The sequence below is a fragment of the Burkholderia sp. lig30 genome (assembly GCF_000687455.2).
Taxonomy (GTDB): Bacteria; Pseudomonadota; Gammaproteobacteria; order Burkholderiales; family Burkholderiaceae; genus Burkholderia.
Map to the genome: position 1 here is coordinate 57,158 of NZ_JGVW01000086.1, position 54,840 is coordinate 111,997.

Consider the following 54,840-nt stretch of genomic DNA (forward strand, 5'->3'; position numbering starts at 1 on the left):
ACGGGAGCAGAGCAAGGACCAGACGCGAGAGCGTCTGCTGAATGCTGCTCAGGACATTTTTCTGAAGAAAGGTTATGTCGCGGCCAGCGTCGAGGACATCGCCGCGGCGGCCGGCTATACGCGCGGCGCGTTCTATTCGAATTTCCGCAGCAAGGCGGAGCTGCTGCTCGAACTGCTCGAACGCGATCATTCGGCGGTGCAGGGCGAGCTGCAGCAGATCTTCGACACTGGCGGGTCGCGCGAGCAGATGGAGTCGACGGTGCTCGCGTATTACAGCCGGCTGTTCCGCGACGACCGCTGCTTCCTGCTGTGGGTCGAGGCGAAGCTGCAGGCGGCGCGCGACGCGAAATTCCGGGTGAGCTTCAACCAGTTCCTGCAGGACAAGCGCGCGCAGATGGCGGATTTCATCCGCCGCTTCGCGGAGCGGGCGGGCACGCCGCTGCTGCTGCCGCCCGAGACGCTCGCGCTCGGCCTGATGAGCCTGTGCGACGGCGTGCAGTCGTACTACACGGCCGATCCGCAGAACGTGTCGGCCGACGCGGCCGAGGCGGTGCTGGCCGGATTCTTCGCGCGGGTGGTGTTCGGGCGCTCGCCGGCGTGACGCGCGCGGCGGCGCGTCAGCGGCCGCCGGTCATGCGGTGGTACGCGTCGAGCAGCGACGTCTTGTAGACCACGCCCGCGAGCATCGGCTCCGCCGCGCTCTCGATGACGGGCAGCCGCTCGCCCTGGAAGCACATGAAGTGCTCGAGCGCGGCGCCGAGCGGCATGTCCGGCGTGAGCAGCGGAAACGGCGTGTGCAGGTAGTGCGCGGCCGTCTTGTGCGCGGTGTCGCGCTTGTCGAGCAGGTCGGACGTGATGTCCTTCAGCGCGACCGCGCCGCGAAAGCGCCCGGCGTCGTCGGTCACGTACAGGTATTTCACCGGATATTCGAGAAACACGCGCGTCATGTCGGCGACGCTCGCGGTCAGCGGCACGACAGTCGACGCCGGCTGGATCAGCTCGCGCATCTGGGTGGCCTTCAGCCGGCTGCGCGCCTGCGCGTCCTGGTGGTGGCGCAGCGTGATCTCGTACATCGACGTCGAGCCGGTCGCGCGCGCGACGAAATACGCGACGACGCACGACACCATCAGCGGCAGCACGACCTGATAGCTCAGGGTCATCTCGAAGATCATCAGGATCGCCATCAGCGGCGCCTGGGTCGCGCCCGCGAGCAGCGCGCCCATGCCGACGATCGCGTACGCGAACGACGCGGACGTGTGGCCCGGCCACAGCGCCTCCATCCCGAGCCCGAACAGCGAGCCGAACACCGCGCCGACGAACAGCGTCGGCGTGAAGATCCCGCCGATCGCGCCGGAGCCGGCGGTCGCGGCGGTGGCGAGCAGCTTGAACACCAGCACCGCGACGAGCGCCTGCCAGGTCCACGGCGAATGCAGCACGTCGTTGACGACGCTGTAGCCGTTGCCCCACACGTCCGGCACCCACACGGAGATCACCCCGACGATCAGCCCGCCGAGCGCGAGCCGGACCGGCAGCGGCGCGGGCAGCCGCTGGAACTGGCGCTTCGACGCGTCGAGCAGGCGCAGGAACTGCGGCGCGGCCGCGCCGCACAGCAGGCCCAGCACGACGAACAGCAGCACCTCGAGCCCGGTGACGGCCGGAAACACCGGCATCTCGTAAGGCGGCCTGTAGCCGGCGAACTCGCGCATCGTGATGTTCGCGACGACGGACGCGACCACCATCGGCCCGAAGCTTTCCATCGCGATCGAGCCGAGCACGATTTCCGACACGAAGAACGCGCCTGCGATCGGCGCGTTGTACGCCGACGTGATGCCGGCCGCCGCGCCGCACGCAACCAGGATGCGCAGGCGCGGCGGGTCGAAGTGCGCGAAGCGGCCGACGAGCGACGCGGCGAGCGCGGCAAGCTGCACCATCGGCCCCTCGCGGCCGATCGAGCCGCCGGTGCCGATCGTGAGCAGCGACGACAGGCTGCGCCACAGGCTCTGCCGGACCGGCACGACGCCGCTGCCGAGCGCAACCGCCTCCATATAGTCGCTCTTGCGTTCCTTCGACGCGGCGCGCGCGGCGAGCAGCAGCACGCAGCCGGCCAGAAAACCGCCCGCAGCGGGCAGCCAGAAGCGCACGTACCACGGCATGCGCCGGGCCATCTCGACGAAGCTGCCGCTGTGCCCGGACAACGCCCGCTGCATCAGCTCGATGCCTTCGCGGAACGCGACGGTGGCGAACGCGCCGCCGATGCCGACGATGACGGCCCAGATCAGCAGCGTCTGGTCGTCGGAGAGGCGGAACAGCGTTTGGGCGCGAGTGCGCAGCTTCAGCAGGAACGAAAGCACGAGCGGGACGAGATGAAGGAAACCGACGCGAAGAATAGCATTGCGCCGCGCGCGCCGGACGGTCCCGGCGGGCGCGGCGCGCGAATGGGGCGCCCGGCGTTCAGCCAAGCCAGCGCTGCACGGCCCAGGTGATGCCGTAGCCGCCCGCGACCAGCCACACGTACAGGATCAGGCCCGTCGTCAGCGCGCGGGGGCCGGCTTCGCGGATCTGCGCGATGCGGGTTTCGATGCCGAGCGCGGTCATCGCCATCGTCAGCGCGAAGGTGTCGAGCACGTTGAGCGTGTGCGTGACGTCGGTCGGCAGCACGTTCAGCGAGTTGACGATCACGAAGCCGAGGAAGCCGAGCGGGAACCACGGCACCGCGACCTTGCGCTTGCCGTGCGCGCCGCCGGCCGGCGCCGAGCGGGCGAGCCAGGCACCGAGCACCAGCAGCACCGGCACCAGCAGCATCACGCGGGTCATCTTGACGATGGTGGCCACGTGCGCGACCTGCGGGCTGATGTCGCTCGCCGCGCCGACCACCTGCGCGACCTCGTGGATCGTGCCGCCGAAGAACAGGCCGAGGCCGGCCGGGTCGAGGTGCAGCCAGCCCGCGTGGTACGCGAGCGGGTACAGGAACATCGACAGCGTGCCGAACAGCACCACGCTGCCGACCGCCATCGCGCTCTGGTGCGGCTTGGACTGGAGTGTCGATTCGAACGCGAGCACGGCGGCCGCGCCGCAGATCGCGCTGCCGGCGGCGGTGAGGAGCGCGGCGTCGCGGTCGAGCTTCATCAGCTTCATGCCGGCCCAGGTGCCGATCGCGAGCGTGCTGAGCACCACCAGCACCGACACCGTCAGGCCGGGCAGGCCGACCTGCGCGATTTCCTGCAGGCTCACGCGCAGCCCGAAGAACGCGACGGCGATGCGCAGCAGCTTGCGCGCCGAGAAGTTGACGCCCGCCGCCCAGCTCGCCGGCATGCCGTCGCGCAACGCGTTGCCGTACAGCGCGCCGGCGACGATGCCGACGATCAGCGGGGACAGGCCCAGCCCGGCGATCGCGGGCAGTTGCGACACGCTCGTCACGGCGGCGGCGAACAGCGCGACGAACAGGATGCCGTTCAGCTGGCCGCGCATCGACGGCGTGGCGTGGCTCAGATGGGGAGTCGGTGCGGTGGACATGGCTCGATCCGGTGGTTCTTCGTTGGAATGCCCTAATCCTAATTTCGATATATGGATATGAAAAATTGTCATTTACGACATAAACTATCCGGAAAACCGATAATTCATCGCCATGACCCCGGACCAACTGATAACTTTCGCGGCGGTGGCCGAGCACCGCAACATCAGCCATGCGGCGCTGGCGCTGCATCTGTCGCAGCCGGCCGTGTCCGGCCAGCTTCGCCAGCTCCAGGACGAATTCGGCGAGCCGCTGTACCAGCGCGACGGCCGCGGCATCCGCCTGACGCCGGCCGGCGAGCAGCTCGCGCAGTACGCGAGGGCGCTGCGCGAGACCTTCGCGCAGGCGCGCGCGTTCCGCGACGCGGTGCGCGGCCTCGAGGCCGGCACGCTGCGCGTGGGGGCGAGCACGACGCCGGCGAGCTACCTGCTGCCGTACCTGATCGCCGCGTTCCAGCCGCTCGCGCCGCGCGTGGCGATCCAGACCATGAGCGGCAACACGTCCGAAGTGGTGGCCGCGCTGCCGTCGCTCGACATCGCGATGATCGAAGGCCCGCCGGGCGAGGCGCTGCCGCCCGGCACCGCGGTCCATTCGTGGCACGAAGACGAGATCGTCGCGATCGTGCCCGCCGGCCATCCGCTCGCCGCCAGCGACGGCGGCGTGACCCTCGATGCGCTCGCCGGGTATCCGCTGGTGCTGCGCGAGGAAGGCTCCGGCGTGCGCCAGCTCGTCGAGCGCGCGTTCGCGAAGGCGGGCGCGCCGATGCGCGTCGCGCTGGAGATCGCCGGGGTGGAGGCGGTGAAGGAGGCCGTGCGGGCCGGGATGGGCGTCGGCTTCGTGTCGGCGATGTCGCTCAGGCACGAGGATGCGGCGCTCGTGATGCGCTCGTTCCTGCCGGTGCCGCTGACGCGCCATTTCTCGATCCTCGTGCCGCACGGCGGCGCGCCGTCGCGCGTCGCCGCGCGCTTTCTGGAGATGAGCCTCGCGCAAGCTGCGCCGTGACCGTGGCGTGGTGCTGTCGCGTGGGAAAAGGGGCGAAAGGGGCTGGAAGGTGCGGAACGGCGCCGCGCTCAAAGGCGGGAATGCAGCCTTCGGCAGACCGGATGCCCCGGTATCGAGCGGCCTAGGGATTTCTCTCTATGGTGTGCGTGCGGGGCGAAGCGCACCATCCGTCTCAAGCAAATGGAACCGGTTCCACCCGGGCGGGAAGGGCAACGTGGCAGACATCGTGATCGTGGCGAGCGCATATGGCATGGACCGGGTACGCCGGGACGGGCATCGCGCGTTCGTCGCGGCCGCTGCGGCGGCCGGCGCGGCCGGGTTCGAGGTGCGGCGCGAGCTGTTCGCCAGCGAGGCGGACGCATCGCCCGGCGCGCTCGCGGCGCTCGGCGGGCAACTTGCGGCGAGCGGATTGTGGTCGGTCTATTCCACGCCGGCGACGCTGTACACGGAAGCGGGCGCGCTCGACGGCGACGCGCTGCGCGGCACGCTCGCCGAGGCCGACGCGCTCGGCGCGCGCTTCGTGAAATTCCAGCTCGGCGGTTTCGCCGGCCACGCGCACGCCGATGCGCTCGTCGCGGCGACGCGCGGCACGCGCGCCCGCGTGCTGGTCGAAAACGGCCAGTTGCCGGTCGGCGGCGCGCTCGCGCAATTCTGCGCGCTCTTTGCCGCGCTCGCGCAGGCGGGGGCGGCCGGCGTGCTCGGCATGACGTTCGACATCGGCAACTGGCAGTGGCCGGGCGAGGCGCCGCTTCGCGCGGCCGAGGCGCTTGCAGCGCACGTCGAATACATTCATTGCAAGGCGGTGGAAGGCGAAGGCGCGCGCCGCTTCGCGGTCGCCCCCGCGCCGCAGGACCCGCTCGTCGCCGCCGTGCTGGCGGGCCTGCCGCGGCATGCGCCGCGCGGCATCGAATTTTCGTTCGACCCGGCCGACCACGCGGGCGACGCGCGCCGGCGCGTCGCGTGGCTCGAGACCGCGTGACGCGCGCGCCATCCGCAGCATCAGGAGGACTCATTTCATGCACCAGCAACTCGACGTCGTCACGTACGGCGAAGCGATGGCGATGTTCGTCGCGGCCGAGCCGGGGCCGCTCGCGCAAGCGGGCCAGTTCACGAAACGGATCGCGGGCGCCGACCTGAACGTCGCGATCGGCCTGTCGCGCCTGGGATTCCGGGTCGGCTGGATGAGCCGGGTCGGCCGCGACTCGTTTGGCGTCTATGTGCTCGACACGCTCGCGCGCGAAGGCATCGACGCGTCGTGCGTCACCGTCGATCCGCGCTATCCGACCGGTTTCCAGTTGAAATCGCGCAACGACGACGGCAGCGATCCGGTCGTCGAGTATTTCCGCAAGGGCTCGGCGGCGAGCCATCTGTCATGTGCCGACTACGTCGCCGGCTACGTGCTCGGTGCGCGCCACCTGCATCTGACGGGCGTGGCGCCGGCGATTTCCGCGTCGTCGTGCGAGCTGGCGTTCCATCTCGCGCGCGAGATGCGCGCCGCAGGCAAGTCCATCTTGTTCGACCCGAACCTGCGCCCGACGCTGTGGCCGTCCGCCGACGCGATGGCGACCACGCTGAACGCGCTCGCCGCGCTCGCCGACTGGGTGCTGCCGGGCCTCGCCGAAGGCCGTCAGCTGACCGGGCGCGACACGCCTGCCGGGATCGCGCGCTTTTACCTCGACCAGGGCGCGCGCGGCGTCGTCATCAAGCTCGGCCCGGCGGGCGCGTACTACCTGACGTCCGACGGCCGCGAGGGCACGGTGGACGGCGAGCGCGTCGAGCGCGTCGTCGACACGGTCGGCGCGGGCGACGGCTTTGCGGTCGGCGTCGTCAGCGCGCTGCTCGACGGCCGGCCGGTCGAACAGGCGGTCGCGCGCGGCAACCGGATCGGCGCGCTCGCGATCCAGGTCATCGGCGACTCGGAAGGGCTGCCGACCCGCGCGGAGCTGGACCGGCTCGAATCCGCCGGCCAGCGGCCGCGGCATTCAGAGGAAACCTTCGCGCAATAAGATGCCGGTACGGCACACGCGATTCCATCAAGTGCAATCCGCACAAGGAGACACCATCATGGCTGCCAATCTTGCCGTTCGACGCTGGTGGACGATCATGCCGATCGTCTTCATCACCTACAGCCTCGCCTACCTGGACCGCGCGAACTACGGGTTCGCCGCCGCGGCGGGGATCAACCAGGATCTCGGCATCAGCAAGGGGCTGTCGTCGCTGATCGGCGCGCTGTTCTTCCTCGGCTATTTCTTCTTCCAGATCCCGGGCGCGATCTACGCGGAGCGGCGCAGCGTCAGGAAGCTGGTGTTCGTGAGCCTCGTGCTGTGGGGCGCGTGCGCGGCGCTGACGGGCATCGTCAGCGACGTCCCGTCGCTGATGGCGATCCGTTTCGCGCTCGGCGTCGTCGAGGCGGCCGTGATGCCCGCGATGCTGATCTACATCAGCAACTGGTTCACGCGGGGCGAGCGCTCGCGCGCGAACACATTCCTGATCCTCGGCAACCCGGTCACGGTGCTGTGGATGTCGGTCGTGTCCGGCTATCTCGTGCACGCGTTCGGCTGGCGCAACATGTTCATCGCCGAAGGCGTGCCGGCGATTGTCTGGGCGGTCTGCTGGTGGTGCCTCGTGCAGGACAAGCCCGCGCAGTCGAGCTGGCTCACCGAGCAGGAAAAGCGCGACCTCGACGCGGCGCTCGCGGCCGAGCAGGCGGCGATCAAGCCGGTGCGAAACTACCGCGAGGCGTTCCGCTCGCCGGCCGTGATCAGGCTGTGCGCGCAGTATTTCTGCTGGAGCATCGGTGTGTACGGCTTCGTGCTGTGGCTGCCGTCGATCGTCAAGAGCGGCTCGTCGCTCGGCATGGTCGAGACCGGCTGGCTGTCCGCGCTGCCGTATCTTGCCGCGACCATCGCGATGCTCGCGGCGTCGTGGGCGTCGGACAAGCTCGGCTCGCGCCGCGGCTTCGTCTGGCCGTTCCTGCTGGTCGGCGCGGCCGCGTTCGCCGCATCGTACGCGCTCGGCTCGACGCACTTCTGGATCTCGTATGCGCTGCTCGTCGTCGCGGGCGCCGCGATGTACGCGCCGTACGGGCCGTTCTTCGCGATCGTGCCGGAGCTGCTGCCGAAGAACGTCGCGGGCGGCGCGATGGCGCTCATCAACAGCATGGGCGCGCTCGGCTCGTTCGTCGGCTCGTATTTCGTCGGCTACCTGAACGGCGCGACCGGCTCGCCCGTCGCATCGTATGCGTTCATGAGCGCGGCGCTCGTCGCGGCCGTGCTGCTCACGCTGTCCGTCAAACCCCAGGCGCCCGACGCGCATCCGCTCGCCGCGCCGCTGCAAGGAAAATGAACCGATGAAGCCTCGTATCGTCGCCTACAAGCCGCTGCCTGACGATGTCCTCGCGTACCTGCGGGAGCATGCGGACGTCGTGCAGGTGGACGGCGCCGACGCGCTGGCCGGTGCGCTCGCCGACGCCGACGGCGCGATCGGCGCGAGCCTGCGGATTCCGCCGGCGATGCTCGAGCGCGCGCCGCGCCTGAGGGCGTGGTCGACGATCTCGGTCGGCTACGACAACTTCGACGTGGCCGACCTGACGCGGCGCGGCATCGTGCTTGCGCACACGCCGGACGTGCTGACCGAGTCGACCGCCGACACGGTGTTCTCGCTGATCCTCGCGTCCGCGCGGCGCGTGGTCGAGCTGGCGGAATGGGTGAGGGCGGGCCGCTGGCAGCACAGCATCGGCCCGGATCTGTACGGCACCGACGTGCAGGGCAAGACGATCGGCATCGTCGGGCTCGGCCGGATCGGCGCGGCGGTGGCGCGGCGCGCGGCGCTCGGCTTCCGGATGCGGGTGCTGTACACGAACCGCAGCGCGCACCCGGAGGCCGAGACGCAGTACGGCGCGCGCCGCGTGCCGCTCGACGCACTGCTGGCCGAAGCGGATTTCGTGTGCCTGCAGGTGCCGCTGTCGGCCGAGACCCGGCACATGATCGGCACGGCCGAGCTGGCGCGGATGAAGCCGGGCGCGATCCTGATCAACGTGTCGCGCGGGCCGGTGGTCGACGAGGCGGCGCTGATCGACGCGCTGGCCGCGCGCACGATTCGCGGCGCGGGCCTCGACGTGTTCGAGCAGGAGCCGCTGCCGGCCGATTCGCCGCTGCTGCGGATGAACAACGTCGTCGCGCTGCCGCACATCGGCTCGGCGACGCACGAGACGCGGCACGCGATGGCGCGCTGCGCGGCGGAAAACCTGATCGGCGCGCTCGCCGGCACGCTGCGCGTCAATCTGGTCAATCCGGCGGCGCTGGCCGGTGCGCAGGCGGGCTGACGCGGGCGCGCAGCGCGTGCCGGACGATGCCTCTGGCGCGGTGCGCCGGATGGCGTCAGGGCCGATGCCGCTGATGCGGCGCGCCGGACGGTGTTAAGGCCGCTGCCGCTGATGTGGCCCGCCGGACGGCGTCGGGGCCGATGCCGCCGGCGCGGCACATCAGACGCCGTTAGGGTCGATGATCGTGGTACGGCGGCGCGGGCTGCGTTATGATCGCCCGCTTGTCGCCGCGAAACCGGGGCCGGGCCGCCACCGGCTTCGCGCGCGCCGCATCCGCGCCGGGGCCGGCGCGGCCGACAGGAGAGACCGTTGGCTTTCGCATCCAACAACAATCGACCGCCCGCTTTCGTCGCGGCGCGGATCGCACGTCACGAGGCGCTACGGTGACCGAATCGCATTCCTCCCCGCCGCGTCCCGCGACCATCAGCGATGTCGCGCGTGAGGCCGGCACGGGCAAGACCAGCGTGTCGCGCTATCTGAACGGCGAGACGCACGTGCTGTCCGCCGATCTGCGCCAGCGGATCGAGGCGGCGATCGCGCGCCTGAACTACCGCCCGAACCAGATGGCGCGCGGCCTCAAGCGCGGCCGCAACCGCCTGCTCGGCCTGCTCGCGGCCGACCTGACGAACCCGTACACCGTCGAAGTCCTGCAGGGCGTCGAAGCAGCATGCCATGCGCTCGGCTACATGCCGCTGATCTGTCACGCAGCGAACGAAGTCGAGATGGAGCGCCGCTATCTGCAGCTGCTCACCACGTACCGCGTCGAAGGCATGATCGTCAACGCGCTGGGCGCCGAGGAAGACGTGCTGCGTCCGCTGCGCGGCGGCGGGATTCCGGCGGTGCTCGTCGATCGCACGGTCGAGGGCTTCGAAGCCGACCTGATCGGGCTCGACAACGCCGGCGCGGTCGAAACCGGCGTGCAGCACCTGATCGAACGGGGATTCGACGCGATCCATTTCGTCGTGCAGCCGTTCGAGCACGTCAGCTCGCGGCGCCTGCGCGAGGCGGCGTTTCGCGCGGCGCTGGCCGCGCGCGGCCGCCCGGCGCCGCCGACCGTCGTGCTCGATCTCACGGATGCGGCGGCCGTCGCCGCCGCGCTTGCCCGGCTCGACGCGGACATCGACGCGGCCGTGCGGCGCGGTTCGCGCGCGGCGCTGTTCGCGGCGAACGGCCCCGTCGCGCTCGCGATCGCGCGGCACCTGCGCGCCCGTTTCGGCGCCGCGTGGCAGGACAACGCGGCGCTGCTGTCGATCGACGATCCGGAATGGGCGGAGCTGATCGGCATCACGGCGATCCGCCAGCCGACCTACGCGATCGGCTACCAGGCGGTCGAATTCGTCCACGAGCGGATCGACGGCGCGGCCGGCGCCGCGCGCGTCACGCTGCTGCCGGGCGAGCTGATCGTGCGCGCGTCCACTGCAAGCTGAGTATCATGCGGGGCCTGCACCCGGTTGGGTGCGCTGTCCCGGAACAAGGAATTTCATGACTGTTGCTCCCGTCACGCTGGCGGTGCTGATCGCCGCCACGCTGATCGTCGCGCTGCTGCCGCTCGTCCTCTACCGTTATCTGCGCAAGCCGCTCGCGCTCGACAGGCGCGATGCGATCGTCGGCATCGCCGTTTTCGCGCTGTTCGCGATGATCCTCGAACGTGCATTCCACGGCGTCGTGCTGAGCCAGGCGGCCGCAGCCGGCTGGCTGGCCCGGCCGGCCGCGTTCGTCGCGTATGGCACGCTGACGGCCGGCGTGTTCGAGGAAACCGGACGCTATCTCGGCATGCGCTACCTGACCCGCCGCTACGGCGCATCGGCCGGCGACGGCCGCGCGATCGGCTACGGGCTCGGCCACGGCGGCGCGGAGGCGTGGTTCGTCGGCGTGCTCGTCTGGGGGCAGTGGGCGTATCTCGCGTGGCTCGCCAGTCGCGGCCAGCTCGACGCACAGCTCGCGGGCCTGCCGGGCGAGGCGGTGGTGCGCATCCAGGTGATGCTGTCGACGTTGTCGGTGCCGTCGGTGGCGATGCTGATGCTCGAACGTCTTGCGGCGCTGGCGATCCAGGTCGCGCTGTCGGTGCTGATGTGGCGCGGCGTGCGCGCCGGATCGCGCGCGGTGCTGCCGCTCGCGATCGCGCTGCACGCGCTCGCCGACGTGCCGGCGATGCTCTATCAGGTGCGCGTGCTGTCCGCCGCGTGGGTCGAGGCGGTGTATTTCGTGCTGGCGGCGCTGCTGGTCGGCGCGCTGGTGAAGGTGTGCCGCGTTTCGCGCGCGGCGGCCTGACGGGAGGCGGACGATGGAAGACTATCTGTATGAATGCGCGAGCGCGGAATTCGACGCGCTGGCTCGCGTGATCTGCGACCTGTTTCCGGAGCAGACCCGCTTCGCCGAATGCCGCGACGACGGCGGGCGGTTTCTGTCCGTGCACTGGCTCGCGATGCGCTTCGGCGCGACGCCGAAGCGCATGACGCTCGACGTCCGCATCGCGCCGGCGGCGCTCGCGCGCTATCTCGCGATGAAACCGATGCAGCGCGCCCGCAGCCACGCGGTGCTGCGCGCGTATGTGGAAGCGATGCTCGGCTCGCTCGAGGAGCGCCACGCGAGCGGCGAGGCCGTGCCGCGCGACGCGCAGATCGCGCTCGACGAGGCGTTCGCCTGAGCGAAGCCGAAGCCGAAGCCGAAGCCGAAGCCGAAGCCGAAGCCGAAGCCGAAGCCGAAGCCGAAGCCGAAGCCGCGCGGGCGGCGCGCGTCGTCAGACGGCGTCGCGGTAGACCTGCGCGAAGCGCTGCGCCTGGACGACACCGTAGTCGCCCGGCGCGTACTGCATCACCCAGTCGCCCGCCACGCCGCGCAGCGTGTCGCCGTTGGCCGAACGCGCGATGGTGAAGGGTTCGTCCATCCGCTTCGCGAGCACGATCGCCGGCCGGTTGCGGTATGCGCCCGGTTCGCCGTGCGCGATCGACGGATCGGCAGGCAGGTATTTCGGGTCGAAGCGCGCGCGCGACACGACCCAGCGGTCGCCCGTCGAGCCGGTGATCAGCGCGTCGCCCGCCACATAGCGGTTCGGGCCTTCGAGGCTCATCAGTTCGCCGTCGCCGGCCGCGAACGCGACCGTGACGGTTTCGTCCTTGACCACGCGCCGGGCGTGCGGATCGGTGCTGAGATCGAGATGGGTGAGTGCGAGCATGGCGATGGAATGCGGGAAAAGCGTGAGAGCTTATCTCGAAACGGCCGCCCTGTGCAGGCGCCGGGCATGCGTCACCGCGCCATCCGTGACGGACGGCGGGCCAGGGCCTGTTCCCGCCAATCCGTCCTTGCACGCGCCCGCAGGAAGTCTCCTCGGGGGACAGCCGGCGGGCAAGGCTCGTTCGCAAGCCCGTTATTAGCGGGAACAGGCCCTATGGCGCGGACAGCGTGCGCCGAGCCGGCTCAGGGCTTCGCCGGTGCGCTCGCGGCCGCGCCGGGCGCTGCCTTGCCCTTCGCGCGGCCGTGGTGCGGCTCGACGCCGCTGTGCCAGTTCCTGAACGTCGTGTCGGCCAGCGCCTTCTGCTCGGCCGGGAAGCTGTCGTAAAGCGGCGCGAACGCTTCGGCGAGTTTCTTCGCGCCGTCGGCGTGGGCCTGCGCGAGATCGGCGTACTGCTTCATGTCGTCGATCGCGTTCGACTGGTGGCTTTCCATCCGCTCGCGGTAGAGGCGGCCCATCGTGTCGCCGTTCTCGCGCATCGTGTCGGCGAACGTCTTCCATTGCGGCTCCTCGGCCGCCGTGATCTTCAACTGGCGGTGCAGGTACGCGATGCGCTGCTCGACGCGCGCCTCGTGGCGGGCAGCAGCTTGCGGGGCAGCGGACGCGGGTGCGGGTGCGGACGAAGCGGCGGTGGCGGCCGGCTGCGCCGGCGTCTGCGCTTGCGCGAAGGCGCTGGCCGCAAGCGTGAGCGCGGCGAGGGTGAGCGAAATCTTCTTCATGGCTGGCTCTCCGGGGTGGTGTGGTGCGAGCGGGCGCGGTCATTTCGCGGCGCGCGCACATATTGCGTCGCATGCTATTAGTAGCACGCCAGGCGCCGCTTGGGGCCGGATGCGACATCTGCTTACAACCGAAACGTATCGAAATTGATGCAGATCTGTTGCAGGCCCTGGCCGGTGTTCGGCGCTATCATCGCGTCTCCTTCATTTCCGCCAGCGCCATGCGTCCACCCCGCCTCGATCAACTCGACGACCTCGACCGGCAACTCGTCGCGCTGCTGCAAGCGAACGCGCGCGCGAGCGTCGCCGATCTCGCGCGCCAGCTCGACGTCGCGCGCACGACCGTCGTCGCGCGCATCGCGCGCCTCGAGCGCACACAGGTGATCGCCGGCTACAGCGTGCGGCTCGGACAGGACGTGCTCGACGCGAGCATCTATGCGTATGTCGGGATCATCCTCGCGCCGAAATATGGCAAGGACGTGCTCAAGAAGCTCGACCGCATGCCGGAAGTGCAGCTGCTGTGCGCGGTCAGCGGCGAATACGACTACGTCGCATGGCTGCGCGCCGATTCCCCGGAGCGGCTCAACGACCTGCTCGACCAGATCGGGGCGCTCGAGGGCGTCGAGCGCACGACCACGTCGATCATCCTGTCGCGCAAGATCGACCGCGGCACGATCGGCGGCTGACGCACAAGTGGCGGAGCCTGCCGCCGCGCGTTTTTCCTCGTCCCGCCGGCCGGACCATGCTCATGCGGTGAGCGCGGCTGCGCGGAAGCGGGCCGCGTAACACGCCGGCATCCTTGCGTCCCAGTGCGCGAGTGCTCCGGCATTCCGGTATTTCTGCATTCCGGTGCGCCAGTGCGTCAGTGCGTCAGTGCGCCGATGAATCACGGTGCGCCTCGCCGAATGAAGTGCTCCGCCGCGCAAAACCCTCCCGCCAAAGCGGCCCGACCGGCCGCCCCCGATCCTTCCTGAAACACGCGCTGAGCCACCATTTCGGCCGTGTTTCGTCGCTTCGACAAAAATCATCGTCTATACGTCGAAACAACCGGTCGAATCGCATCATTTTTCGTCTAGGAACTGATTTTGCGCGTCCCTACACTGTGTACATGGCTTCACGACGTAAAGAACATTTCCCCCATCATTCAGGAGATAAGCGCATGAAAATCGCCATCGCAGGCGCAGGTCTGATCGGCCACACCATTGCTCACATGCTGCGTGAAACCGGCGACTACGAGGTCGTCGCAATCGACCGCGACGCGGATGCGCTCGCGAAGCTGGCGCGCGAGGGGATCGCGACGCAGCGCGTCGATTCGGCCGACGCCACCGCCATTCGCGAGGCAGTGAAGGGCTTCGATGCGCTCGTCAACGCGCTGCCGTACTACCTCGCGGTCAACGTCGCCGCCGCCGCGAAGGCCGCGGGCGTGCATTACTTCGACCTGACCGAGGACGTGCGCGCGACGCATGCGATCCGCAGCCTCGCCGACGGCTCGGACCATGCGTTCATGCCGCAATGCGGCCTCGCGCCGGGCTTCATCGGCATCGCCGCGCACGAGCTGGTCAACGGCTTCACCGAGGTGCGCGACGTCAAGATGCGCGTCGGCGCGCTGCCGGAATATCCGACCAACGCGCTGAAATACAACCTGACGTGGAGCGTCGACGGCCTGATCAACGAATATTGCCAGCCGTGCGAGGCGATCCGCGACGGCCGCCAGCAATGGGTGCAGCCGCTCGAAGGGCTCGAGCATTTCTCGCTCGACGGCACCGAATACGAGGCGTTCAACACGTCGGGCGGCCTCGGCACGCTGTGCGAGACGCTGTCGGGCAAGGTCGAGACGCTCGACTACAAGTCGGTCCGCTATCCGGGGCACCGCGACCTGATCCAGTTCCTGCTCGAAGACCTGCGCCTGTCGAGCGACCGCGACACGATGAAGTCGATCATGCGCCGCGCGGTGCCGTCGACCAAGCAGGACGTCGTGCTGATCTTCGTCACGGTCACCGGCATGAAGAACGGCCAGCTGGTGCAGGACGTGTTCACGCGCAAGATCTTCGCGAAGGAGGTGTGCGGGATGCCGATGAGCGCGATCCAGATCACGACCGCGGGCGCGATGTGCGCGGTGCTCGACCTGTTCCGCGAGAAGGTGCTGCCGCAAAGCGGCTTCATCCGCCAGGAGCAGGTGCCCCTCAAGGCGTTCCTCGCGAACCGCTTCGGCAAGCTGTACGACGGCGGCACGCTCGAGCGCGTGCACGCGCTGGCCTGACCCGCCCGGCCCGCGTCGGGCCGTTCGCCGGGTGCAGGCCGCTGGCCGCCGCCCGGCGTTGCCGCGTCAGGCGGGCAGCGGCGGCAGGATGGCCGGCTGCGGCGGCACGATGCGCCGCAGCAGCGCGTCGAGGTCTGCATCGGTCGACGCGGTGTTGTCGAACATCACGAGGCCGTCGCATTCCGCTCCCGTCGGCATGAAGCGGCGCTGCCGGTAGGCGTCCCAGTGCGTGAGCTTGTACGCGTCGTTCGGGTTGCCGCGTGCGACGATCCGTCGATGGGCGACCGCTTCGGACGTGTGCACCCACACGATGGTCACCGCGACCTCCGGGCCGATGCCGAGCCATTGGCGGTCGAGGAGGCGCCGGTCGCGCACCTCGCGCGACAGCGGGCCGACGACGATCACGCTGATGCCGAGCGCGAGGTTTTCGCGCGCGGTGTCGAGCAGGCCCTGGTACTCGGGGTCGCGCAGATGCTTGAGGTAGAGCGGGCTGTCGCGGTCGTTCGGGTCGTGGGTGAGGGCGCCCATGGCCGCCGAGCTGTAGCGGCCGTACAGCGTGTCCTTGTCGAGCAGGCAGAAGGCCTCGCCGGTGGCCCGCATCAGCGGCCCGATGAGCCGCTTGGCGAGCGTGGTCTTGCCGGTGCCGGCATGGCCGCAGAAGAACACCAGGTGCGTCACGGCTGCGTGCTCCCCGGTTTGGCCCGGCCGGCGCCGGCCGGGTGCGCGTCGCGCGGCAACGTGCCGCCCGCTTCCGGGCGCGTCGCGCCGACGATGCCTGAACCGGCCGTGCCGAAACCGGCCGCGACGCCCGTGCCTCTTCCCCACGATAGATACCGCATCACTGTTTCCTCGACGGCTGAGCCGTTCTGTCCGTGCGGGCGTGCCGCCGGCTTGTCGAATCGTGCGCCGCGCCCGATCGCGCGCGCAGGCCGATCATGACCAATAACGACGCCACGCGCAAGCCGCCGGCCGCCGAAGCAGGCTCGCGCGACAAACCGGTAAACTGGCGCGCGATACAGGCAACATGACGGACAACATGCTGATCAACTGCGCTGCATACCAGGACGGCCGCAAGCTGGCCGATATCGACATCGACGCCATCAGCGACTATGTCGCGCAACCCGATTGCTTTGTGTGGGTCGCGCTGAAGGACCCGAAGCCCGACGAGCTGGCGCTGATGGGCGAGGAATTCGGGCTGCACGAGCTGGCGCTCGAGGATGCCCGCAACGGGCATCAACGGCCGAAGATCGAGGAATACGGCGACTCGCTGTTCGCGGTGCTGCATACGGTCGCGCTCGACGGCGACGACGAATTCCAGGTGGGCGAACTGAGCATCTTCGTCGGCCCGAATTACGTGCTGTCGATCCGCAGCAACACCGAGCAGGATTTCCGTGACGTGCGAAGGCGATGCGAGCACGAGCCGCATCTGCTGCGCGAAGGCGCCGCGTTCGTGTTCTACGCGCTGATGGACCAGGTCGTCGACCGCTATTTCCCGATCCTCGAAGTGCTTGGCGCGGAGCTGGAGGCGCTCGAAGACCGCATCTTCCTGAAATCGACGCCTGCCGCGTCGCGGGCGATCATCGAGGATCTCTATTCGCTGAAGCGCCGGCTCGTGATGCTGCATCAGCACACGGCGCCGCTGCTCGAGCCGCTGGCGAAGCTGACGGGCGGGCGCATCCCGCAGATCTGCAGCGGCATGGAGCATTATTTCCGGGACGTCTACGACCACCTGCAGCGCATCGTCAGGACGATCGAGGGGCGCCGCGAGATGGTGGTGACGGCGATCCAGGTCAACCTCGGGATGATCTCGCTGGCGGAGAACGAAGTGACCAAGCGGCTCGGCTCGTTCGCGGCGCTGTTTGCCATTCCGACGATGGTCGCCGGGATCTACGGGATGAACTTCAACAACATCCCCGAGCTGCACTGGAAATATGGCTTCTACGGCTGCCTCGGGGTGATGCTCGCGACCGATCTCGCGCTGTGGTGGCGCTTCAAGCGGGCAGGGTGGCTGTAGCCCCGGCGCTCAGCGCGGTGCGTGCTTGCCAATCACGACGTGCCACGGGCGCACGCGCCAGGATTTGACGAGGCCGTTCAGCACATACGGATCGGCACGGGCGAACGATTCGGCAGCCGCCGGCGAGTCGCCTTCGAAGACGAGCACCGCCTGATCGTACGGATCGGAGAACGCGCCTGCGAGCACCAGCTCGCCGCGTTCGGTCGCGGCGTGCGCGAGCGCGAGATGCGCGGCGCGAAACGGCTCGCGCCGCGACGGGTAATCGTCGGCGAGTTCGTAGATCAACTGGTAATGCATGCGTGGCTCCTGGCATCGGTGGCGGCCGTCGACGCTCGGCGTCGGGCCGCGCAGCGCGCGTTTCCGGTCGGCGTGTCGCGCTCAAGCATAGGGCATCCACCTCCCTTAAATGCAACTAACGGTCTAGCGTCTACGCGCCACGCTGTGACGACGCACATTCGCGCAGCATAGCCCGCGGCATCTCGTCTTCAGGAAAAGGGCGGGTAACATGTTTCGGCGCACGTGGTCGAGCCGCTGTCGCGGCACCAAGCGCGGCTCAGGCCTTGTAGCCGATGCTTCGCAGCAGCTCCTTTCGCCAGCGCACGTCCTCGTCGTTCTCGACGCCGAGCGGCGAGAAGCCGTCGACGACGCCGAGGATGCTGCGTCCCTGAGGCGTCTGCGCGACGACCACCTCGGTCGGGTTCGCGGTCGCGCAGAAGATCCGGCACACCTCGGGCACGGCCTTGATCGCGTTCAGCACGTTGACCGGATAAAAACCGTCGCCGAGGAACACGACAAAGCTGTGACCCGCGCCGATCGCGCTTGCATTCCTGCAGGCCAGCTCGATGAGGCCGTCATCGGTGCCGGAACGGCGCACCAGGCGCTTGCCGGACGCCTCGCAGAACGCCAGTCCGAACGTGATGCCGGGCACGGTGCCGACCAGCGCCTCGTGGATGTCCTCGACGGACTTGATGAAATGCGTCTGGCCGAGAATGAAATTCATCGTCTCGGGCTTGTCGATCACAACGGTCAGCAACTGCAGCATGTCGGAACCTCGTCTGATGACGCGGCGGGCGCATCGCGAGCGGATCGCCTGCGCGGGCCTCGCCGTTTTCCAGCTTAGTACGCGGCGGCACGCCCCGAAAGCGCAGCGCGCCGCGCCGTCACCTATGCTTTCGCTGTGAGGTGCGCCGGCGGCGAAGGCGGCGAGGGGAGGCGGCAATGGACGTGCGAAACGGTTTCGTCGACTGCGTGGGGCGCACGCCGCTGATCCGGCTGGCGAGGCTCAGCGAGGAAACGGGCTGCGAGATCCTCGGCAAGGCCGAGTTCATGAATCCGGGCGGCTCGGTCAAGGACCGCGCGGCGCTGTACATCATCCGGGACGCCGAGCAGCGCGGCACGCTGAAGCCCGGCGGCACGGTCGTCGAGGGCACGGCCGGCAACACCGGCATCGGCCTCGCGCACATCTGCGCGGCGCGCGGCTACTGGTGCGTGATCGTGATTCCCGACACGCAGTCGCCCGAGAAAATGGCGATCCTGCGCACGCTCGGCGCCGAGGTGCGCGCGGTGCCTGCGGCGCCCTACAAGGATCCGAACAACTACCAGAAGATTGCCGGACGCCTCGCCGACGAACTGGACAACGCGATCTGGGCCAACCAGTTCGACAATCTCGTGAACCGCCAGGCGCACTACGAGACGACCGGGCCGGAAATCTGGCACGACACCGCCGGCACGGTCGATGCGTTCGTCTGCTCGACGGGGACGGGCGGCACGCTCGCCGGCGTGAGCCGCTACCTGAAGGAACGCAACCCGGAAGTCCGGATCGTGCTGGCCGACCCGCATGGCAGCGGGCTCTACGGCTATGTGAAGACCGGTGAAATCAAGGTGGAAGGCAATTCGATCACGGAAGGCATCGGCTCGAGCCGCGTCACGGCCAATCTCGCGGGCTCGCCGATCGACGACGCGGTGCGCATCGACGACCGGCAGTGCGTGACGATGGTCTACCGGCTGCTGCGCGAGGAAGGCCTGTACGTGGGCGGATCGACCGGCATCAACGTCGCCGCGGCCGTGTGGCTTGCCGGGCAGATGGGCCCGGGGCATACGATCGTCACACTGCTTTGCGATCGCGGCGACATTTACCGCGCGCGGCTGTTCAACCCCGACTGGCTGCGGGAAAAAGGGCTTGAGCCAGAGTGACGGCGGGCCTACGCGGGGTTTTCCTATATTGACGAATGCGACCTATCCTAAACGAATCCGGTGCGATCGTTCTTCGCCCGTATCGACCCAGATGAGGTGTGCCATGTCTATGTCTACTACGCTGCAAGACTGCCTGCGCCAGAGGGCCTCGCAGTATGAAGTCGTGCGCCACCCGTACAGCCATTCGAGCATGGAAACGGCTGCGGCGGCACATATTCCAGGCGACCGTCTCGCCAAGACGGTGCTGCTCGAAGACGAACAAGGCTATGTCGCGGCCGTGCTGCCGACGACGCACGCGGTGCGGCTGTCCGAGCTGTGGGCGCAGACCGGCCGCCATCTGACGCTCGCCAAGGAAGGCGAGCTGCGCGAACTGTTCAAGGACTGCGACGCCGGCGCGCTGCCGCCGATCTGCATGGAGTACGGGATGAAGACGTTCCTTGACGAGAGTCTCGCGCAGCAGCCGGATGTGTATTTCGAGGCCGGCGATCACGAAGCGCTGATTCATATGGACCGCGACGACTTCCTGGCCCTGATGGACAAGGCCGAACGCGGGCGTTTTTCGCACAAGATGCAGGGAATGGTGTCCTGAGCGGCCGGGATGCGTTTCGGGCCGGAGTGGCGTGGTTGGCGGCTCCGGGTGTGGGGTTCGGGACGGCGCGCTTGCTGGTGAGGCAAGCGCGCCGTTTGGTTTTTGTGGAGGCTGGCTAGCGCGATAACCTTAAGGGCTCTCTGCTGCAGTTGCACTGCGGGGTGCGCGTGCGCTTTCCGTGAACTGCGGTTTACATGATGTAAATTTGACATAATACCAATTATCGACAATTTGGGTGTAAGAGCTATATGCAAATGTCGTGTTCTGGCTAGATAGAAATGTCGTGTTTTGACCTCGGTATGCTTGGCGGTTCCTTGCCGGATCACGGAGCCGCCCATGTATCCAGGTGCACTGGTGACACTGAACATGCGAGAACTCGACCGTCTGAAGGTGATCCAGGCCGTGGTGGACACGGGACTCAAGCCCGGTCGCGCGGCCGAACGGCTGGGCCTGACCGTGCGCCAGGTGCAGCGCCTAGTGGATCGTTATCGCGAGTCTGGTGCGGCCGGCCTGGCGTCACGCAAGCGTGAGCGTCCCGGTAACCGGCGGTTGGACGAGGACCTGGCTCGGCGGGCGCTGACGATCATCCGTGACCGTTACGCCGATTTCGGGACGACGCTGGCCTGCGAGAAGCTCTGGGAATGCCACGGCATCCGGCTGGCCAAGGAGACGGTCCGGAAGCTGATGACGGACGCGGGTTTGTGGGTGCCGCGCCGGCAGCGTCCGCCGAAGGTCTACCAGCCGCGGGCGCGGCGGGCGTGCCTGGGCGAGTTGATCCAGATCGACGGCAGCGAACATCGGTGGTTCGAGGATCGGGCGCCGCAATGCACGCTGCTGGTGTACGTCGACGACGCGACCAGCCGGCTGATGCAGCTGCACTTCACGGCCACCGAGTCGACCTTCAGCTATTTCGAGGCGACGCGGGCATACCTCGAGCGCTACGGCAAGCCGGTGGCGCTCTACAGCGACAAGGCCAGCGTGTTTCGCAGCACGAGCGCGAGCAAGACCGGCCGCAGCGTGACGCACTTCGGCCGGGCGATGTACGAGCTGAACATCGACACGTTCTGCGCGAACAGCAGCTCGGCCAAGGGCCGTGTCGAGCGCGCGCACCTGACGCTGCAGGACCGGCTGGTGAAGGAGTTGCGGCTGCGCGGGATCAGCACGGTGGCCGACGCCAATGCGTATGCGCCCTCCTTCATGGCGGCCTACAACGCACGGTTCGCGAAGCCGCCGCGGAGCGACTTCAATGCGCACCGGCCGCTGCGGGACGATGAGGATCTGGATCTGCTGCTGACCTGGCGCGAAACGCGTCGCGTATCGAAATCGCTGACGGTGCTGTACGACCGGGTGCTCTACTTGCTGGACGATACGCCGGAACACCGCAAGCTGATTCACCGCTACATCGACGTGTGGGAGTATCCGGACGGACGGATCGAGATCCGCGCCGACGGCGCCGTGCTGTCCTGTCGCCCTTACGACAAGCTGGCGGAGGTCGATCAAGGCGCGGTGATCGAACACAAACGCCTGAGTCACGTGCTGCAAGTCGCCGAGGCGATTCAGGCGCAGCGCGACAACCGGCGGATCTCAGGGTCACCGTCTCGCACCAATCAAGGCCAGGCCGTGCGTACCCCCGGCCGTCCAGCCGGAACCAAGAAGCAACGGGAGTTCACGCAGGCTGACGTCGAGCAGGTGATCGTGGATCTCGCGGAGCGCAGGCAGGCGCAACAACCACCTCGCAAACCAGGTCGTCGGTCTGTCAAAGCAATCGCAGCCGACGTCAGCGCCCTGCCCGTTCAGACGCCCACCTTCGACACGGCGTAACGCTGAAACCCGGGACAAACAAGGCGCCAAACCCACCCCAAAACCGGACATTTCTAACTAGCCAGCCAGCGGACATTTGAGAATGGCTTTGACATTGGGTGTAGGTCCCAAGTTCAGATGTCGCGTTTCCGCTAAATAAAAATGTCGTGTTTTAGCTTGCAGGATGGTTGCCGACACCCCTCAGGGAGCGCCGGCGATGAACGCGACTGGGACGATCACGATGACGATGCGCGAGCTGGACAGATTCAAGGTCATTCAGGACGTCGCGGACGGCCGCCTCAAGCCGTGGCGTGCGGCCGAACGGCTCGGGCTGCCGATCCGACCGATTCGTCGGCATGTGGAGCATGGGATTTCCAAGGGAATCATGTGAGTGCGGTGGCTACACAACCAGACACCCATGAGTCTCGGCGACGGTCACGATTGCTTCCATTCCCGCCGTAAACCGTAGATAGTCGGCTTCCATCCCGTCAGAAAAGATCACCCCATTTTCCGGCATGCGTGAGCGTAGCCGCAGCGGCTGTCCAGCACTCACATGGCCGAATACCAGCTCGGCCTTCGACGCCTGGCTCGGGAACGGCTCCCGCACGGCGAAGGTGAGCCGTGCGCTATCCCAGGGCTGAGGACGGTATTGAAACTCCCCCTTCCAGCCTTGCATTGCGCGCATCACGCCGAGCGAACCTGCCACCACGCTCTTGATCCATGCGGTCGAACCCAGCCCCGTGGAGACGATAATGCCGGACGACGACTGCAATTCGTGCCGCTCACCCAGTTCGATCTCGTAAAGCGCCGTGGAATGGGTGCGCGGGCCGATGAACAGGTCGTTGACGGCACGCAGCACCTGCCCGTCCGACAGCCGGGCTTCCGCCATCGTGACCGCCTTCGTCGGACGGCGGCCGCGGGCAACGTCCGCGAGCACCGCCCCGAGATCGGCCGGCTCGAACGGCAGCAGAATGCCGTCCCATCTGCCGGGCTCGGGATTCAGACCGATCAGCGGCTGCCCGTCGAGGTATTTCATCGAATTGGCAACCAGCCCGTCCTGTCCGAGCGACACGACGATATCGTCGGGCGCGAAGATGAAATTCGTCAGGTAGTCGCGATCGACAATCTGGTACCGCCCCCAGTCCTCGAGCGCGCGCACGGTCAGCTCCATGCTGCGCGCATACGCGGCATTCTCCGCGAGGTAATCAGAGAAATCCGCTCCCAGGTGCTCGATGTAGAACTTCGCCTGCGCCAGCGTGTGATGCCGCGCAATCAGGTCTTCGAGCCGCGTACGGCGCGTTACCAGTACGACCTTGCGGGCGCCGGCGCTCATGATGTTGCCCTCGCACCGCCGCTCATGAGGCCCTGCAGCAGGTCGGGCGACACGTTGAGCTGGCCGATGCGCTCGGCCCGCTCGGCAATGCCGCCGAAGGCCTGGGCGATCAGCTGGCCGGGCTGCATCCCGGCCGCCGCGAGCATATTGACGATGCGCGGATCGGCCTTCTCCAGCGCCTGCATGATGGCTGCGACCCGGTGCGCCTCGGCCTCCGCCAAAGTACGACTGTTGTGCGCCTGCCCGTCCACGAACGCCTTGCGATTTTCCTCGAGTTCGATGTCCGCCGCCATCTGCTCGTTGCGCAGTTCGTTTTCCCTGCGCATCAGGGTCGCCTTCGCCTCCATCTGCGTTTCGCGGATCTGCCGCTTCTTCTGTTCCACCGCGATGTCCGTGTCCAGTTCGTTCTGCCGGATCGCGCGCTCATTTTCCACCGCCGACATGCGCCGCAGATAGACGGCGTCGTCAGCCGCCTTCAGGTTGGATTCTCGCGCTTCAGCTTCGAGCGCCCGGGCAATGTCCGGAGTCGGCTTCACGGCCATCACGGAGACACCCAGGATCTCCAGGCCCAGGGCCTCGATTTCCGGCTGCTGTCCGAGCTCGGTCTGGACGGTATGCGCGATTGCCGCCGAAGCACGCAGCGCTTGCTTCAGATCCAGCGCCTGCACGGCCTGCTGCACGATCACCTCGACCTGCATCGCCACGCGCTCCCCGAGCCGCTTCGGATCGTCTGAAACGTACGATCTGCCGTCCTTTCCCAGCGAGAAATCCATCATCGCTGCCGTGCGGTGCGGGTCGCCGATGCGATAGGTCACCTGCCCCTGTACCGTCACGCTCTGGAAATCCGCGGTGACCAACTCAAGGATGAACGGACGATCCTGGCTCGCAACCGGTACGGACACCAAGGTCGTCGCCGGCGCGTAGTAGAAGAACGAAAGCCCGGCGCCCTCGCGCACCATCCTGCCCGCGCGGAACTGCATCAGGTGAATAGTCGGCTGAGACTTGATGAAGCGAATCCCGAACATGTCGATCTCCCATGTGAGTTGTGCAGTACAACTTGTATGGGTTGTACAATACAACCTAGAATGAGGGTCGTCAAGTTTGTCTGAATCGTCATGACACGAAAAAATCCCGCTTCCGGACAACGCATAAGTCAAGGATTTGCGTTCCCCTTGCCTTACACGACTGTCGACGTTGTGATATTCACCGTGCTCGATAACGCGCTGCAGGTTCTGCTCGTCCAGCGCCCGGACGATGCCGGCGAGCCGTTTCCCGGGCGCTGGGCGCTGCCGGGCGGCTTTGTCGATGTAGCGATCGACAAGACGCTTGAGGATTGCGCGCGTCGCAAGCTGTTCGAGAAAACAGCCGTGAGGAGTCCATACCTGGAGCAGCTTGGCAGTTGGGGCAGCGCGACGCGTGACCCGCGCGGCTGGTCAGCCACACATGCGTGGTTCGCGTTGATTCCTGCCCAGGATGTCACGCTCGAGAGCGGGGCCAATGCCGCCGGGGTGGCTTGGTTCAGCGTTGATGCCGTGATGCAGAAGCGCGGACTCGCGTTCGATCATGACGAGATCCTTCAGGCGGCGGTCGAGCGGTTGCGCAGCAAGGTGGAATACACGTCCCTGCCGGCTTTCCTGCTGCTGGAGCCCTTCACGCTGCCGCAGCTGCAACGCATGTATGAGGTCGTGCTCGGTCGGCCGGTGGACAAAAGCGGCTTCCGCACGCGGATGCTCGCTGCGGGATTCCTCAGAGAAACGGGCTACATTGCCGGGGAGTCGAATCGGCCGGCACTGGGATATCACCTCGTGGATCGATGTGCCCCCGTGGTGTTCCCGCGGACGTTCAGCCCACGCGGCAACGACTGACAGTTCGGATCGGGTTGTCGGGCGCCCTTCCCGGTTTTCCTCATTCCGCGAACACTGCCTGCTGCGTACGCAGCGTGTCCACCCGCGTCTGGCCGGCAACGGCGCCTTCCTTCTTGACCTCAGTCAACCCATCCCTGCACCTTCGTTCCTAGATTCGAAACAGGCAACGCAGGCACACGGCCCGCCGAGCGCCGGAACGGCAGGCACAGCCGCGATGCGGTCCATCCGGCCGGGCGCACGTCGATCGGCGCGCGGCCGTTCTCCCGATCGCCCGCACCTGCATACGGCGTGACATCCTGAACCGAGCCATGACGACACTCGCCCACCCTCCGCCGCCGGCTGGCGTGGACACCGGCGTGCGCTCAAGTACCGCGATACGCGGCGGAAAATGCGGCGACGAATGCATCGAGGCAATCCGGCGCGAGCGGGTTGATGCCGGCCGCCCCTTCCCGTCCGCCGCCGCCCGGAAAGCCCCGGCACAGCCGGTCCGCGCCGCGCGGCGCAGCCAGCGGCGCGCGCACGCTGACGGTATAGCCGCCGCCCGGCGCGATCGTCAGCACCGCATGCGCGCGGTCCGGCGCGTCGCGTGCGAGCCGGTTCGCGAACACGCCGCGCACCCGCCGCGCCCAGCGCGCATCGGGCAGGACATAGACATCCGCGCCGGGCAGCACCATCGTCGCGCGCTGCCGTTCGGCGCACGCCATGTCGCGCTGCCGGTCCGCGTCGAGCTGCCGCGCGAGCGGCGATGCCGCGAACTCAAGCGGATTCGCGTACGGCCGAAGCGATGCGTACACGTCGAGCGGCGGCATCAACAGATCGTCGGGCGAATCGCCGTAAGCGTTGTAGTTGATCGCTTCGCCGAGCACCTGCAGCCGGCGCGCGTCGGCATCCGCCAGGCCGCCTTCCGCGGCGGTCCGGCGTGCGGCGTCCACGAGGTTGTCGCCGTACGCGCCTGTCGCCGCCCACAGACGATGTCGCCCGCCCAGATACCGGTTCACGATGAGACTCGTGCAGACCGACGGCGAGGTATCGATGTACGCGCGGAGGTGCGCGTCGCGCGGCACGGCGCCGGGGTGGTGGTGATCAAAATAGCTGACGTCAACGCCGCCTTGCAGCAACGCCATCAATGCCGCGCGGTTCGCATCGAGCGACACGTCGAGCACCGTGACGGCGTCGCCGCGCACCGCCGTCACGCGCGCGAGCAGCGCGATGTCGCGTTTCGGCCCGGTCACGAGGATCGACTCGGCCGGCGTCGCGAGCCGCAGCTGCTGAAGCGCACAGATGCCATCCGCGTCGCCATTGAACACGTCGAAGCGTCTCATCTGTCGTCACCTCGGCCCTTGACCTGACTCGGAGAGCTTTCCGCCATGGCACCCAGCACGCTCAGTGTTTTTGCATTCGCGACGAGCCGGCCGTTCGGTGAACGGATCGCCGCGCATCTCGGCATCGCCCTCGCCGCGCACGAAGAGCGGCCGTTCGAGGACGGCGAGCACAAGACGCGCCCGCTCGTCAGCGTGCGCGGACACGATGTCTATGTTGTGCAGTCGCTGTACGGCGAACCGGGAAGCTCGGTCAACGACAAGCTGTGCCGGCTGCTGCTCTTCATCGGCGCGCTCAAGGACGCTTCCGCCGCGCGCGTGTGCGCGGTCGTGCCCTACCTGTGCTACTCGCGCAAGGACCGCCGGTCGCAGCCGCGCGACCCGGTGTCCACCCGCTACGTCGCGGCGATGCTCGAAGCCGTCGGCGTCGACCGCGTCGTCACGATCGACGTGCACAACGTCGCCGCCTTCCAGAATGCGTTTCGCTGCCCGACCGAACATCTCGAAGCGAACGGCCTGCTGGTCGACTGGTTCGCCGGGCAGGCGCGCGACCGGCCGATCGTGGTCGTGTCGCCCGATGCGGGCGGCGTGCGCCGCGCGGAGGACTTCCGCGCGCGGCTGGCCGTGCGGCTCGGGCGGCCGGTCGATGCGGCCTTCGCGGGCAAGCTGCGCAGCGGCGGCATCGTGACCGCCAAGCCGATCGTCGGCGATGTCGCGGGGCACTGCGCGGTCATTGTCGACGACCTGATCGGCTCCGGCACGACGCTCGCGCACACCGCCGCCGACTGCCGGGCGCTGGGCGCGCAATCCGTGTATGCGGTGGCGACGCACGGGATGTTTTTCGACCATGCCCCGGCGCTGCTCGGCGGCGCCCCGCTCGACGGCATCGCCGTCACCGACTCGGTGCCGCCGTGGCGTGTGCCACCCGGCGCGCTGCGGGACAAGCTCACCGTGCTCGACTGCGCGCCGCTGTTCGCGGAGGCGATTGCGTGCATTCATGGCGGCGGCTCCGTCACGGACCTGCTGCGGCGTTGAAGCGCGTCGCCGTCCATCCGCGCTCGCAGCAGCCGATGTGCCGGTTCGCTAGCGAGATGTACGCACGCGCGCGATCGCGCCATGCCGGCGTCGCCTGGAATGCCTTCTCGCGCAGATGCCAGGCCGCAAGCCGCGCCCGTGTCATCGCGCGGCAGCTCTGGTAGAAGTCCACGAGCGCAGCGTCGACGTCGTCGCCGCTGTCCGCGCGGTAGGCGTCCAGCAGCGCGCACGCAAAGTCGGGCGCGCCGAGCCGCTCGCACTCGAGCGCGAGAAAGCCGATCTCGTCGGCCGTGTCCTGCGTGCGCAGCCGCTCGGAGAATTCGAGGCAGTCGATGATCGCGATCGGCGCGTCGATGCAGACATGCTCGGGGCGCAGGTCGCCGTGACCTTCCACGATATGTCCGTGCCGCACGCGCGCGTCGAAGCGCGCGGCCTCGCGGTCGAGCAGCGCGCGCTGCAGCGCGCAGATCGCCCGCACGGTGTCGGCGGGCAGGTCGAACATCGGCTTGCACAGCGCGCGTTCGTTGCAGTCGATCGTGCCGCGCAGGCCGTCGCGGTATGGCGCCGCACCGGTGCGCGCGGGCGCGAGCGACCGATAGAACGTGCTCAGTCGTGCCGCGATACGGCCCGCGTCTTCCCGCGTCGCGGTCCCGTGAAGCAGCGCCCGGTCGAGCATGCGCTCGTCCGGCAGGCGTTTCATCTTGACCAGCCAGTCGACGGTCTCGCCCTCGCCGTCCGGTCGGACGCGCCCGTCGGGATCGATCGCGAGCGGCACCGCATCGAGATAGACGTCCGCCGCCAGCCGGCGGTTCAAGCGCACTTCGTCACGGCAAAACCGTTCGCGCGCGGCGACGGACCGGAAGTCGAGCATCGGCGCCCGCACCGGCTTCTTGAGTTTCCACGCGTGGCGGTCGGTCAGGAACACCCACGACATGTGCGTTTCGATCGTCTTCACCGATCGCGTGCCGTCGGGCCAGGCGGCGGGCTCCCGCAACTGCGCGACCTTCTGTTGCTGCGCGATGGCGCGCAGCCTGGCGGTCTCCGCATCGTTCATGTGGCCCTCTGTCCCGACTGTGGTGTCCACGGTCCGTCCATTCGTGCGACGCGCGCGGCAAGCGCCGGCGCAATCTCGTCGATACGAGCCAGCATAGATTTCCGGGCAGCGGCATCGTTGCGCGAGATCAATCGGCCATGATGCAGGTCAAGCCGTGGCATGCCGACGTTCGCTCCAATACGGTTTGCCGGTGCGCCGGGTTCCGATGCGCGCCGGCTCGACCCGGAGTGTCAATCGTGCGCAAACCGTCCAATCTGCACCAGCGCGAGCCCGGCCCGCGCCACGCACGCCGCCTGCCGGCCGCGCGTTCGTGGGGCCGGCGAGGGATGCCTGTGTGTTCGCCCAGTTCGATGCCATGCCCGGCGCGCGACGCATCCCCTTCGCGCTGAGCGGCGGAAACGCGCGCCGCGCCGCCCGCCGCGTCGATCGCGCGCTGCGCCGCTCTGCCACCTATCCGCATCCGGCCGGCCGGATCCGGCGGACCGAGACGCATCTGTCGGTCGTTTATCTCGCGGGGCGCTACGCGTACAAGATCCTCAAGCCGGTGAAGCTCAGCTTCGTCGATCTGACCCGCATCGCGCAGCGCCGCCGCTGCGCCGAGGCCGAATGCACGCTCAATCGCGCGCTCGCCGGCCCGCTGTATCTCGACGTATGGCCGCTCGTCGCGCATGGCCGGCGCAGTGCGTTCGGCAGTGCGTTGCGCGCGCGTGCCCGACGGCGGCAAGCCGGCAGCGATCCAATGGAGTACGTGGTGCGGATGCGGCGCTTCGATGCGCGCGCGGTGCTCTCCGTGCGCAGCGCGCGGCATGACGATGGTCTCGCGGATGCGGACGCGCTGGCGGCCAGCCTCGCGCACTACCATCGGCATGCGCCCCGTCGCCCGCCGCGCGCCCGCTTCGGCAGTGCGGCCAGCGTGGCGGCCAATTGCCGGGCGCCGCTCGATGCGCTCGATGCCGCCGTGCCATCCGAGGCCGCGCTGCGCGCGTGGTGCGAAGCGGAACTGGCGCGCGTAGCGCCGCGGCTGGCCGAGCGGCATGCGAACGGCTTCGTGCGCGCTTGTCATGGCGACCTGCATCTGGACAATCTTGTTCGCTGGCGTCACCGGCTGCTGATGTTCGACTGCATCGAATTCGACGACGCGCTGCGCTGGATCGACGTCGCGAGCGATCTCGCGTTCGCCGTGATGGACTTCGCCGCGCACGGGCGCGACGACTGCGCGCAGCGCCTGCTCGCCGGGTGGCTGGCCGCGACCGGCGATTACGCGGCGCTCGACGTGCTGCCGTTCTACACGGTCTATCGTGCGCTGGTGCGCGCAATGGCGGCCCGGCTGACCGGCGACGCCGCCGGGCGCGCACGCTATCTGCGCGTCGCGTCGGACGTCGCGGCGCGCTCGCGCGACGCGCGGCCCTGCCTGTTGCTTTGCCACGGCGTGTCAGGCTCGGGCAAATCGCTTGCCAGCCAGGCGCTCGCCGCCCGGCTTGGCGCGATCCGTTTGTCGAGCGACGCCGCGCGCAAGCGCGCCGCCGGCCGGCCCGACGACGCGCGGTTGCCGGCTGCGGCCTATTCGGCCGTGGCGGTCGACGGGATTTACGACAGGCTTCTCGAACGCGCGCAAACCGTGCTTGAAAGCGGCCATGCGGCGATCGTGGATGCGACCTTCCTGCATCGCCGGCACCGGGCCGCGTTCATCGCGCTCGCGCGCAGGCTTGGGGTGCCGGTCGTGATTCTGGATTTCACGGCGAGTCCGGCGACGCTTTTCGCTCGCGTCGCGGCGCGAGCGGCGCAAGGACGCGACGCGTCCGATGCGGACACGGCGGTGCTCGCCGGACAGCTCGCGCGGGCGGAGCCGCTGGCCGCCGAAGAGCACGCGCTTGCGGTCAGTTTCGACACGGGGGGCGAGATCGCGGCCTACGACAGCGACGTATTCTGGTCGCCGTTGCTCGCGCTGCTTGCCCATGCGGCGCCGGTTGCGGCGTGAAGGCCGGCGCCGCCGAGGGGCGGCCGGGATTCGAAAAAAATCCACCGAATCCCGCCCCGACCCGCTGATTCGATCCCGTCTACGAACGCGGCAGTTTCTTCGTGTCCCCGCCTGCGCGCATCAAGAGTTCCAGCGTCGCTTCGAGGCGAATCACGCGTTCGGTCAGGCTCTCGATTTTCGTCTGTTGCTCCTTGACCGTGCCGGCGAGCGACACAACCTTGTCGTTCATCTTGATGACGGTCGTGAGCGCGTCCCACACCTTGTCGGTTACACCCATTACTACTTGCCTCCCGTCATCGCCGCAATGCGCTTGTTCGATTCCGCGACAAACGAGAGAGCGTCATCGAGTGCATCATTCGCTTCTTTCGTGGACGCATTCACGCGCTCGACCAGTGCGAGAATTTCTGCCTCGTCTTCGCTTGGGGTGAAGTCCTGCGCAGCTTGACGCATAAGCTCGCTCACGTTCAATCCGAGACGCTTGGCAGTCTGCGCTATTGCACGCTTTTGAACCGCCGTCACCTGCACGACGATCCGCTCGGTAGCCGTTGCCATTTCATCTCCTATGTACATGAACATGGTATGTACATTATGGCGCGTCGCGGGTGAGAGTCAAGTGGCTTGTCCGAAGGGCCGGCACGCCAGCTGATCGGCAGTTGCCGGCGTTGCTTGCACGGCTTGGTACGCTTGCGTCAGATGACTCCTGCAACAAACACCGACAGCCGAACTGAATCGCTCTCCATCAACCGTTTGACAACAGATTGCCCGCGGGCGCCCGGGCCGGATGCAGCTGCCCCTCGGCCGCCCAAGGCGATCTGCTCGATCGCGATCAGGTTACAAATTTATGCTGGCTGGTATCAATAGCTCAGAGCAAACCATAAGAAGAATTCCATTGACGGAAGAAGAACGACGAGGAATAGCACGATCATCGACCTGTTCATTTTGTCGGCCATCGCGAACCATGCGGCAATCACAATCGTTAAAAGCCACCCCGCCAAACAGTAAAGGGATAGCTGCATGCCGGACGACGGTGCGTCAGAGATAAAATCAATTTCTCTCCACGACGCTCGCCGATGCCAACCAGACGCAAAGATCAGGAACAACTGAACAAGGCCAAGGATGAGATGGCGCTTCTTCATCGACCAGCCTGCTTCGGGTAATGGTTTTTCTTTGCAAGGCGCTTTGATTTATTTAACGCAGCATTCAATTCTGCTGGCGTTACCGGAGTCGGAAGCCAACGCGGATCACGAGCCAGGATGTCGATGGATTCGAGAACATCGGCAACATTCGATGAGCAGCTATTGTCAAAGATACTGTATGTGCTTCCACGTGGATGCGATCGTTTGAATGCTCGATCAACACTTACCCGCCTCTCCAGTTCGCGTTTTATCTTCTCTTTTTCGGCTGGGGATACCCTCAGTACCAACCCGACATTATCGCGCCACAAATTCCCGCCCGTTCGCCTCGAGCCGCTTGTTAGATGGACGATCCCTCCATAAAAATAAGTGTGTTTGTCTATTGTCACGTATTCTTCGTGAGCGCGACTATAGACAACTCCATCAATTTCGATCGCAACATGTCCCCATTGCGAGCCAGTGCTGCGAAGCCGGGAATCGCTTACGATGACTTCAATGATCGATGTATCTACAACGATTTCTTTTGCTGAAGTATCCGTCGTTGATGTCGTCATCTTATTTGCAACCAAACGGTATTTCACCCCGTCCGGGGAAACGTGAATTTTCTCTGGCATGATTATCCTGCAAGGTATACGTTGATTTTTTCGGCGGAGGCGATGGCTGCAAGAAGATGCGTATGCCCATCGCCATCTGTTTCACCATACTCAAAAATGCCGTTTTCTCGCTGTATCCCATAGGCAGCGTGAGCCAGTGCCTGCCCATTGGCATCGCGCAGGATGAAACGGTCGTCGTACTGGCCGATGCGGTGAGACTTGACCTCAGACGTTCCAGAGATTTTTCTGTCAAGGACAGTAGTTTCTGGCGTTGATTCTCTGATCGTTTCCGCCATGTCGTCGCACCACGATTCGCCAGCGAGCGTGGCGATGATGTGTGGTGGCGTAGGACAATTGCAGACGACCACATCGCGATCGGCTGCTGTTTCTCCCATGAAGCCGATGCGCCGTGGCCCCCCGGTTTTCGCGATCACGCCTGTGCTCTTGCATGCTTCGCACCAGGCTGTTCCGCCAATCAGCGCGACCTGGTGTCCAGCCCCTATCGTAAAGACCGGGCCGCTGTAAGGAAGGATTTCCCCGCCCGTTTCCAGTTTGTCGCCGACAACGGCGATTCGACGCATCATGTGCTCTTCCTCATTCCGTGATAAACGACCGGTCACTTTGACAGCATGGCGGTCGCTCGGTCTATGAGAAGAATCTGAATTTTAGGATTCTTTTCAAACCGTTAATTCAAGGGCGTTTTTCAGGTTAGGCAGCGAGGACTTCCGGCCGCCGTAGCTTGCGGCTGCTCGCCGGCGCGACGCGCCGCAGTGCCGCCGCGACGGTTGTCTGGCGCGCGACGCATCGGGCGGGGAGCCGCCGTATGACCGTCGTGCTCGTTCCGCGTATAAATGCCTTTGTCAGAGGGCAACCGTCCCGGCTTGTCATGAAATTGTAAACTTGCGATAGTGCTGTCTCCCCGCCTGGCGGATCTGCATCCCCTTCCACCACGAGACATACGACATGACCTACTCTTCGCAACATCGATCTCTTTTGCTGGCCTCCGTGACGGCACCGCTCGTCCTGCCGTCACTGCATCGTGGCGCCCCCCGGAATCACTCTCGCTGACTTGGCGATCCGATTTCCTGACTTGAACTTGCTCAAGTTACACCGACTTGTCACCGAACTCTGCCGTCAGGACGGCCTGGAACTGATCCGTCAGTAACGGCATGGAGCAACCCCGTATCTGAATTTCTACAGCCATGACAATTCAATTCATATTCGTGCTCAAGAGACTCATCCCGGAAGTCAGGGGATTTTCAAAAAATGAAATCGAATCCCTGGTGGAGTCCGCGAGGCAATCGTCCATTCCGAGAATCAGAAAATACTCCGGCTACTCCTTTGCTGTTTCATTTTTTGTCCCTCCAGTTTTATTTGCCTCTGTATTCATCAAGCTGGGCCTCATTCCGGGTGGAACGTCATTCATTTTTGTAGGAATGATAGGGCTGCTTTCAGCGCTTTCGGTGCTTTCAACCTGTCTTTTGACATCAATATTCAACACCATGATTCTCAAGCCGGCCATTTATGAGCAGCTGAACAAGCGGCCACGACCCCCAACGCCATCCGTTTGATCAATCCGGCAATTGCCGGGGTAAACCGACGCAGCCAACGGCGCATGAGGCCTGGGCCGAAGCATTTCCTTTGTCCATGTTGGTGATATTGCTTGGTTAAACTTATGAAATTGCATGGCTCATAATGACCAAGAATTCAATTAACGTGGGTTACCGGCCTGCGGATCTGCATCCCGTTCCACCACGACACACACGACATGACTTACTCCATGACCTACTCTTCGCAACGTCGATCCCTGTTGCTGGCTGCCGCGACCGCACCGCTCGTCCTGACCGTCAATGCATGCGCGTTGCCGCAGGCGGCGAAGGCATCGGGCGTTGCCTCCGCGAATTCGTTCGCCGAGCTCGAACGCGCGGCGGGCGGCCGCCTCGGCGTATGCGCAATCGATACCGGGAGCGGCCGGCGCGCACAGCATCGCGCCGACGAGCGCTTCCCGTTCTGCAGTACGTTCAAGACCATGCTGGGCGCGGCCGTGCTCGCACGGAGCGTCGAGCGGCCGGCGCTGCTTCAGCAGCGCGTCACGTACGGGCCAGGCGACCTCGTGCGCTACTCGCCGGTGACGGAGATGCACGTCGGCACGGGCATGACGGTCGCCGAGTTGTGCGCGGCGGCGATCCAGTACAGCGACAACTCGGCTGCGAACCTGCTGATGAAGCTGATCGGCGGTCCGTCCGGGGTGACGGCGTATGCGCGCTCGATCGGCGACGACACGTTCCGGCTCGATCGCTGGGAGACAGAACTGAATACCGCGCTGCCGGGCGACCCGCGTGACACGACGACACCGGCCGCGATGGCCGCGATGGCCGCGAGCGTACGCGCGCTCGCACTCGGCGATGCGCTGCCGGCCGCGCAGCGCGCGCGGCTCGTCGAATGGCTGTGCGGCAACAAGGTGGGCGACAAGCGGTTCCGCGCGGGCGTGCCGCCCGGCTGGCAGGTCGGCGACAAGACGGGCACTGGAGACTACGGGACGACGAACGATGCCGGCGTGATGTGGCCGCCGTCGCGCGCACCGATCGTGCTGGCCGTCTATTACACGCAGGCTCGCGCCGATGCCACCGCAAAGGACGACGTGATCGCGTCGGCCGCGCGTATCGCGGTTGCGGCATTCGGTTGAGCGTGGCAGGCGCCCCGGCCCGCGCGCGGGGCCGGGTCACGCCAATGACGGACTGGCGCCCGCCGTCCTTCAGGTGTGCGGCTCGCCTCAGGCGATCCGCTCGATCGCGATCGCCGTCGCCTCGCCGCCGCCGATGCACAGCGACGCGACACCGCGCTTGAGGCCGCGGGTTTCCAGCGCGGCCAGCAGCGTGACCATCACGCGCGCACCCGATGCGCCGATCGGATGGCCGAGCGCGCACGCGCCGCCGTGCACGTTGACCTTGTCGTGCGGCAGGTCGAGATCGCGCATTGCCGCCATCGCCACCACCGCGAACGCCTCGTTGATCTCGAACAGATCGACGTCGCGCAGGTTCCAGCCGGTCTTCTCCGACAGCTTGCGCATCGCGCCGATGGGCGCCGTGGAAAAGAGGTTCGGCTTGTCCGCGTACGTCGCATGCCCGACGATCACGGCTTTCGGCGTCAGGCCGCGTCGCTCGGCCTCCGAGCGGCGCATCAGCACCATCGCCGCCGCGCCGTCCGAAATCGACGACGCATTGGCGGCCGTCACCGTGCCGCCGTCCCGGAACGCCGGCTTCAGCGTCGGGATCTTGTCGAGCTTCGCCTTGCCGGGCTGCTCATCGATCGACACGATGGTGTCCGTCTTGCCGGCCCGCACGCCGACCGGCGCGATCTCCGCCACGAAATACCCGTCGGCGATCGCCCGTTGCGCGCGCGTGAGCGAGTCGATCGCGAACGCGTCCTGGGCCTCGCGCGTGAACTGGTACGCTTGCGCGCAATCCTCGGCAAACGTGCCCATCAGCCGGCCCTTGTCGTACGCGTCCTCGAGCCCGTCGAGGAACATGTGGTCGAGCACCTGCCCGTGGCCCATCCGGTAGCCGCCGCGCGCCTTGGGCAGCAGGTACGGCGCCTGCGACATGCTTTCCATGCCGCCCGCGACCATCACGCTCGCGGTGCCCGCGAGCAGGAGATCGTGGGCCAGCATCGCGGCCTTCATGCCGGAGCCGCACATCTTGTTGACGGTGGTGGCGCCCGCCGACAGCGGCAACCCCCCTTTCAGCGCGGCCTGGCGCGCGGGCGCCTGACCCTGCCCGGCCGGCAGCACGCAGCCGAAAATGATCTCCTCGACCTGTTCGGCCGGCACGCCGGCGCGCTCGACCGCGGCGCGAATCGCCACCGCGCCGAGATCGCTCGCGCTGACCGAGGCCAGATCACCCTGGAAGCCGCCCATCGGCGTGCGCGCGGCACCGACGATGACAATCGGATCGTATGTCGTCATGATTTCCTCCTCTCCTGCCTCAACGCGGCGCCATGCGCAACGCGCCATCGAGGCGAATGACCTCGCCGTTCAACATCGAATTTTCTGCGACATGGCGCACCAGCGCCGCGAATTCCTCCGGCCGGCCGAGACGCGACGGGAACGGCACGCTCTTGCCGAGCGAATCCTGCACCTCCTGCGGCATGCCGGTCATCATCGGCGTCGCGAAGATCCCCGGGGCGATCGTCACGACCCGGATGCCGAAGCGCGCCAGCTCGCGCGCCACCGGCAGCGTCAGCCCGACCACGCCCGCTTTCGACGCCGCATACGCGGCCTGACCGATCTGCCCGTCGAACGCCGCGATCGACGCGGTGTTGACGATCACGCCGCGCTCGCCCTCTTCGTTCGGCTCCTGCTTCGACATCGCGTCGGCGGCCAGCCGGATCATGTTGAACGTGCCCACCAGATTGATCGACACCGCGCGCGCGAAGCTGTCCAGCCGGTGCGGCGCCTCGCGGCCGACCACCTTCTCGCCCGGCGCGACGCCCGCGCAGTTGACGAGCCCGTCGATCCGGCCGAATGCGTCGAGCGCGGCGGCCACCGCGGCCTGCCCGTCCGCGTCGCTGGTGACGTCGGTCCGCACGAAGCGCGCCGACGCGCCCAATTCCTCCGCCAGCGCGCCGCCGGCCTCGCCGTTGACGTCCAGCAGCATCGCCTTGCCGCCTTCCGCGACCACCATGCGCGTCACGGCGGCGCCCAGCCCCGAGCCTGCGCCCGTGATCAGAAATACCCGATCGGTGATGTTCATGTGTTCTCCTTGCTCAATGAGTTTGCGCTTTTTTCCGCTTCCATCTTGCGGAGCACGAAGCGCTGGATCTTGCCGCTCGGCGTCTTGGGCAACGCGTCGACGAAGTCGATCGCGCGCGGATACGCGTGGGCCGACAGCCGCCGCTTGACGTGCTGGCTCAGTTCCTCGGCCAGTTCCGGGCTCGCGTCGTAGCCGCGCGACAGCACGACGTATGCCTTGACGATCTCGGTCCGCTCCGCGTCCGGCACGCCGATGACCGCGGCTTCGCTGACGGCCGGATGCTCGATCAGCGCGCTTTCCACGTCGAACGGGCCGATCCGGTAGCCCGACGACGTGATCACGTCGTCCGCGCGGCCGATGAAGCTGATGCTGCCGTCGGGTTCCAGCTCGACGTTGTCCCCGGTCCGGTAGTAGCCGCCCGCGATCGCGGGCGTGTCCTGTTGCCAATACCCTTCGAACCACAGCAGCGGCGACCGCGCGATGTCGATCGCGAGGTTGCCGGGCTGGCCCGGCCCGAGTTCGTGGCTCGCGTCGTCGAGCACCGCGACGCGGTAGCCGGGCATCGCGAGGCCCGCCGAGCCCGGATGCACGGGATGCGCGAGCCCGTGATGGTTGTTCACCACCATGCCGAGTTCGGTCTGTCCGTAATGGTCGTGAATCGGCGCGGCGAGCACCGCGTCGAACCAGCGCACCACTTCCGGGTTCAGCGGCTCGCCCGCGCTGCTGACCACGCGCAGCTTGCCCTTGACCGGCGCGGCCGCTTCCGCGCCGGCCGCCATCAGGAGCCGGTACGCGGTCGGCGCGCCGGCGAGGTTGGTGATGCCGAGCCGCTCGATGACGTCGTACGTGCTCTCGACGGTGAAGCCGCCTTCATAGAGCGTGGTCGCGTGACCGAGCAGCAGCGGGCCGGTGATCGCGTAGTAGAGGCCGTAGGCCCAGCCGGGATCGGCGATGTTCCAGAACTTGTCGCCGGCACGCAGATCCACCGCGTCGCGCATGTACGCGCGGAACGCGAGCAGCGCCCGCAACGGCACCGGCACCCCCTTCGGCAGCCCGGTCGTGCCCGACGTGGCCATCATCAGGAACAGATCCGTCCCCTTGCGCAGCACGGGTTCGAATGCGTCGGACTGCGCGTCGAGCGCCGCGCGGAAATCGATGTCGCCTTCGGGCAGACGCTCGCCGGGCTGCAGCACCGTCGCCACCTGCGGGCAGTCGGCGACTTCGTCGAGCTTGCTGCGGTTGGCGACGTTGGTGACGACCAGCCGGGCCGCGCTCATGTGCAGCCGGTGCTCGATCGCCTTCGGGCCGAACGCGGTGAACAGCGGCTGATAGACCGCCCCGGCGCGCCACGTGCCGAGCACGGTGGCGACCAGCTCGGGCGTGCGCGGCAGCAGTCCGGCGACGACGTCGCCGGGCTTGACGCCTTGCGCGACCAGCAGGTTGGCGACGCGCGCGGACAGCGCCTGCATCTGCGCGAAGCTGAAGCTGTGGTGCTGCCCGGCGGCGTCGATCCAGTCGAGTGCCGTCGCGCCCGGCGCCACGTGCCGGTCACAGCATTCGACGCAAGCGTTCAACCCGCGCTCCAGGTCGCCGTGCAGGTACGACGCGGCGTCCTCGATGCGGAACTGGGCCGCGGCGTCCGCATAGGCCGGCATCGCCCTGGCGGTAGCTACATCTGGCATGACTGTCTCCTCCTTGTTTGTCTCTGCCGGCATTGAGGGGAGCGCGGCAGATGTGCAATTGATGGTAGTCATCGCAAACATTGCAATCAATGACAATCCGAAACTAGAATCGTGATCGGTTTTGCCATGCCGGAGGGCAGGAAATGGGGCAGCAGACGATCTCACCGACATTCGTCGACGCAGCGCTCGGATGCGTGCGGCGGCAAGGCATCGCGACGGCGCCGTTGCTGCGCGCGGCGGGCTTGCCGGCCGAGGTGCGCGAGCCGGTCACGAGCCAGGAATACGGCCGGCTCTGGCTGGCGATCGCCGTGGCGATGGACGACGAGTTCTTCGGCCTCGCCGCGCGCCCGATGCGACGCGGCAGCTTCGCGCTGCTCTGTCATGCGGTGCTGCACGCGGGCACGCTCGAAAAAGCGCTGCGCCGCGCGCTGAAGTTCCTGCGCGTGGTGCTCGACGATCCGCACGGCGAGCTCGTGGTGGCCGACGGGCAGGCGCAGATCGTGCTCGCCGACAGCGGCGCGACCTACCCGGCCTTCGCATACCGCACGTTCTGGCTGATTCTGCTCGGGCTGGCCTGCTGGCTGATCGGCCGGCGCATTCCGCTGCAACGCATCGACTTCGCGTGCCCGAGCCCCGGCGAGCGCAGCGACTACCATCAGTTTTTCGGCGTGCCCGTGCATTTCGACCAGCCGGCCAGCCGGCTCGCGTTCAACGCGGGCTATCTCGGCCTGCCGACGATCCGCTCGGAACAGGCGCTGACGGCCTTTCTGCGCGGCGCGCCCGGCAATCTCCTGGTGCGCTACCGGCACGACACCGGATGGGTGGCGAAGACCCGCGCGCACCTGAAGGCGCTACCCGCGGCCGAGTGGCCGTGCTTCGAAACGCTGGCCGGGCGGCTGGGCGTCACGCCCGTGACCTTGCGGCGGCGCCTGCGCAGCGAGGGGCAGAGCTTCGCGTCGATCAAGGACGAGATGCGCGGCGCGCTGGCGCAGTCCCTGCTGCGCGAAAGCGAGCTCAGCGTGGCCGAAATCGCGTGCGAACTGGGCTTCACCGAGCCGAGCGCGTTTCATCGCGCGTTCCGCAAATGGACGGGCGCGAGCCCGGGCACGTTTCGCCGCGACGTGCGCGAAGCGAAGCCGGCACACGGGGGCAAAGACGCGCACTGATCGCGCCCGCTCATTCACGGCATGTCACGGCACGGCGTCAGCGGATGATGATCGCGGGCCTGCCGAACTGCACATAACGCATTCGCGCGGCGCACCCGACCGTCGCGCAGGTGCCGCTGGTGACGCCGGGCGGCAGAGGGTTCAGCAGCACGTCATACACTTCGGCGGCGAAAAACAGGCCGTTGCCCGGGATCAGCCGCGTCGACAGGTAATCGCCGAACCGCGTGGTCTGCGTCGCATTGCTGCTGGTCACCTGATACACGACAAAGTCGTTCCGGTACCCGACCGCCTCTTGCGGATAGCCGACCGTTCCCCCGCCTACCGCGAGCGTGATGCCGATTTCGGTGCCGTCGCTGCCGAGCGCCGCCATCGCATACGCGTAGTCGCTGTTCCAGATGTCGTACTCGGACAGCGCGGCGTAGTTGGTGCCGCCGGACGCCGTGGGTGTCAGGCTTTCCATGCGCACGTAGGCGCGCGGCCGCCCGCCCCCGGCATTGGTGCCCGCATCGAAAGCGAACAGGTATTCCGCGCGCTGTCCTTCTGGCGTCGAGGTCGAACGGAACGTGCCGCCGGTGATGTTGCCGGGAAACGATACCGCGAGCCAGTCGGAACCGTCCGGTGCGGTCGACGTGTAGTTGGCGCCTTGCGCGATGCTGGTGATGCCGACCGTGCTGGAAGGAATCGTGACGGCGCTGTCGGCCCAGGTGAAGACGCGCATCGTGCTGCTGTTGTCGAGCGAGCCGACCACCATCCGCGCTGGCGCATTCTGAATGAAGTGCGTTTTGTTCAGGCCGTTGGAGCCCGTGAGCTCCGCCCGGTCGTAATGGACGACGGTGGCGGATGCATTGGCCATGTCGGCGAGGCTCATGCGCGCCACGATGCGGCGCCCCGTATAGATCTTGCCGGGAGTGGGGAATCCGTGGTCCACGCCGACGTACAGAAAGCTGTCGGACCACGCGAGGTCGGGATAATCGAGCCATTCGTTGCCGGCCACGCCCAGGCCGTCGCCCACGCCCGCGACGTTGGTGCCCGTCAGGTCGGCATAGGTCCACGCGTTGTAGAAATTGGCCGTAATCGCGGCAGGCGTGGCCCATGCGATCCGCAGCCGGTTGGGCGACGCGATCGCGGTCTTGGCGGCATTGAGCGTCGGCCAGTATTGCAGCAGCCACACGAAAAGATTCTGTTTGGGAAGATAGACGACCACTTGATCGCAGCACAGACCGCCGTCGCTCTGCGGAAAGAACGAGGTGCGCGCGGGATTTCCCGGCTGCGCATTGAAGAGATTGATATTGGTGAAGGTCTGGCCGCCATCGGTCGAATAGCTGACGCTGGTGTTGAAGGTGGAGAGGACGACGCCATCCGGCGAGGCCGCGGCGGCATTCGGGTCGGGCGGCACGAGCTGGGTGTTGGCCGAACTCGTATTGCGCGTGATCTGCACCAGCGGGCTGCCTGCGGCGCTGCTGCCTGCGGCGGTGCCGGTCGGGGTCGGCGGAAAGACCTGTCTCGTCGGACCGATGGGGACGAATATCGGCGCTTCGGCATTGGGCGGGAGCGGGAATGCCGGCGGCTCAGGCGGATAGCTTGCCGCGTTCGGATCCGTTTTCACGGTCTGTCCCGCGTGGCCGGCGAACGGGCCGGGTGTGGCGGTCGTCGGGCTGATGCTCCCGTGCACCCTGAAGAAGTGCCGCTCACGATGCGTAAGTGCCCTCGACCGTCAGGAAATGCCGGCTGCCGTCGATCGGCGCGAGTCCGAGGATCGCGTCGAAGACCACGTCTTCAGCCGGACGCAAGCTGCCGAGCGACAACGGAAGCGCGTTGGGTCCCCGATACGCGCCGCCATCGACGTCGATGCGCGTGACCCGCAGGTCGAGCGCCTTGCTCTCGCCGAGATTCTGCAACTGCAGTTGCGTGCCGACGGTCCTTCCGTCATCCCAGGCCGATGCGGCCGCTTCCTCGAGCACGATGACCGGCAGGCCACGCTCGCCGTCGGCATCGTCGGCGTCGTTGTCGTCGTGGAAATGGCCCCAGTGGCCGTTGCGGTTGGATTGCTGGGACGGGTTTGCCGGCGCGGCGTCGGCCACGCCAGGCAGGGCCGCAGCAACGACGCCGAGCGCTGCCGTGCCGCTCGCAAGCAGCCCCGGTGCGGCGACGAGCAGGCCGATAGCGGCGCGCCGCCATGCTCCCGGCACGCCCCGTGTGATGCCAAACCATTTCAGCAGCGCTTTTCCATCAGGATATTTCTTCATGTTCGACCTCGACAGAGATGGTCATTGAGAAATACCCCCGCATTGCCGGTCAGATGCTGCGCTCCTCATGTGACTGCATGCGTCGATTCAATCGACGTTCGAATCGTTTTGTCGTTTTTTGAATATCGGATTTATATGGACCCGAATCGAATTTCGCGCGCACGTAAAAATTCCCGGCCCGGACGAACGGGATTCGCCAGACGCGAAGGAAAATTGAAGCGGCCTGGATCGCAGGCCGCACGGCATACGCGCGGAGAGGCCGCGCTCGTGTGACAGCGCGCTACCGGCAAGGCACCAGGCGTGTGTCCATGGCCTCAGTGTTCTTTGTATTGATCAAGACAGACCAGACTTTTCCCCGGACACGACCCAGAGGCCCATGATTCGGCGGGCAGCCCCTGTTCCTGGTTATCGTTCATCAAAAATAAGCAAGCGTCTGTTCATAAGCAAGGGACTGGTAAAGTATTTTTTGAAATAAGACGATCGAATAAGGCATTACATTTTCATTTCATGTCTGATGCTATGATTTCGAGCCGCCACGCCAGATTGACACGCGCGCGCGCTTCGCAACGCGCATGGAAAAAATCGGTGTAGTAAATGCGCGGGCGGGCCAGCAGCCGCGCCAGCAGCCCGCGTTCGAGCAGGTCATACGCGCGGTCGTCGAGGTCGGGGCGTTCCGCGCGCAGGCGCGTGCCGTCCTCCCGAAAGCGGCTGCGCGGACTGCCGAGAACCGCCAGGTCGATATCGGCGGCAAAGCGCGCATCCAGTCCGGCCGGCGCGCCGGCATGCTTCGTTGCGAGGATCATCTCGCAGATGCGTTCGCCCGACGCCACGCGGCCATCAGCCCATCGCCGAAACCAGTCGGCGCTACGCTGCTCGTTGTCGCGCGCGCCGGGGCGATAGATCACGTCGTGACACCATAGCGCCAGCTCCACCGCATCGGGGTCGGGCACCGCGCCGCGCGCCGTGTCGAAGTCGCGCAGGCAGCGGCGGATATGGCGCAGCGTATGGTAACGACGCGCCGGTTCCGCATAGTGCCGCGCGAGATCGGCATAGACGGCATCGGCATCCGCGCCGCCGTTGCGTGACCACACGTCGGCGAAGCGCGCCTGCGTCCGGCTCATCCCCGCCCGTTTCCGCGTCCCGGGCGCGCCGCCGTGCCGCGCGGTGTCGGTCGCACCGGCAACCTGGCCTGCCGCTGCCTTCGCCTGCAGCTTCATCACGGTGCTCAAAGAAACTCCTGCTGGATGTCGATGCTCGAGCGCTGGCCGATATTCCGGTAGTTCTGCACGAGCCACGCGTCGGCCTCGCGCCGCCCCTTGTCGCGCAGTGCGCACAGAAACGCCCAGTCCGCGTTGTACTTGCTCGATACGCTGAGCGCGCACATCGCATCGTCGGAACGGATCGAATGGATCAGCATCTCCTTCATCTCGTCGCGCTTGATCTTGCCCTGCTGGATGAGCGCCGTGACGAACGCGATCGCGCGCATCTCCCGCATCAGCGACGAATTGAAGCTCACTTCGTTGATGCGGTTGAGGATTTCCGCCGCCGTGGTCGGCACGCCCCGGCGCACGATCGGATTGATGTGGACGATCACCACGTCGTGCGTGTCGCAGTGGTAGATCAGCGGGAAGATCGCGGGGTTTCCCATGTAGCCGCCGTCCCAGTAGTGCTCGCCGTCGATGGTGACGGCCTGGAACAGCGTCGGCACGCAGGCCGACGCCAGCACCGCGTCCGCGCAGACATCCTCGCCGGAAAAGAGCCGTATCTTCCCCGTCTCGACGTTCGTCGCGCACAGATAGAGCCGGATCGGGCATGCCTTGCGCAGCGCGACGAAATCGACCTGGCTCTCCAGCACCTCGCGCAGCGGATTCAGATTGTGCGGATTGAGCTGATACGGGGAAAACACGCGCAGGACCATGTCCGCGAACGCATACAGCGGCGAATGATCGAGGCCGAAACTGTGCGTGCCTTTCAGCCACGGCGTCCAGCGCAACGGGTTGTAGCGGTCGGCCGATTGCGCCACCGCGTGCCAGAAATCGTGCAGCGCCCGGCGCGCGCCGGCCTCGCCGCCCTGCAGCATCCCGTAGGCCAGGACGGTGGCGTTCATCGCGCCGGCGCTGGTTGCGCTCACCCCTTCGATCGAGAGCCTGCCGTCCTCCAGCAGCCGGTCGAGCACGCCCCAGGTGAATGCGCCGTGCATCCCGCCGCCCTGCAAGGCCAGCGCCACCGGCTTGTGCGCGTCGTTGCGCGGATGCTTGCCATCGTTCGTGGTCATCTCCGGTCTCCTCATCGGTGCCGACACGCATCGGACGCGCATCGCGCGGCTTCAGCCACGCGCCCGCCGGCGGCGGCACGCCGATGCGCCGCTCGGCGCGGATCGTTCATTCTTCGCCCGATGGCAATGCATCGAGCAATGCCCTGGCTTCCTGCAAGTCCGCGGTATCGAAGCCCTCGTCGAAGCCGCCGTAGACCGCGGACAGGATTCGCCGGGCTTCGGCCGCCTTGCCGTGGCGTTGCCACAGACGCGCGAGGCTCGACGCGGCCCGCAGCTCGAACGACCGGGCGCCGTGATCGCGCGCCACGGCGATCGCGCGGCGGTACGCGTGTTCCGCTTCATCTTCCCGTCCGGACGCGGGCCCGCCGGGGCGGCCGTCCGGCGCGCCAAGCAAAAGGCTGCCCTTGATCCGATGCAGCTCGGCCTCGTAGCAGCGCTCTCCTGACCGGACCGCCATCACCATCGCTTCGTCGATCGCGGCCAGGCCCGCCGCCGTGTCGCCCGCGCGCAGATAGCTGTCTGCGAGGAGCGCCAGGAAGTACGTGCATCCCATCTCCGCGCCGGTCGCCCGGTAGCCGGCCAGGCCTTCGCGCATCTGCGCGATCCCGTCCCGCACGCTGCCCTGTTCGCTCAGCACCCACCCGTGGAGGATGGTTCCCCACGCGAGCCAGAACGGCAGGCCCTGTTCGGTCGAAAGCGTCACGACGGCCTCTGCGTGCTCGCGCGCGAGCGGCACCTCGCGTCGAAGCTGATGCAGTTGCGCCGCGTAGGTCAGCGCCAGCGCCAGCGTCGGGACGTGCGCGCATTGCCGGGCCAGGGCCAGCGCCTGCCGGCTGCGCTGGCTCGCCTGATCGGGGTATCCAAGGTGCCACAGGCTCCAGGCCAGGAAATTCAGGCTGCGGATGCCCGGGTCCATCACGTTGGGGAACGGTGGCTGGCGTGCGGCGTCGTGGAGGGCCAGCGCCTGTTCCTGGTGCGCTCGGGCAGCGTCGAGACTGCCCCCGAAGAACAGGGTGGCCGCGACCGCCAGATGGGCCTCGACGAGCAAGCCCGGATCCCCGGCGTGCTGCGCCATGCGGAACAGCCGCTCGCTCAGCTCGCGCACGGTGTCGTACTCGGCGCGCAACTGATAGTAGGTTCGCAGTCCCAGTTGCACCAGGAACAGTTGCGAGGTCTCGCCGATCTGCTCGCACAGCGCCAGCGCGCGCGTGTAGTTGGCCTCCACTTCCGGCGCGCCATAGCCCCGCACGGTCATCAGCGCCGGCCCCAGCGCGAGCCGCAGCGTCAGTTCCTGGTGCGCGCGCTCGGGCGTGTCGGGCAGGCGCGCAAGCAGCTCCAGCGCCGCGGCGAGATGGCGCAGCGCGTCCGGATGCGCGGAATGCTGGAGCGCCTGCTGCCCGGTGCGGGACAGGTATTCGACGGCCTTCGGCACGTTGCCGCTCAGCCGGTAATGGTGCGCCAGTTCGGTGCTGTAATCGGCGATGCGCGCGGAGAACAGCGCCTCGATCGCCTGCGCGGTGCGCTCGTGCAGCGCGCTGCGCCGTTCCATGAGCAGCGACTGGCCGGCGACTTCCTGGGTCAGCGCATGCTTGAACGAATATTCGACCTCGGGGAACGCGGGCCGCTCGTAGATGAATTCCGCCGCCTCCAGGTGGGCCAGAAGCCGGTGCAGATCGTCGTCGGACTGCGCGAGCGCGCCATCGCAGATGCGCCGGATCAGGCTGAACGGAAACTCCTTGCCGATCACCGCCAGCGTCTGCAGCAATTCCTTTTCCGCGACGTCGAGCCGGTCGATACGGGCGGCGAGCACGCCCTGCACGGTGGTCGGAATATGCAGCGCGGCCGGCGTCTGCTCGATGCGGTAATGGCCGTGGTCGCCGAGCAGGGTCTGCTCCTCGGCCAGCGTCTGCACCACTTCCTCGATGAAGAACGGATTGCCCTCCGTCTTGTCCAGGATGAGCTGCTTGAGCGGCATCAGGGAGGGATCGTCGCCGAGCAGCGCGGTGAGCAGCCCTTGCGCCTCGGCCGGGCCCAGCGGTTCGAGCCGCAGCCGGGTGCAGTGCGGCGCGCCCCCCCAGGCAGGCTGATACTCGGGCCGGTAGTTCACGAGGAGCAGGATCCGGGTGCTCGGCAGGCGCTCGATCAGGCACGCGAGGAACGCGTCGGTCTCGCGGTCCAGCCATTGCAGGTCTTCGAACAGCAGCTCGACCGGCTGGTCGCGGCTCTCGCGCGCGAGAATGTCCGTCATCGCGTCGAAGGTGCGGTCCCGCCGGATCTGCGGGTCCATTTCGGCGAGCGCCGAGCCGCGCTCGCCGACGCCCAGCAGATACAGCAGGTACGGCACCCGGTCCTCGAAGCTGCGCTCGAGCGTCAGCGCCTTGCCCATCACCTTTTCGCGGCAGCGCCGTTCGTCATCCTGGGCCGTGATCTGGAAATAGTTCTTCAGCAGGTCGATCAGCGGCAGATACGCGAAGGCCTTGCCGTGCGACACCGAGAAGGTCTCCAGCACCAGGCAGCCGCGCCGCGTGCGCTCCTTGAATTCGTGGAACAGCCGCGACTTGCCGACCCCGGCCTCGCCCGCCACCGCGACGACCTGCCCGTGGCCCGCCCTCGCCTGCTCCAGCGCCCGGCCCAGGCAGTCCAGCTCGGCCTCGCGGCCGACGAAGCGGGCGAGCCCGCGGCGCGCGGCGAGCTGCAGGCGCGTGCGCAGCGCGCCGAGGCCCACCACCTCGTACACGACGAGCGGCTCGGGGATGCCCTTGACCTGGGTGGCGCCGAGCGCCTTGAACTCGAAATAGCCGTCGGCGAGCTTGTGGGTGGATTCGCTGACGAGGATCGACGACGGCGTGGCGATGCCTTCCATCCGGGACGCGATGTTGATCGTGTGGCCGACCGGATCGTAATCGGTGTGCAGGTCGTCCGTGCGGATCGAGCGCACCACCACCTCGCCGGTGTGGACGCCCACGCGGATCTGCAGCGGCACGCCTTTTTCCAGGCGAACGCGGTCGCCATGCCGGCGCATCGCCTCCTGCATCCGCAGCGCCGCGTACAGCGCGCGCTGCGCGTGGTCCTCATGGGCGATGGGCGCGCCGAACAGCGCGAGGATGCCGTCGCCGAGCGACTTGGCGACGTAGCCCTCGTAGTGGTGGACGGCTTCCATCATCAACGCGATGACCGGCTCGATCAGGCGGTTGGCCTCCTCCGGGTCCAGATCGTGGATCAACGCGGTGGAGCCGGCCATGTCGGCGAACAGCGCCGTGACGGTCTTGCGTTCGCCGGCGGTCTCGCCCCGGGCTTCCATCGCCGCCTGTTCGGCGAGAATGCGCTCGGCCAGGTGGTGCGGCGTGTAATGGATCGGCGCGCGGGACGGATCTTCGGCGGACGGGGCGCGCGCCGGCGGCGTGCCGTGCGCGTCGGTCAGCTCCGCGCCGCATTCGCTGCAGAATTTGGCGGCAGGCCCCGACGCGTGGCCGCAACGCCAGCAGACGCGCGACATCATCGCGCCGCACGCTTCACAGAATCTTGCCCCAGCGGGATTCTCGAATCCGCAGTTTGCGCAGCGCATAGGACCTCTTCCGGTGACCGCGGCGTTCCGCTTAAACATTAGGCGTCGCATGCTGTTGCGGCAAGACCCGGCCCGCTCGCGTGTTTCCGCGCGTGACGCGGCGTGCGCGATCCGCGCCGCGCCGCGTCGTCCGGGGCCCGCGGCGCGCGTGTGCCTTCGTCGCCGCGCGCAACGCAACATGCGATTTGGCGATATTTATGGCGGGATATAGTGGGTCGGTAAAACGGTCCGCGACATCCGCGCAGGCGAGTTCGCCATGTCGCGCCCGATCACATGAAACAGGCCATCGGGGGCAATATGCAAAAACACATCGACGATCACGACGTGCAAGCCGGATCGATCCGGTTGCTGGCGCTCGGCCTGCTCGCCGCGGCGGCGGGCGCCGGATTCGGCGTCTATGCCGAACTGACACACGGCGCCGTCAAGCTCGACGAGTCTCTGTCGGTCGGCACCGCGATGCTGGGCATTTTCCTGGTGGTGTTCCTGGCGCATGAAATGCGAAGGAAGTGGCCGCATTGAGCAACGCGGCCGGTCGGCACCGGCGAACGGTTGTGCGCCGGTGCCGCGCGCAACGGCCGGCAGTGCGTGATGCGCGCAGTCTTGCGAGGTCGAATCCCGTTACTGCGCGGCAACCGCGACCATCACCGAATACGCCTTGAACACGGCCGTCGCCGGCTGGCCGACCGCCAGCGACAGCGCATCGACCGCGTCGTTCGTCACGCTCGCCGTCAGGCTCACGCCGCCCGGAAGCGTCACGCCGACGAGCGACGTCGTCGCGCCGCGCTCGACGCGCGAAATCGTGCCGGCGAACTGGTTGCGCGCGGACAGCGCGTAGCCCGCGAAATCGGTGACCAGCACGACCGCCGACGACTTGATCAGCAGGATCGCCTCCTGCCCCACCGTGAGCTTCAGGCGTTGCGCGGCGGCCGTCGTCAGCGTCGCGACGATCTGCTGATCGCCCGGTATCGTGACCGACACCTGCGTCGTGACCGGCCCCGCGTCGACCGTGGCGATGGTGCCGGTGAACTGGTTGCGAGCGGTGGTTTTCATCGAGATTCTCCTGAAAAGGCCGGCGAGCGCCGGCAATGGGTTGAGCCACGTTTTCTGTTCGCACGGCAGCGCGCCGCGCCGTTCATCCGAACGCGGACACGCGCAGCAGCTCGCGCACGCGCTGTTCGCGCGCGTCGAGCGGCGGCGCTTCCCGTGGCGCGCGCGCCAGCATCGTCGCGACGCCGCGCCGCACGTCGATCTCGCGCACCACCGCGCCCTGCTCGACCACGAACGCGACATCGGCAAGCGCGACGACGTCGTCGACGTCGTGCGTGATCATCACGGCCGGGATGTCCCAGTCGCGGATCACGTCGCGCAGGTGCCGGCGCAGGTCGTCGCGCAGCGCCGGGTTCAGCGCCGAGAACGGCTCGTCGAGCAACAGCAGCCCGGGCCGGCAGGCGAGCGCGCGCGCGAGCGCGACGCGCTGCCGCTGCCCGCCCGACAGCGCATGCGGCCGGCAGTGTGCGAGCGACGCGAGGCCGAAGGATTCGAGCAGGCCGTCGACGCGCAGGCGCGCGTCGTTCGACAGGCCGCGCCGATACCAGCTCGTCAGCCCGAATGCGACGTTCTTGAACACCGTCAGGTGCGGAAACAGCGCGTAATGCTGGAACAGGCAGCCGACGCCGCGCTGCTCGGGCGGCAGGTCGACGCCGCGCGCCGCGTCGAACAGCGTGCGCCCGTCGACGCGCACGTGCCCGTGACGAGGCGTCAGCAGCCCCGCGATCGCGTGCAGCGTGAGCGACTTGCCCGCGCCCGACGGCCCGTAGAGCGCGATCACGCGCGCGTCGGACGCGAAGCGCGTGGCGAGCGCGAAGCGCCGCGTGCCGTCCGACACCGTCGCATCGAGATCGACGTCGATCATGGGGTGCTCCCGTCAGGCGCGCGCAAAGCCGTAGCGCTTCAGGATCGCCTGCGCGGGCGGGCTCATCAGATACGCGATGAACGCCTTCGCCAGCGCCGGCTCGCGGCTCGCGCCGACCGCGACGACCGGATAGGTGACGGGATCGTGGCCGTCGACCGTCTGCACGATGCCGACCCGGTCCGGCATCAGCATCGCCTCGGTGCGGTAGACGAAGCCCGCGTCGGCCTCCGCGCGCGCGACGTAATCGAGCACCTGCCGCACGCTGTCGGCCTGCACGAACTTCGGGCCGAGCGCCTCCCACAGCTTCGCGCGCGACAGCGCCTGCTGCGTGTAGCGCCCGCACGGCACCGTCGCGGTCTTGCCGATCGCGATGCGCCGCACCGCCGGATCGGCGAGGCCGGCCAGCGACTTCACCGGCGACGCCTGGCCGGCCGGCACGACGAGCACGAGCGTGTTCGCCGCGAAATCCTGCTTCGTCGCCGGATCGAACACGCCCGCCTCGATGCCGCGCGCGACGGTCTCCTCGTCGGCGCTGACGAACACGTCGACGGGCGCGCCCATGCGGATCTGCTGCAGCAGCACGCCGGACGCGGCGAAGTTCAGGCGCACGGTCACGTCCGGGTGCGTGGCCTCGAAGCGCGCGCCGATTTCCTTGAACGCATCGGTCAGGCTCGCGGCGGCGGACACGGTGAGCTGCTGCGCGCACGCGGCGACGGGAACGAGCAGCACTGACAGGCAGGCGAGAAAGCGGCGAAGGCATTGCATCGAAGAGGCTCCTGTAATCAACGCAGCGCAAAAAAGCGCTTGGACAGAACGAGCACCGCGACCGACAGCGCGGACGTGATGCACGCGAGGAAGAAGGCGGTCCCGTCGCGACCGTCCTGCATCGCGTCGTAGATCGCGAGCGACAGGGTTTGCGTCTGGCGCGGGATGTCGCCAGCGATCATCAGCGTCGCGCCGAACTCGCCCATCGCGCGCGCGAACGCGAGCAGCGCGCCCGCGAGGATCGTCGGCCACGCGAGCGGCAGCGTGACCCGCGCGAATACCGAGAACGGCGATTGCCGCAACGTGCGCGCGGCGGCCTCGAGCGTGCCGTCGACGCCGGCGAATCCGGCGCTCGCCGCCTTCAGCACGAGCGGCAGCGCGACGACCGTCGACGCGAGCACCGCGCCGTGCCAGTTGAACACGACCGTGTAGCCGAGATGCGCGTACACCCAGCCGCCCACCGCGCTGCGCCGGCCGAGCACGACGAGCAGCCCGTAGCCGATCACCGTCGGCGGCAGCACGAGCGGCAGCATGCAGGCTGCTTCGAGGAGCGCGCAGCCGGGAAAGCGCCGGCGCGCGAACAGCCAGCCGAGCGCGATGCCGGCGATCGACGCGAGCACGGTCGCGATGCCCGCGACTTTCAGCGACAAAAGCAACGGCGGCCAGTCGACGCGTTGTAGGAAATCCGACATTTGCGACACGTCCTGTGTGATGAATTGCATGACGTTCCTTGTGCTCGCAAGATGCGAGCCATCGGTTCGCGGGCCGGTGGCAGTCGCGCGTGGCCGTGCGCGGCACACGTTATCGGCCGCGCCTCGCCTCCTGCCTGTCCACCGCCTGCCGTATGCGGCGCGCCGCCTGTCACGTCCCGCCTAACCCGAGCGCGCTGGCGAGCCGCGCAAGCGCCGCGCGTCCCGCTTCCGGGTCGTGTGCCGCAGGCTTCAGCAGCAGCCGGTGCGGCCCGAGCGCCGCCGCGAGGCGCCGGATCTGCGCGACGCAGCGGGCCGGATCGCCGATCACCGCGTTCCCGACAATGACCGCATCGCTTGCGTCGGGTGCGAACATCGGCGGCAGCTTGTCGGGCGCGAACCGCACCTCCATGCGCCGCGGGTAATCGCGCACCGCCGCGACGCCGTGCGCGATCGCGCGGCGGTCGTCGTCCTCGCAATGAAAGAAGCGCGCGATCGCGAACGGAAAATCGCCGCGCCGCGCACGCTCGGCGGCCACTTGCGCTGCGACCGGCACGAGATCGGCCGAAGGCGTCGCCATCAGCCCGTAGCCATGCTCTGCCGCGAGCCGCAGCGCATCGTCGCTCAGGCTCGCGAGCCACACGGGCACCGGCTGCTGCAACGGGCGCGGATGGATCGCGATGTCGTCGTAGCGGAAGAATTCGCCGTGAAAGCGCGTCGACGGCTCGCGCCACAGGCGTTGCACGAGCGCGAGCGCCTCGAAGGTTCGCGCCCGCGCGACCTCGGCGGACGGCAGCCCGGCCTGGCGGTATTGCTCCGGAAACGGGCCGCCGCGCGCGACGCCGAACTCGACGCGCCCGCCGCTCAGCAGGTCGAGCGTCGCGATTTCCTCGGCGACGCGCACCGGATCGTTCAGCGCGAGCAGCGACGCGCCGGTGCCGAGCCGCACCCGCGCGGTGCGCGCGGCGATCTGCGCGAGCAGCACGGTCGGCGCGCTGCCGATCGCGAAGCCGCTGTGATGGTGCTCGGCGACCCAGACCTCGTCGTAGCCGTGCGCGTCGGCGAACGTCGCGGTGCGCACGGTCTGCTCGAGCGCATCGCGGGCGTCGCCCGACGGGTTCTCGACGTTCAGGAACACACCGAAGCGTTGTGGCAATGTCGACATGTCGGGTTCGTGGTGAGGGCTCGACCGCTCACATGCAACCTTCGTGCCTATGCCGCCCATTAATGTCGCACGCAGTCTGGTGCTGATCGATATCGCACGATTCAGGGCTCTCGCGACACCTCTGGCGGCAGACAGTGCCAGTGTCTGCCGCCAGGGTCGAACAGAGCAAGTTCGCACCGGGATCGGTCCATACCGGGCTCAACTTGCATCGGCCGGCCAATGCGCAGCGCGAACCGCGCGGCTTGCTCCGCTCGCCCGGTCAGCCGCCGGTGCGTGTCCTCCCAGGCATAGAGTCCCGCGCACTCGTACAAATAATCGGCTTCGTCGAGCGCGATGGCGTCCACTTCGAAGCGGATCGGCATCCCTGCACGTGCATCCCTAAACACCGGACGCCACTGAGCTTCCCCTGAAATTTCGCCTTCCAAGAGGTCGTGTATAAATTCGACGGAAAGGACGGAAGCAAGGGTGACAGGGACCGGCTCGTGCCCGCCTCGGCGGAGATGATGGTCGAGCTCGGTCGCTACCGCCGCGAGCGTGGCCTTCCCCCGCTGCCCTCGCCGCACGAGGACACGCCGCTCGTACTGCCACTCGGAAAGTCCATGAAGCCGCTCACGCGCGCGGCGCTGCATACCATCGTCAAGGGCATCTTCGCGGGCGCGGCGGAAAAGCTGCGTCTGCGCGGTGACGACTACGCTGCGCGCGCAGCGCAGCTCGAGCGCGCTTCGGCTCACTGGATGCGCGACAGCGCGGGTTCCCACATGGCCGATGGCAACGTCGATCTGCGGCTCATTCGCGACAACCTCGGCCACGCGTCGCTCACCACAACCAGCCTCTACCAGCATGCCGATGACGACCAGCGACATCGGGAAACCGAAGAGAAACACCGCATCGACTGGTAACTTCAAATGTGGCGATTGGTGGAGCCTGTCGCGCGCATCACCCCCAGCCGCTGCAACTGCTCACGCACCACACAACCCGCCACGGCGTGCTTTTTCGGGAGCCGGTATGTCAGCGTCGAGTTCGCATACCCCAGCCGGAACCGCTCAACCAGTTCCGCAGTCACCAGCCCCCGCTCCGCCAGAAGAGGTGGCCTCGCCCGTTCGGACAGGTTTTCGATATTTTTAAGTGGAATGTCCGAGGCAGTCATGCTGCCAACTTGATCGCAGGCAGCGTCGCGAAGGACGCCCGAAGGGAAGTCGCGCAACGGCTGTTTTAACCCTCGCACGCCCAGCGCCGCGATGCTCCGACGCCATAAAGCACAATCCCGGCGCTCGGGCCGGGTTCGGGTCACTGCTGCTGTTCCGGGTAAAAACCCACGCAAGCGTATCCTGCGACGGTAGCGCTCTACTGAAGCCAGAACGGCTTTCCCTCAAGCGCATCGTATTCCGCCAGCGGCTTGTTCTTGTCGCGTGCGAAGCCCGGCAAATCGGACATCACCACTCGAACCGGCTGGTAAATGGCGAAATCGTTCAGAAATGACTTCGCCGAACTACAAGCGTCCTTAAAGCCCTCGAAGTATTTGCTGAACACATCGGCAAGGGTCGGCTGGTCCGGTTTCAGCCAGCTCCGCCCCGCGTCACCTGACAACAATGTATCCCACTCTACGGCTGAAGCGGCGGGATGCTGCGCAAAGATATGGTGTGCCTGCTCCATCAGTGCCGAAGCCTTGTCCAGCTCTTCCCGCCGCAGATATCGTCGATACAAACGATCGGTCAACAGGCTCCAGTCCTGATCCGGGTGAGCCTGTTCGGCGTAGGTCTTCAGACAATCGAAGAACAGGATCACATCCGAGCTGGGGCCAATCTCGCATATACGGCAACCACCGTGGAAACCAATCTTCCTCATTTGAACTGTATCGCCTCTGGGCTGATGATCCCGTTAGATTTTTGCACGATCCCACGAACAATTGTGCTCATTTGAGCGTCGGTTACGGTTTGCCCTCGGGTACCTGTTGTGGCGCGCCGTCGACGAACATGGCGCCGACCTCGACATCCTGCTGCAGAAGCGGTGTGACAAGGCTGCTGCCAAACGCTTCTTAAAGCGCTTGCTGCGTTTGAACCCGGTGCCGCGCAAGATCGTCACCGACCAGCTGCGCAGCTATCCGGCGGCGAAGGCTGACATTCCTGCGCTCGCTCATGTGAAGCACGTTTTCGTCAAAGCGGCTGCACGCTTGAACAACCGTGCAGAGAACAGCCACCAACCGACACGCGAACGCGAGCGTCGCATGCGCGGCTTTCATGACCCGAAACGCACGCAGGAATTTCTCTCGTGCTTCGGGCCGATTCGGCAACACTTCGCGCTCAAGCGGCATCTGCTGCGCGCCTCGCTCTACCGCAAACAACTCGCGGCAAGATTCATCGCCTGGTGCGAGTTCACCGAGGTCACCCGAAATCCGTCCTGCGTTTTCTGATGGATGGGCGCCCGCCCTCTTTCCGCCACAGTCCCCGCACCGCTGTAGGTAAAAAGCCCCGTGCTCGCCAGTATCTTCTCGTTATCGTGCGACTGCCTGTTGTACAGAACCTGGCAAACGCCAGATTCGTCGCTCCTACTTCGACTGATCCTCGTCGTCGTCCTTCACTTTGTAGCTCTCTTGTGCCTTCTTGTAGCTGTTGTCGAATGGCTTGATCTTCAACATCGCGGCACGGCTTGTAAAGCCGCCGACCAGCGCTATCC

The 54,840-nt window shown here is 67.2% G+C and carries 55 protein-coding genes and 4 pseudogenes (2 of these 59 only partly in view); 25 read left to right on the forward strand and 34 right to left on the reverse strand.

The genetic code is table 11. From position 1 onward, the window contains the following. Nucleotides 1-601, forward strand: the 3' portion of a protein-coding gene (locus tag LIG30_RS16200) for a TetR/AcrR family transcriptional regulator (RefSeq protein ID WP_038713623.1). Its footprint begins 20 nt before the window's first position; the window shows 601 of its 621 coding nt (coding positions 21-621); its start codon lies beyond the left edge, outside the window; the stop codon is at nt 599-601. A gap of 16 nt (nt 602-617) precedes the next feature. Here the strand turns inward: LIG30_RS16200 and LIG30_RS16205 are convergent, their stop codons facing one another. Together LIG30_RS16205 and LIG30_RS16210 are read right to left on the reverse strand one after the other, a co-directional pair. Continuing rightward, nucleotides 618-2,351 (reverse strand): ClcB-like voltage-gated chloride channel protein, encoded by a 1,734-nt coding sequence (locus LIG30_RS16205; RefSeq protein ID WP_038713624.1) that lies wholly within the window; start codon nt 2,349-2,351, stop codon nt 618-620. Between the two features lie 100 nt (nt 2,352-2,451). Next, nucleotides 2,452-3,513 (reverse strand): YeiH family protein, encoded by a 1,062-nt coding sequence (locus LIG30_RS16210; protein WP_038713625.1) that lies wholly within the window; start codon nt 3,511-3,513, stop codon nt 2,452-2,454. Between the two features lie 112 nt (nt 3,514-3,625). Between LIG30_RS16210 and LIG30_RS16215 the strand changes: the two genes are divergently transcribed. The 8 genes from LIG30_RS16215 to LIG30_RS16250 all read left to right on the forward strand — a co-directional run bounded on the left by LIG30_RS16215 (nt 3,626) and on the right by LIG30_RS16250 (nt 11,484). Next, nucleotides 3,626-4,513 carry a LysR family transcriptional regulator gene (locus LIG30_RS16215; RefSeq protein WP_038713626.1) on the forward strand — a complete coding sequence of 296 codons (888 nt, stop codon included), beginning with the start codon at nt 3,626-3,628 and terminating at the stop codon, nt 4,511-4,513. A 214-nt stretch (nt 4,514-4,727) separates the two neighbouring features. Next, a complete protein-coding gene (locus LIG30_RS16220) occupies nt 4,728-5,492 on the forward strand; it encodes a TIM barrel protein (RefSeq protein ID WP_038713627.1) in 765 nt (254 codons plus the stop codon). 37 nt (nt 5,493-5,529) lie between these two features. Then, nucleotides 5,530-6,519 carry a sugar kinase gene (locus LIG30_RS16225; RefSeq protein WP_038713628.1) on the forward strand — a complete coding sequence of 330 codons (990 nt, stop codon included), beginning with the start codon at nt 5,530-5,532 and terminating at the stop codon, nt 6,517-6,519. 58 nt (nt 6,520-6,577) lie between these two features. Then, complete coding sequence (locus LIG30_RS16230; RefSeq protein WP_038713629.1) at nt 6,578-7,858, forward strand: MFS transporter; 1,281 nt, start codon at nt 6,578-6,580, stop codon at nt 7,856-7,858. 4 nt (nt 7,859-7,862) lie between these two features. Then, a complete protein-coding gene (locus LIG30_RS16235; RefSeq protein WP_038713630.1) occupies nt 7,863-8,837 on the forward strand; it encodes an NAD(P)-dependent oxidoreductase in 975 nt (324 codons plus the stop codon). Nucleotides 8,838-9,220: 383 nt separating this feature from the next. Continuing rightward, complete coding sequence (locus LIG30_RS16240; RefSeq protein WP_038713631.1) at nt 9,221-10,264, forward strand: LacI family DNA-binding transcriptional regulator; 1,044 nt, start codon at nt 9,221-9,223, stop codon at nt 10,262-10,264. A gap of 55 nt (nt 10,265-10,319) precedes the next feature. Further along, nucleotides 10,320-11,108 carry a YhfC family intramembrane metalloprotease gene (locus LIG30_RS16245; RefSeq protein ID WP_038713632.1) on the forward strand — a complete coding sequence of 263 codons (789 nt, stop codon included), beginning with the start codon at nt 10,320-10,322 and terminating at the stop codon, nt 11,106-11,108. A 13-nt stretch (nt 11,109-11,121) separates the two neighbouring features. Then, complete coding sequence (locus LIG30_RS16250; protein ID WP_038713633.1) at nt 11,122-11,484, forward strand: DUF3022 domain-containing protein; 363 nt, start codon at nt 11,122-11,124, stop codon at nt 11,482-11,484. Nucleotides 11,485-11,577: 93 nt separating this feature from the next. Here the strand turns inward: LIG30_RS16250 and LIG30_RS16255 are convergent, their stop codons facing one another. Both LIG30_RS16255 and LIG30_RS16260 read right to left on the reverse strand, forming a co-directional pair. Then, complete coding sequence (locus LIG30_RS16255) at nt 11,578-12,012, reverse strand: PGDYG domain-containing protein (protein ID WP_038713634.1); 435 nt, start codon at nt 12,010-12,012, stop codon at nt 11,578-11,580. Between the two features lie 242 nt (nt 12,013-12,254). Further along, entirely contained in the window at nt 12,255-12,788 is a 534-nt protein-coding gene (locus tag LIG30_RS16260) for a Spy/CpxP family protein refolding chaperone (RefSeq protein ID WP_038713635.1), read from the reverse strand. 218 nt (nt 12,789-13,006) lie between these two features. On the opposite strand from LIG30_RS16260, the gene LIG30_RS16265 reads away from it, so the two are divergent. Next, on the forward strand, nt 13,007-13,471 hold the full coding sequence (locus tag LIG30_RS16265; RefSeq protein ID WP_038713636.1) for an Lrp/AsnC family transcriptional regulator: 465 nt from the start codon (nt 13,007-13,009) through the stop codon (nt 13,469-13,471). Nucleotides 13,472-13,944: 473 nt separating this feature from the next. Further along, on the forward strand, nt 13,945-15,045 hold the full coding sequence (locus LIG30_RS16270) for a saccharopine dehydrogenase family protein (RefSeq protein WP_038713637.1): 1,101 nt from the start codon (nt 13,945-13,947) through the stop codon (nt 15,043-15,045). 66 nt (nt 15,046-15,111) lie between these two features. Here LIG30_RS16270 and LIG30_RS16275 read toward each other — a convergent pair whose 3' ends face one another. Together LIG30_RS16275 and LIG30_RS26430 are read right to left on the reverse strand one after the other, a co-directional pair. Further along, nucleotides 15,112-15,723: an AAA family ATPase gene (locus tag LIG30_RS16275; protein WP_038713638.1), complete on the reverse strand. Its 612-nt coding sequence runs from the start codon at nt 15,721-15,723 to the stop codon at nt 15,112-15,114. After that, nucleotides 15,720-15,884, reverse strand: coding sequence for a cytochrome bd-I oxidase subunit CydX (locus LIG30_RS26430; protein WP_152986118.1), 165 nt, complete (start codon nt 15,882-15,884; stop codon nt 15,720-15,722). Before LIG30_RS26430 ends, LIG30_RS16275 begins: the two co-directional genes overlap by 4 nt. A gap of 197 nt (nt 15,885-16,081) precedes the next feature. On the opposite strand from LIG30_RS26430, the gene corA reads away from it, so the two are divergent. Further along, on the forward strand, nt 16,082-17,059 hold the full coding sequence (gene corA / locus LIG30_RS16280) for a magnesium/cobalt transporter CorA (protein ID WP_038713728.1): 978 nt from the start codon (nt 16,082-16,084) through the stop codon (nt 17,057-17,059). 9 nt (nt 17,060-17,068) lie between these two features. On the opposite strand, the gene LIG30_RS16285 is transcribed toward corA, so the two are convergent. Then, a complete protein-coding gene (locus LIG30_RS16285; RefSeq protein WP_038713639.1) occupies nt 17,069-17,356 on the reverse strand; it encodes a YciI-like protein in 288 nt (95 codons plus the stop codon). Nucleotides 17,357-17,612: 256 nt separating this feature from the next. Beyond that, nucleotides 17,613-18,101 carry an adenosine-specific kinase gene (locus tag LIG30_RS16290; protein ID WP_152986119.1) on the reverse strand — a complete coding sequence of 163 codons (489 nt, stop codon included), beginning with the start codon at nt 18,099-18,101 and terminating at the stop codon, nt 17,613-17,615. A 176-nt stretch (nt 18,102-18,277) separates the two neighbouring features. Here LIG30_RS16290 and LIG30_RS16295 point away from each other — a divergent pair, with 176 nt between their 5' ends. From LIG30_RS16295 to LIG30_RS16310, 4 genes and pseudogenes are all read left to right on the forward strand, one after another. Then, nucleotides 18,278-19,252: a cysteine synthase A gene (locus tag LIG30_RS16295; protein ID WP_038713640.1), complete on the forward strand. Its 975-nt coding sequence runs from the start codon at nt 18,278-18,280 to the stop codon at nt 19,250-19,252. A 103-nt stretch (nt 19,253-19,355) separates the two neighbouring features. Further along, the gene (locus LIG30_RS16300) at nt 19,356-19,841 is read left to right on the forward strand and encodes an aminoacyl-tRNA deacylase (RefSeq protein WP_038713641.1); all 486 of its coding nucleotides are present in this window, start codon (nt 19,356-19,358) and stop codon (nt 19,839-19,841) included. Nucleotides 19,842-20,177: 336 nt separating this feature from the next. Further along, the gene (locus tag LIG30_RS16305; RefSeq protein WP_038713642.1) at nt 20,178-21,662 is read left to right on the forward strand and encodes an ISNCY family transposase; all 1,485 of its coding nucleotides are present in this window, start codon (nt 20,178-20,180) and stop codon (nt 21,660-21,662) included. Between the two features lie 196 nt (nt 21,663-21,858). Further along, nucleotides 21,859-22,011, forward strand: a pseudogene (locus tag LIG30_RS16310) (ISNCY family transposase); the annotation flags it as partial. A gap of 30 nt (nt 22,012-22,041) precedes the next feature. Here LIG30_RS16310 and LIG30_RS16315 read toward each other — a convergent pair. After that, the gene (locus LIG30_RS16315) at nt 22,042-22,974 is read right to left on the reverse strand and encodes a sugar kinase (protein ID WP_038713644.1); all 933 of its coding nucleotides are present in this window, start codon (nt 22,972-22,974) and stop codon (nt 22,042-22,044) included. Then, a complete protein-coding gene (locus LIG30_RS16320; protein ID WP_038713645.1) occupies nt 22,971-23,999 on the reverse strand; it encodes an SPFH domain-containing protein in 1,029 nt (342 codons plus the stop codon). Before LIG30_RS16320 ends, LIG30_RS16315 begins: the two co-directional genes overlap by 4 nt. Before the next feature lie 90 nt (nt 24,000-24,089). On the opposite strand from LIG30_RS16320, the gene LIG30_RS16325 reads away from it, so the two are divergent. After that, entirely contained in the window at nt 24,090-24,839 is a 750-nt protein-coding gene (locus tag LIG30_RS16325) for an NUDIX hydrolase (RefSeq protein ID WP_051995051.1), read from the forward strand. Between the two features lie 362 nt (nt 24,840-25,201). Here LIG30_RS16325 and LIG30_RS16330 read toward each other — a convergent pair whose 3' ends face one another. Continuing rightward, nucleotides 25,202-26,161 (reverse strand): hypothetical protein, encoded by a 960-nt coding sequence (locus tag LIG30_RS16330; RefSeq protein ID WP_038713646.1) that lies wholly within the window; start codon nt 26,159-26,161, stop codon nt 25,202-25,204. A gap of 45 nt (nt 26,162-26,206) precedes the next feature. On the opposite strand from LIG30_RS16330, the gene LIG30_RS16335 reads away from it, so the two are divergent. Further along, complete coding sequence (locus LIG30_RS16335) at nt 26,207-27,193, forward strand: ribose-phosphate diphosphokinase (RefSeq protein ID WP_038713647.1); 987 nt, start codon at nt 26,207-26,209, stop codon at nt 27,191-27,193. On the opposite strand, the gene LIG30_RS16340 is transcribed toward LIG30_RS16335, so the two are convergent. After that, nucleotides 27,171-28,247 (reverse strand): hypothetical protein, encoded by a 1,077-nt coding sequence (locus LIG30_RS16340; RefSeq protein ID WP_038713648.1) that lies wholly within the window; start codon nt 28,245-28,247, stop codon nt 27,171-27,173. The two genes, LIG30_RS16335 and LIG30_RS16340, sit on opposite strands and share 23 nt — an antisense overlap. A gap of 355 nt (nt 28,248-28,602) precedes the next feature. Here LIG30_RS16340 and LIG30_RS16345 point away from each other — a divergent pair, with 355 nt between their 5' ends. Next, a complete protein-coding gene (locus LIG30_RS16345; protein WP_038713731.1) occupies nt 28,603-30,225 on the forward strand; it encodes a bifunctional aminoglycoside phosphotransferase/ATP-binding protein in 1,623 nt (540 codons plus the stop codon). A 79-nt stretch (nt 30,226-30,304) separates the two neighbouring features. Here the strand turns inward: LIG30_RS16345 and LIG30_RS16350 are convergent, their stop codons facing one another. The 5 genes from LIG30_RS16350 to LIG30_RS27285 all read right to left on the reverse strand — a co-directional run bounded on the left by LIG30_RS16350 (nt 30,305) and on the right by LIG30_RS27285 (nt 32,535). Then, complete coding sequence (locus tag LIG30_RS16350) at nt 30,305-30,502, reverse strand: hypothetical protein (RefSeq protein ID WP_038713649.1); 198 nt, start codon at nt 30,500-30,502, stop codon at nt 30,305-30,307. Between the two features lie 2 nt (nt 30,503-30,504). Next, entirely contained in the window at nt 30,505-30,777 is a 273-nt protein-coding gene (locus tag LIG30_RS16355) for a plasmid mobilization protein (RefSeq protein ID WP_038713732.1), read from the reverse strand. A gap of 302 nt (nt 30,778-31,079) precedes the next feature. Beyond that, nucleotides 31,080-31,361 (reverse strand): hypothetical protein, encoded by a 282-nt coding sequence (locus tag LIG30_RS16360; protein WP_038713650.1) that lies wholly within the window; start codon nt 31,359-31,361, stop codon nt 31,080-31,082. After that, nucleotides 31,358-31,972, reverse strand: a complete 615-nt coding sequence (locus LIG30_RS25415; RefSeq protein ID WP_083494065.1) for a hypothetical protein — start codon at nt 31,970-31,972, stop codon at nt 31,358-31,360. The genes LIG30_RS16360 and LIG30_RS25415 overlap by 4 nt, the downstream gene beginning before the upstream one ends. Nucleotides 31,973-31,974: 2 nt before the next feature. After that, nucleotides 31,975-32,535: a PAAR domain-containing protein gene (locus LIG30_RS27285; protein WP_235510321.1), complete on the reverse strand. Its 561-nt coding sequence runs from the start codon at nt 32,533-32,535 to the stop codon at nt 31,975-31,977. 618 nt (nt 32,536-33,153) lie between these two features. Between LIG30_RS27285 and LIG30_RS26435 the strand changes: the two genes are divergently transcribed. Both LIG30_RS26435 and blaPEN-bcc read left to right on the forward strand, forming a co-directional pair. Then, a complete protein-coding gene (locus tag LIG30_RS26435) occupies nt 33,154-33,522 on the forward strand; it encodes a hypothetical protein (protein ID WP_152986120.1) in 369 nt (122 codons plus the stop codon). A 209-nt stretch (nt 33,523-33,731) separates the two neighbouring features. Then, nucleotides 33,732-34,637: a PEN family class A beta-lactamase, Bcc-type gene (gene blaPEN-bcc, locus LIG30_RS16370; RefSeq protein ID WP_038713652.1), complete on the forward strand. Its 906-nt coding sequence runs from the start codon at nt 33,732-33,734 to the stop codon at nt 34,635-34,637. Nucleotides 34,638-34,724: 87 nt separating this feature from the next. On the opposite strand, the gene LIG30_RS16375 is transcribed toward blaPEN-bcc, so the two are convergent. From LIG30_RS16375 to LIG30_RS16385, 3 genes are read right to left on the reverse strand one after another with little or no spacing between them, the layout of a single operon-like run. Next, nucleotides 34,725-35,915 (reverse strand): acetyl-CoA C-acyltransferase, encoded by a 1,191-nt coding sequence (locus LIG30_RS16375; RefSeq protein ID WP_038713733.1) that lies wholly within the window; start codon nt 35,913-35,915, stop codon nt 34,725-34,727. Nucleotides 35,916-35,934: 19 nt separating this feature from the next. After that, nucleotides 35,935-36,702, reverse strand: a complete 768-nt coding sequence (locus LIG30_RS16380; RefSeq protein WP_038713653.1) for a 3-hydroxyacyl-CoA dehydrogenase — start codon at nt 36,700-36,702, stop codon at nt 35,935-35,937. Beyond that, nucleotides 36,699-38,384, reverse strand: a complete 1,686-nt coding sequence (locus tag LIG30_RS16385) for an acyl-CoA synthetase (RefSeq protein ID WP_038713734.1) — start codon at nt 38,382-38,384, stop codon at nt 36,699-36,701. Before LIG30_RS16385 ends, LIG30_RS16380 begins: the two co-directional genes overlap by 4 nt. 143 nt (nt 38,385-38,527) lie before the next feature. On the opposite strand from LIG30_RS16385, the gene LIG30_RS16390 reads away from it, so the two are divergent. Beyond that, the gene (locus LIG30_RS16390) at nt 38,528-39,550 is read left to right on the forward strand and encodes an AraC family transcriptional regulator (protein ID WP_038713654.1); all 1,023 of its coding nucleotides are present in this window, start codon (nt 38,528-38,530) and stop codon (nt 39,548-39,550) included. A gap of 37 nt (nt 39,551-39,587) precedes the next feature. On the opposite strand, the gene LIG30_RS16395 is transcribed toward LIG30_RS16390, so the two are convergent. The 5 genes from LIG30_RS16395 to LIG30_RS16415 all read right to left on the reverse strand — a co-directional run bounded on the left by LIG30_RS16395 (nt 39,588) and on the right by LIG30_RS16415 (nt 47,636). Continuing rightward, on the reverse strand, nt 39,588-41,156 hold the full coding sequence (locus tag LIG30_RS16395; RefSeq protein ID WP_152986121.1) for a hypothetical protein: 1,569 nt from the start codon (nt 41,154-41,156) through the stop codon (nt 39,588-39,590). Between the two features lie 82 nt (nt 41,157-41,238). After that, nucleotides 41,239-41,796 (reverse strand): hypothetical protein, encoded by a 558-nt coding sequence (locus tag LIG30_RS16400; RefSeq protein WP_038713656.1) that lies wholly within the window; start codon nt 41,794-41,796, stop codon nt 41,239-41,241. A 500-nt stretch (nt 41,797-42,296) separates the two neighbouring features. After that, nucleotides 42,297-42,917, reverse strand: a complete 621-nt coding sequence (locus LIG30_RS16405; protein WP_038713735.1) for an HD domain-containing protein — start codon at nt 42,915-42,917, stop codon at nt 42,297-42,299. A 104-nt stretch (nt 42,918-43,021) separates the two neighbouring features. Then, entirely contained in the window at nt 43,022-44,071 is a 1,050-nt protein-coding gene (locus LIG30_RS16410; RefSeq protein ID WP_038713657.1) for a patatin-like phospholipase family protein, read from the reverse strand. 106 nt (nt 44,072-44,177) lie between these two features. Beyond that, nucleotides 44,178-47,636 (reverse strand): adenylate/guanylate cyclase domain-containing protein, encoded by a 3,459-nt coding sequence (locus LIG30_RS16415; RefSeq protein WP_038713658.1) that lies wholly within the window; start codon nt 47,634-47,636, stop codon nt 44,178-44,180. A 273-nt stretch (nt 47,637-47,909) separates the two neighbouring features. Here LIG30_RS16415 and LIG30_RS16420 point away from each other — a divergent pair, with 273 nt between their 5' ends. After that, nucleotides 47,910-48,155 carry a hypothetical protein gene (locus LIG30_RS16420; protein WP_051995052.1) on the forward strand — a complete coding sequence of 82 codons (246 nt, stop codon included), beginning with the start codon at nt 47,910-47,912 and terminating at the stop codon, nt 48,153-48,155. A gap of 99 nt (nt 48,156-48,254) precedes the next feature. On the opposite strand, the pseudogene LIG30_RS16425 reads toward LIG30_RS16420, so the two are convergent. The 6 genes and pseudogenes from LIG30_RS16425 to LIG30_RS16450 all read right to left on the reverse strand — a co-directional run. Next, nucleotides 48,255-48,743 (reverse strand): annotated as a pseudogene (locus tag LIG30_RS16425) (TOBE domain-containing protein); the annotation flags it as partial. 25 nt (nt 48,744-48,768) lie between these two features. Beyond that, complete coding sequence (locus LIG30_RS16430) at nt 48,769-49,548, reverse strand: sulfate/molybdate ABC transporter ATP-binding protein (protein ID WP_038713660.1); 780 nt, start codon at nt 49,546-49,548, stop codon at nt 48,769-48,771. A gap of 12 nt (nt 49,549-49,560) precedes the next feature. Beyond that, on the reverse strand, nt 49,561-50,313 hold the full coding sequence (gene modA / locus LIG30_RS16435; RefSeq protein ID WP_038713661.1) for a molybdate ABC transporter substrate-binding protein: 753 nt from the start codon (nt 50,311-50,313) through the stop codon (nt 49,561-49,563). A gap of 17 nt (nt 50,314-50,330) precedes the next feature. Next, a complete protein-coding gene (gene modB, locus LIG30_RS16440; RefSeq protein ID WP_038713737.1) occupies nt 50,331-51,005 on the reverse strand; it encodes a molybdate ABC transporter permease subunit in 675 nt (224 codons plus the stop codon). A gap of 169 nt (nt 51,006-51,174) precedes the next feature. Further along, nucleotides 51,175-52,167 (reverse strand): LLM class flavin-dependent oxidoreductase, encoded by a 993-nt coding sequence (locus tag LIG30_RS16445; RefSeq protein WP_038713662.1) that lies wholly within the window; start codon nt 52,165-52,167, stop codon nt 51,175-51,177. 101 nt (nt 52,168-52,268) lie between these two features. Continuing rightward, the gene (locus LIG30_RS16450) at nt 52,269-52,529 is read right to left on the reverse strand and encodes a hypothetical protein (RefSeq protein ID WP_056405859.1); all 261 of its coding nucleotides are present in this window, start codon (nt 52,527-52,529) and stop codon (nt 52,269-52,271) included. Nucleotides 52,530-52,628: 99 nt separating this feature from the next. Here LIG30_RS16450 and LIG30_RS16455 point away from each other — a divergent pair. Next, nucleotides 52,629-53,066: pseudogene (locus tag LIG30_RS16455) on the forward strand (tyrosine-type recombinase/integrase); the annotation flags it as partial. A gap of 2 nt (nt 53,067-53,068) precedes the next feature. Here LIG30_RS16455 and LIG30_RS27290 read toward each other — a convergent pair. Beyond that, nucleotides 53,069-53,314 (reverse strand): hypothetical protein, encoded by a 246-nt coding sequence (locus LIG30_RS27290; RefSeq protein ID WP_056405862.1) that lies wholly within the window; start codon nt 53,312-53,314, stop codon nt 53,069-53,071. 197 nt (nt 53,315-53,511) lie between these two features. Beyond that, nucleotides 53,512-54,012, reverse strand: a complete 501-nt coding sequence (locus LIG30_RS16465) for a hypothetical protein (protein ID WP_038713665.1) — start codon at nt 54,010-54,012, stop codon at nt 53,512-53,514. Between the two features lie 100 nt (nt 54,013-54,112). On the opposite strand from LIG30_RS16465, the pseudogene LIG30_RS16470 reads away from it, so the two are divergent. Then, nucleotides 54,113-54,577 (forward strand): annotated as a pseudogene (locus tag LIG30_RS16470) (DDE-type integrase/transposase/recombinase); the annotation flags it as partial. Between the two features lie 135 nt (nt 54,578-54,712). Here LIG30_RS16470 and LIG30_RS16475 read toward each other — a convergent pair. Continuing rightward, nucleotides 54,713-54,840, reverse strand: partial view of a hypothetical protein gene (locus LIG30_RS16475; protein ID WP_152986122.1) — the 3' portion only. 85 nt of this gene lie beyond the right edge of the window; 128 of the gene's 213 nt are visible here — the last part of the coding sequence; its start codon lies beyond the right edge, outside the window — the gene reads right to left on this strand; the stop codon is at nt 54,713-54,715.

Excerpts from the sequence above, each read along its gene's own strand:
- LIG30_RS16210 (WP_038713625.1), bottom strand. The coding sequence starts at position 3,513 with ATGTCCACCGCACCGACTCCCCATCTGAGCCACGCCACGCCGTCGATG.
- LIG30_RS16215 (WP_038713626.1), top strand. The coding sequence starts at position 3,626 with ATGACCCCGGACCAACTGATAACTTTCGCGGCGGTGGCCGAGCACCGC.
- LIG30_RS16225 (WP_038713628.1), top strand. The coding sequence starts at position 5,530 with ATGCACCAGCAACTCGACGTCGTCACGTACGGCGAAGCGATGGCGATG.
- LIG30_RS16230 (WP_038713629.1), top strand. The coding sequence starts at position 6,578 with ATGGCTGCCAATCTTGCCGTTCGACGCTGGTGGACGATCATGCCGATC.
- LIG30_RS16235 (WP_038713630.1), top strand. The coding sequence starts at position 7,863 with ATGAAGCCTCGTATCGTCGCCTACAAGCCGCTGCCTGACGATGTCCTC.
- LIG30_RS16245 (WP_038713632.1), top strand. The coding sequence starts at position 10,320 with ATGACTGTTGCTCCCGTCACGCTGGCGGTGCTGATCGCCGCCACGCTG.
- LIG30_RS16250 (WP_038713633.1), top strand. The coding sequence starts at position 11,122 with ATGGAAGACTATCTGTATGAATGCGCGAGCGCGGAATTCGACGCGCTG.
- LIG30_RS16255 (WP_038713634.1), bottom strand. The coding sequence starts at position 12,012 with ATGCTCGCACTCACCCATCTCGATCTCAGCACCGATCCGCACGCCCGG.
- LIG30_RS16260 (WP_038713635.1), bottom strand. The coding sequence starts at position 12,788 with ATGAAGAAGATTTCGCTCACCCTCGCCGCGCTCACGCTTGCGGCCAGC.
- LIG30_RS16265 (WP_038713636.1), top strand. The coding sequence starts at position 13,007 with ATGCGTCCACCCCGCCTCGATCAACTCGACGACCTCGACCGGCAACTC.
- LIG30_RS16270 (WP_038713637.1), top strand. The coding sequence starts at position 13,945 with ATGAAAATCGCCATCGCAGGCGCAGGTCTGATCGGCCACACCATTGCT.
- LIG30_RS26430 (WP_152986118.1), bottom strand. The coding sequence starts at position 15,884 with ATGCGGTATCTATCGTGGGGAAGAGGCACGGGCGTCGCGGCCGGTTTC.
- corA (WP_038713728.1), top strand. The coding sequence starts at position 16,082 with ATGCTGATCAACTGCGCTGCATACCAGGACGGCCGCAAGCTGGCCGAT.
- LIG30_RS16285 (WP_038713639.1), bottom strand. The coding sequence starts at position 17,356 with ATGCATTACCAGTTGATCTACGAACTCGCCGACGATTACCCGTCGCGG.
- LIG30_RS16290 (WP_152986119.1), bottom strand. The coding sequence starts at position 18,101 with ATGCTGCAGTTGCTGACCGTTGTGATCGACAAGCCCGAGACGATGAAT.
- LIG30_RS16295 (WP_038713640.1), top strand. The coding sequence starts at position 18,278 with ATGGACGTGCGAAACGGTTTCGTCGACTGCGTGGGGCGCACGCCGCTG.
- LIG30_RS16300 (WP_038713641.1), top strand. The coding sequence starts at position 19,356 with ATGTCTATGTCTACTACGCTGCAAGACTGCCTGCGCCAGAGGGCCTCG.
- LIG30_RS16305 (WP_038713642.1), top strand. The coding sequence starts at position 20,178 with ATGTATCCAGGTGCACTGGTGACACTGAACATGCGAGAACTCGACCGT.
- LIG30_RS16315 (WP_038713644.1), bottom strand. The coding sequence starts at position 22,974 with ATGAGCGCCGGCGCCCGCAAGGTCGTACTGGTAACGCGCCGTACGCGG.
- LIG30_RS16320 (WP_038713645.1), bottom strand. The coding sequence starts at position 23,999 with ATGTTCGGGATTCGCTTCATCAAGTCTCAGCCGACTATTCACCTGATG.
- LIG30_RS16325 (WP_051995051.1), top strand. The coding sequence starts at position 24,090 with ATGACACGAAAAAATCCCGCTTCCGGACAACGCATAAGTCAAGGATTT.
- LIG30_RS16330 (WP_038713646.1), bottom strand. The coding sequence starts at position 26,161 with ATGAGACGCTTCGACGTGTTCAATGGCGACGCGGATGGCATCTGTGCG.
- LIG30_RS16335 (WP_038713647.1), top strand. The coding sequence starts at position 26,207 with ATGGCACCCAGCACGCTCAGTGTTTTTGCATTCGCGACGAGCCGGCCG.
- LIG30_RS16340 (WP_038713648.1), bottom strand. The coding sequence starts at position 28,247 with ATGAACGATGCGGAGACCGCCAGGCTGCGCGCCATCGCGCAGCAACAG.
- LIG30_RS16345 (WP_038713731.1), top strand. The coding sequence starts at position 28,603 with ATGCCCGGCGCGCGACGCATCCCCTTCGCGCTGAGCGGCGGAAACGCG.
- LIG30_RS16350 (WP_038713649.1), bottom strand. The coding sequence starts at position 30,502 with ATGGGTGTAACCGACAAGGTGTGGGACGCGCTCACGACCGTCATCAAG.
- LIG30_RS16355 (WP_038713732.1), bottom strand. The coding sequence starts at position 30,777 with ATGGCAACGGCTACCGAGCGGATCGTCGTGCAGGTGACGGCGGTTCAA.
- LIG30_RS16360 (WP_038713650.1), bottom strand. The coding sequence starts at position 31,361 with ATGAAGAAGCGCCATCTCATCCTTGGCCTTGTTCAGTTGTTCCTGATC.
- LIG30_RS25415 (WP_083494065.1), bottom strand. The coding sequence starts at position 31,972 with ATGCCAGAGAAAATTCACGTTTCCCCGGACGGGGTGAAATACCGTTTG.
- LIG30_RS27285 (WP_235510321.1), bottom strand. The coding sequence starts at position 32,535 with ATGATGCGTCGAATCGCCGTTGTCGGCGACAAACTGGAAACGGGCGGG.
- LIG30_RS26435 (WP_152986120.1), top strand. The coding sequence starts at position 33,154 with ATGACAATTCAATTCATATTCGTGCTCAAGAGACTCATCCCGGAAGTC.
- blaPEN-bcc (WP_038713652.1), top strand. The coding sequence starts at position 33,732 with ATGACCTACTCTTCGCAACGTCGATCCCTGTTGCTGGCTGCCGCGACC.
- LIG30_RS16375 (WP_038713733.1), bottom strand. The coding sequence starts at position 35,915 with ATGACGACATACGATCCGATTGTCATCGTCGGTGCCGCGCGCACGCCG.
- LIG30_RS16380 (WP_038713653.1), bottom strand. The coding sequence starts at position 36,702 with ATGAACATCACCGATCGGGTATTTCTGATCACGGGCGCAGGCTCGGGG.
- LIG30_RS16385 (WP_038713734.1), bottom strand. The coding sequence starts at position 38,384 with ATGCCAGATGTAGCTACCGCCAGGGCGATGCCGGCCTATGCGGACGCC.
- LIG30_RS16390 (WP_038713654.1), top strand. The coding sequence starts at position 38,528 with ATGGGGCAGCAGACGATCTCACCGACATTCGTCGACGCAGCGCTCGGA.
- LIG30_RS16400 (WP_038713656.1), bottom strand. The coding sequence starts at position 41,796 with ATGAAGAAATATCCTGATGGAAAAGCGCTGCTGAAATGGTTTGGCATC.
- LIG30_RS16405 (WP_038713735.1), bottom strand. The coding sequence starts at position 42,917 with ATGAGCCGGACGCAGGCGCGCTTCGCCGACGTGTGGTCACGCAACGGC.
- LIG30_RS16410 (WP_038713657.1), bottom strand. The coding sequence starts at position 44,071 with ATGACCACGAACGATGGCAAGCATCCGCGCAACGACGCGCACAAGCCG.
- LIG30_RS16415 (WP_038713658.1), bottom strand. The coding sequence starts at position 47,636 with ATGCGCTGCGCAAACTGCGGATTCGAGAATCCCGCTGGGGCAAGATTC.
- LIG30_RS16420 (WP_051995052.1), top strand. The coding sequence starts at position 47,910 with ATGAAACAGGCCATCGGGGGCAATATGCAAAAACACATCGACGATCAC.
- LIG30_RS16430 (WP_038713660.1), bottom strand. The coding sequence starts at position 49,548 with ATGATCGACGTCGATCTCGATGCGACGGTGTCGGACGGCACGCGGCGC.
- modA (WP_038713661.1), bottom strand. The coding sequence starts at position 50,313 with ATGCAATGCCTTCGCCGCTTTCTCGCCTGCCTGTCAGTGCTGCTCGTT.
- modB (WP_038713737.1), bottom strand. The coding sequence starts at position 51,005 with ATGTCGGATTTCCTACAACGCGTCGACTGGCCGCCGTTGCTTTTGTCG.
- LIG30_RS16445 (WP_038713662.1), bottom strand. The coding sequence starts at position 52,167 with ATGTCGACATTGCCACAACGCTTCGGTGTGTTCCTGAACGTCGAGAAC.
- LIG30_RS16450 (WP_056405859.1), bottom strand. The coding sequence starts at position 52,529 with ATGCCGATCCGCTTCGAAGTGGACGCCATCGCGCTCGACGAAGCCGAT.
- LIG30_RS27290 (WP_056405862.1), bottom strand. The coding sequence starts at position 53,314 with ATGACTGCCTCGGACATTCCACTTAAAAATATCGAAAACCTGTCCGAA.
- LIG30_RS16465 (WP_038713665.1), bottom strand. The coding sequence starts at position 54,012 with ATGAGGAAGATTGGTTTCCACGGTGGTTGCCGTATATGCGAGATTGGC.